The sequence below is a fragment of the Thioalkalivibrio sp. ALMg13-2 genome, from assembly GCF_000381185.1.
Lineage (GTDB): Bacteria > Pseudomonadota > Gammaproteobacteria > Ectothiorhodospirales > Ectothiorhodospiraceae > Thioalkalivibrio > Thioalkalivibrio versutus.
Genome location: NZ_KB906111.1, coordinates 1 through 57,671 on the forward strand (window position 1 = coordinate 1; position 57,671 = coordinate 57,671).

Annotated in this window: 51 protein-coding genes (1 of these 51 running past the window's edge); 14 read left to right on the forward strand and 37 right to left on the reverse strand. The window is 66.9% G+C overall.

The window, feature by feature from the left end:
• From F618_RS16350 to F618_RS0108970, 10 genes are all read right to left on the reverse strand, one after another.
• Nucleotides 1–1,522, reverse strand: a 1,522-nt coding sequence (locus F618_RS16350; protein WP_019568353.1) for a retention module-containing protein, incomplete at its 3' end; no start/stop codon positions are given.
• A 316-nt stretch (nt 1,523–1,838) separates the two neighbouring features.
• A complete protein-coding gene (locus tag F618_RS0108930; RefSeq protein WP_019568354.1) occupies nt 1,839–2,453 on the reverse strand; it encodes a response regulator transcription factor in 615 nt (204 codons plus the stop codon).
• A 5-nt stretch (nt 2,454–2,458) separates the two neighbouring features.
• A complete protein-coding gene (locus tag F618_RS0108935) occupies nt 2,459–3,877 on the reverse strand; it encodes an HlyD family type I secretion periplasmic adaptor subunit (RefSeq protein ID WP_019568355.1) in 1,419 nt (472 codons plus the stop codon).
• Nucleotides 3,874–6,006, reverse strand: coding sequence for a type I secretion system permease/ATPase (locus F618_RS0108940; protein WP_019568356.1), 2,133 nt, complete (start codon nt 6,004–6,006; stop codon nt 3,874–3,876). The genes F618_RS0108935 and F618_RS0108940 overlap by 4 nt, the downstream gene beginning before the upstream one ends.
• 236 nt (nt 6,007–6,242) lie before the next feature.
• Complete coding sequence (tadA, locus tag F618_RS0108945) at nt 6,243–6,776, reverse strand: tRNA adenosine(34) deaminase TadA (RefSeq protein WP_019568357.1); 534 nt, start codon at nt 6,774–6,776, stop codon at nt 6,243–6,245.
• Nucleotides 6,763–7,272, reverse strand: coding sequence for a glutathione peroxidase (locus F618_RS0108950; RefSeq protein WP_019568358.1), 510 nt, complete (start codon nt 7,270–7,272; stop codon nt 6,763–6,765). The genes tadA and F618_RS0108950 overlap by 14 nt, the downstream gene beginning before the upstream one ends.
• Entirely contained in the window at nt 7,269–7,940 is a 672-nt protein-coding gene (locus F618_RS0108955; RefSeq protein ID WP_019568359.1) for a membrane integrity-associated transporter subunit PqiC, read from the reverse strand. The genes F618_RS0108950 and F618_RS0108955 overlap by 4 nt, the downstream gene beginning before the upstream one ends.
• Nucleotides 7,941–7,943: 3 nt before the next feature.
• Nucleotides 7,944–8,957: an MlaD family protein gene (locus tag F618_RS0108960; protein ID WP_019563527.1), complete on the reverse strand. Its 1,014-nt coding sequence runs from the start codon at nt 8,955–8,957 to the stop codon at nt 7,944–7,946.
• Complete coding sequence (locus tag F618_RS0108965; RefSeq protein ID WP_019563526.1) at nt 8,954–9,757, reverse strand: ABC transporter ATP-binding protein; 804 nt, start codon at nt 9,755–9,757, stop codon at nt 8,954–8,956. Before F618_RS0108965 ends, F618_RS0108960 begins: the two co-directional genes overlap by 4 nt.
• Nucleotides 9,758–9,760: 3 nt before the next feature.
• Nucleotides 9,761–10,909 (reverse strand): MlaE family lipid ABC transporter permease subunit, encoded by a 1,149-nt coding sequence (locus F618_RS0108970; RefSeq protein WP_018937739.1) that lies wholly within the window; start codon nt 10,907–10,909, stop codon nt 9,761–9,763.
• Nucleotides 10,910–11,033: 124 nt separating this feature from the next.
• Here F618_RS0108970 and F618_RS0108975 point away from each other — a divergent pair, with 124 nt between their 5' ends.
• Genes F618_RS0108975 through F618_RS0108985 form a run of 3 tightly spaced genes read left to right on the forward strand, consistent with a single transcriptional unit; the run spans nt 11,034 to nt 15,027 of the window.
• Complete coding sequence (locus F618_RS0108975) at nt 11,034–11,972, forward strand: MoxR family ATPase (protein WP_019568360.1); 939 nt, start codon at nt 11,034–11,036, stop codon at nt 11,970–11,972.
• Nucleotides 11,954–12,976, forward strand: coding sequence for a DUF58 domain-containing protein (locus F618_RS0108980; RefSeq protein ID WP_019568361.1), 1,023 nt, complete (start codon nt 11,954–11,956; stop codon nt 12,974–12,976). Before F618_RS0108975 ends, F618_RS0108980 begins: the two co-directional genes overlap by 19 nt.
• Before the next feature lie 44 nt (nt 12,977–13,020).
• A complete protein-coding gene (locus F618_RS0108985; RefSeq protein ID WP_019568362.1) occupies nt 13,021–15,027 on the forward strand; it encodes a transglutaminaseTgpA domain-containing protein in 2,007 nt (668 codons plus the stop codon).
• 115 nt (nt 15,028–15,142) lie between these two features.
• On the opposite strand, the gene iscR is transcribed toward F618_RS0108985, so the two are convergent.
• The 17 genes from iscR to leuC form a co-directional block, all read right to left on the reverse strand.
• On the reverse strand, nt 15,143–15,622 hold the full coding sequence (iscR, locus tag F618_RS0108990) for a Fe-S cluster assembly transcriptional regulator IscR (protein ID WP_018951746.1): 480 nt from the start codon (nt 15,620–15,622) through the stop codon (nt 15,143–15,145).
• Nucleotides 15,623–15,984: 362 nt separating this feature from the next.
• The gene (locus F618_RS0108995) at nt 15,985–16,572 is read right to left on the reverse strand and encodes a L,D-transpeptidase (RefSeq protein ID WP_019568363.1); all 588 of its coding nucleotides are present in this window, start codon (nt 16,570–16,572) and stop codon (nt 15,985–15,987) included.
• Between the two features lie 13 nt (nt 16,573–16,585).
• Nucleotides 16,586–18,094, reverse strand: coding sequence for an amidophosphoribosyltransferase (gene purF / locus F618_RS0109000; protein ID WP_018169616.1), 1,509 nt, complete (start codon nt 18,092–18,094; stop codon nt 16,586–16,588).
• Between the two features lie 95 nt (nt 18,095–18,189).
• Nucleotides 18,190–18,741, reverse strand: coding sequence for a CvpA family protein (locus F618_RS0109005; RefSeq protein ID WP_019568364.1), 552 nt, complete (start codon nt 18,739–18,741; stop codon nt 18,190–18,192).
• 82 nt (nt 18,742–18,823) lie between these two features.
• Entirely contained in the window at nt 18,824–19,423 is a 600-nt protein-coding gene (locus tag F618_RS0109010) for an SPOR domain-containing protein (RefSeq protein ID WP_019568365.1), read from the reverse strand.
• 110 nt (nt 19,424–19,533) lie between these two features.
• Entirely contained in the window at nt 19,534–20,871 is a 1,338-nt protein-coding gene (folC, locus tag F618_RS0109015; protein WP_019568366.1) for a bifunctional tetrahydrofolate synthase/dihydrofolate synthase, read from the reverse strand.
• An 8-nt stretch (nt 20,872–20,879) separates the two neighbouring features.
• Nucleotides 20,880–21,851, reverse strand: coding sequence for an acetyl-CoA carboxylase, carboxyltransferase subunit beta (accD, locus tag F618_RS0109020; RefSeq protein ID WP_019568367.1), 972 nt, complete (start codon nt 21,849–21,851; stop codon nt 20,880–20,882).
• Nucleotides 21,852–21,887: 36 nt separating this feature from the next.
• A complete protein-coding gene (gene trpA, locus F618_RS0109025) occupies nt 21,888–22,721 on the reverse strand; it encodes a tryptophan synthase subunit alpha (RefSeq protein ID WP_019568368.1) in 834 nt (277 codons plus the stop codon).
• Nucleotides 22,718–23,926: a tryptophan synthase subunit beta gene (trpB, locus tag F618_RS0109030; protein WP_018951751.1), complete on the reverse strand. Its 1,209-nt coding sequence runs from the start codon at nt 23,924–23,926 to the stop codon at nt 22,718–22,720. Before trpB ends, trpA begins: the two co-directional genes overlap by 4 nt.
• The gene (locus tag F618_RS0109035; protein WP_018937749.1) at nt 23,913–24,554 is read right to left on the reverse strand and encodes a phosphoribosylanthranilate isomerase; all 642 of its coding nucleotides are present in this window, start codon (nt 24,552–24,554) and stop codon (nt 23,913–23,915) included. Before F618_RS0109035 ends, trpB begins: the two co-directional genes overlap by 14 nt.
• A gap of 71 nt (nt 24,555–24,625) precedes the next feature.
• Entirely contained in the window at nt 24,626–25,468 is an 843-nt protein-coding gene (truA, locus tag F618_RS0109040) for a tRNA pseudouridine(38-40) synthase TruA (protein ID WP_019568369.1), read from the reverse strand.
• A gap of 11 nt (nt 25,469–25,479) precedes the next feature.
• A complete protein-coding gene (locus F618_RS0109045) occupies nt 25,480–26,196 on the reverse strand; it encodes a hypothetical protein (RefSeq protein WP_019568370.1) in 717 nt (238 codons plus the stop codon).
• Between the two features lie 137 nt (nt 26,197–26,333).
• Nucleotides 26,334–28,826, reverse strand: a complete 2,493-nt coding sequence (locus F618_RS0109050) for a FimV/HubP family polar landmark protein (RefSeq protein WP_019568371.1) — start codon at nt 28,824–28,826, stop codon at nt 26,334–26,336.
• A gap of 109 nt (nt 28,827–28,935) precedes the next feature.
• On the reverse strand, nt 28,936–29,961 hold the full coding sequence (locus F618_RS0109055; protein ID WP_019568372.1) for an aspartate-semialdehyde dehydrogenase: 1,026 nt from the start codon (nt 29,959–29,961) through the stop codon (nt 28,936–28,938).
• A 177-nt stretch (nt 29,962–30,138) separates the two neighbouring features.
• The gene (leuB, locus tag F618_RS0109060) at nt 30,139–31,212 is read right to left on the reverse strand and encodes a 3-isopropylmalate dehydrogenase (protein ID WP_018937754.1); all 1,074 of its coding nucleotides are present in this window, start codon (nt 31,210–31,212) and stop codon (nt 30,139–30,141) included.
• Between the two features lie 399 nt (nt 31,213–31,611).
• The gene (gene leuD / locus F618_RS0109065) at nt 31,612–32,256 is read right to left on the reverse strand and encodes a 3-isopropylmalate dehydratase small subunit (protein ID WP_019563511.1); all 645 of its coding nucleotides are present in this window, start codon (nt 32,254–32,256) and stop codon (nt 31,612–31,614) included.
• A 3-nt stretch (nt 32,257–32,259) separates the two neighbouring features.
• Nucleotides 32,260–33,672 carry a 3-isopropylmalate dehydratase large subunit gene (gene leuC, locus F618_RS0109070; RefSeq protein WP_019568373.1) on the reverse strand — a complete coding sequence of 471 codons (1,413 nt, stop codon included), beginning with the start codon at nt 33,670–33,672 and terminating at the stop codon, nt 32,260–32,262.
• A 388-nt stretch (nt 33,673–34,060) separates the two neighbouring features.
• Between leuC and F618_RS0109075 the strand changes: the two genes are divergently transcribed.
• Nucleotides 34,061–34,942, forward strand: a complete 882-nt coding sequence (locus tag F618_RS0109075) for a LysR family transcriptional regulator (RefSeq protein ID WP_019568374.1) — start codon at nt 34,061–34,063, stop codon at nt 34,940–34,942.
• A gap of 38 nt (nt 34,943–34,980) precedes the next feature.
• Here F618_RS0109075 and arsJ read toward each other — a convergent pair whose 3' ends face one another.
• The 3 genes from arsJ to F618_RS0109090 form a co-directional block, all read right to left on the reverse strand.
• Nucleotides 34,981–36,216, reverse strand: a complete 1,236-nt coding sequence (arsJ, locus tag F618_RS0109080; RefSeq protein WP_019568375.1) for an organoarsenical effux MFS transporter ArsJ — start codon at nt 36,214–36,216, stop codon at nt 34,981–34,983.
• Nucleotides 36,217–36,223: 7 nt separating this feature from the next.
• Nucleotides 36,224–37,237: an ArsJ-associated glyceraldehyde-3-phosphate dehydrogenase gene (locus F618_RS0109085; RefSeq protein ID WP_019568376.1), complete on the reverse strand. Its 1,014-nt coding sequence runs from the start codon at nt 37,235–37,237 to the stop codon at nt 36,224–36,226.
• Nucleotides 37,238–37,321: 84 nt separating this feature from the next.
• A complete protein-coding gene (locus F618_RS0109090; protein ID WP_038071487.1) occupies nt 37,322–37,780 on the reverse strand; it encodes a TspO/MBR family protein in 459 nt (152 codons plus the stop codon).
• A 194-nt stretch (nt 37,781–37,974) separates the two neighbouring features.
• Here F618_RS0109090 and F618_RS0109095 point away from each other — a divergent pair, with 194 nt between their 5' ends.
• Genes F618_RS0109095 through F618_RS0109105 form a run of 3 tightly spaced genes read left to right on the forward strand, consistent with a single transcriptional unit; the run spans nt 37,975 to nt 43,833 of the window.
• Nucleotides 37,975–39,195, forward strand: a complete 1,221-nt coding sequence (locus F618_RS0109095; protein ID WP_019568378.1) for an efflux RND transporter periplasmic adaptor subunit — start codon at nt 37,975–37,977, stop codon at nt 39,193–39,195.
• On the forward strand, nt 39,192–42,266 hold the full coding sequence (locus tag F618_RS0109100) for an efflux RND transporter permease subunit (RefSeq protein WP_019568379.1): 3,075 nt from the start codon (nt 39,192–39,194) through the stop codon (nt 42,264–42,266). Before F618_RS0109095 ends, F618_RS0109100 begins: the two co-directional genes overlap by 4 nt.
• Complete coding sequence (locus F618_RS0109105; protein ID WP_019568380.1) at nt 42,259–43,833, forward strand: TolC family protein; 1,575 nt, start codon at nt 42,259–42,261, stop codon at nt 43,831–43,833. Before F618_RS0109100 ends, F618_RS0109105 begins: the two co-directional genes overlap by 8 nt.
• A gap of 39 nt (nt 43,834–43,872) precedes the next feature.
• On the opposite strand, the gene F618_RS0109110 is transcribed toward F618_RS0109105, so the two are convergent.
• The 4 genes from F618_RS0109110 to F618_RS0109120 all read right to left on the reverse strand — a co-directional run bounded on the left by F618_RS0109110 (nt 43,873) and on the right by F618_RS0109120 (nt 45,618).
• Entirely contained in the window at nt 43,873–44,451 is a 579-nt protein-coding gene (locus F618_RS0109110; RefSeq protein ID WP_019568381.1) for a histidine phosphatase family protein, read from the reverse strand.
• A complete protein-coding gene (locus F618_RS16590; protein ID WP_081620877.1) occupies nt 44,448–44,597 on the reverse strand; it encodes a DUF2256 domain-containing protein in 150 nt (49 codons plus the stop codon). Before F618_RS16590 ends, F618_RS0109110 begins: the two co-directional genes overlap by 4 nt.
• A 285-nt stretch (nt 44,598–44,882) precedes the next feature.
• Nucleotides 44,883–45,296 carry a thiol-disulfide oxidoreductase DCC family protein gene (locus F618_RS0109115; RefSeq protein ID WP_018169593.1) on the reverse strand — a complete coding sequence of 138 codons (414 nt, stop codon included), beginning with the start codon at nt 45,294–45,296 and terminating at the stop codon, nt 44,883–44,885.
• Entirely contained in the window at nt 45,289–45,618 is a 330-nt protein-coding gene (locus F618_RS0109120; protein WP_018650250.1) for a hypothetical protein, read from the reverse strand. The genes F618_RS0109115 and F618_RS0109120 overlap by 8 nt, the downstream gene beginning before the upstream one ends.
• 236 nt (nt 45,619–45,854) lie before the next feature.
• Here F618_RS0109120 and mtgA point away from each other — a divergent pair, with 236 nt between their 5' ends.
• The 6 genes from mtgA to F618_RS0109150 all read left to right on the forward strand — a co-directional run bounded on the left by mtgA (nt 45,855) and on the right by F618_RS0109150 (nt 51,695).
• Entirely contained in the window at nt 45,855–46,577 is a 723-nt protein-coding gene (gene mtgA, locus F618_RS0109125) for a monofunctional biosynthetic peptidoglycan transglycosylase (protein WP_018951766.1), read from the forward strand.
• A 118-nt stretch (nt 46,578–46,695) separates the two neighbouring features.
• Entirely contained in the window at nt 46,696–49,008 is a 2,313-nt protein-coding gene (locus F618_RS0109130) for a mechanosensitive ion channel domain-containing protein (protein WP_019568382.1), read from the forward strand.
• Nucleotides 49,009–49,155: 147 nt separating this feature from the next.
• Nucleotides 49,156–49,842, forward strand: coding sequence for a zinc metallopeptidase (locus F618_RS0109135; RefSeq protein WP_019568383.1), 687 nt, complete (start codon nt 49,156–49,158; stop codon nt 49,840–49,842).
• A 26-nt stretch (nt 49,843–49,868) separates the two neighbouring features.
• Nucleotides 49,869–50,519, forward strand: a complete 651-nt coding sequence (locus F618_RS0109140; protein ID WP_026331206.1) for a class I SAM-dependent methyltransferase — start codon at nt 49,869–49,871, stop codon at nt 50,517–50,519.
• Nucleotides 50,516–51,031: an MOSC domain-containing protein gene (locus F618_RS0109145; protein ID WP_019568385.1), complete on the forward strand. Its 516-nt coding sequence runs from the start codon at nt 50,516–50,518 to the stop codon at nt 51,029–51,031. The genes F618_RS0109140 and F618_RS0109145 overlap by 4 nt, the downstream gene beginning before the upstream one ends.
• A gap of 73 nt (nt 51,032–51,104) precedes the next feature.
• Entirely contained in the window at nt 51,105–51,695 is a 591-nt protein-coding gene (locus F618_RS0109150; protein WP_018169586.1) for a hypothetical protein, read from the forward strand.
• Between the two features lie 78 nt (nt 51,696–51,773).
• On the opposite strand, the gene malQ is transcribed toward F618_RS0109150, so the two are convergent.
• From malQ to glgC, 3 genes are read right to left on the reverse strand one after another with little or no spacing between them, the layout of a single operon-like run.
• On the reverse strand, nt 51,774–53,249 hold the full coding sequence (gene malQ / locus F618_RS0109155) for a 4-alpha-glucanotransferase (RefSeq protein WP_019568386.1): 1,476 nt from the start codon (nt 53,247–53,249) through the stop codon (nt 51,774–51,776).
• Between the two features lie 3 nt (nt 53,250–53,252).
• Nucleotides 53,253–55,001, reverse strand: coding sequence for a glycoside hydrolase family 57 protein (locus F618_RS0109160; RefSeq protein ID WP_019568387.1), 1,749 nt, complete (start codon nt 54,999–55,001; stop codon nt 53,253–53,255).
• Nucleotides 54,991–56,256, reverse strand: a complete 1,266-nt coding sequence (gene glgC, locus F618_RS0109165) for a glucose-1-phosphate adenylyltransferase (RefSeq protein ID WP_019568388.1) — start codon at nt 56,254–56,256, stop codon at nt 54,991–54,993. The genes F618_RS0109160 and glgC overlap by 11 nt, the downstream gene beginning before the upstream one ends.
• Nucleotides 56,257–56,344: 88 nt before the next feature.
• On the opposite strand from glgC, the gene glgB reads away from it, so the two are divergent.
• Nucleotides 56,345–57,671 carry the 5' portion of a 1,4-alpha-glucan branching protein GlgB gene (gene glgB / locus F618_RS0109175; protein ID WP_081620878.1) on the forward strand. The gene runs 887 nt beyond the window's last position, so only the first 1,327 of its 2,214 coding nucleotides appear in the window; it begins with the start codon at nt 56,345–56,347; the stop codon falls past the right edge of the window.

Sequence of the window (57,671 nt, forward strand, 5' to 3'; positions counted from 1 at the left end):
CGAACGCACCCGTGGCCGTCGCCTCCGCCGTGTTGCCGTCACCATCCGACGCGGTCGCCGTCACCTCGTAGGTCTCGCCGTCCTGGAAGTCCAGACCGTCCAGATCCTCGTCCGACACCGACCAGTCACCGTTATCGCCCGGCGTCACCGTGAACGTTTCGTCCACACCTTCGCCACTGACCACCACCTCGATCGAGGTCGCATTGCTCGAGGTGCCATTGATCTCCGCCGAGACCTCGTTGTTCTCCGATCCCAGCTCGAAGGTCACGTCCACCGTCGGCAGATCGAACGACGCCTGCAAGATTCCCGATTGGTCGACAAAACCCAGGTTGTCAGTCGCTTCGGCAGAAACCGTGTACTCCACCCCTTGCTCGAAACTCAACCCACTCAGGTCGACGACCCATTCGCCGTTCTCCTGCGTCGCATCCACAATTTGGGTCCCGTCGGGCCCAGATACGAACACGATGACGCTAGTTGCATCCGAGGCGCTGATGTTCAGGGATGGATTGGGGGCTCCACCCTCTCCACCATCAAAGCCTTCCGGCGAAAATTCGAAGTTACCGATCTCGACAGAGGGCAGCGTGAATTCGACGTCCAAGGAATCCGACTGCTCGTCACCGTTCTGGTCAACAACGAAGGCCTCGACTTGGAGCTCACCGGGGCTGAGCGAAGTGATGTCAACATTCGTGGCGGTCCAGGTACCGTCTTCCTGGACAATCACTTCTTCATTACCGTTGCCGCCATCCGTGCTGCCAAACTCGACGCTATTACCTTCCGAGTCTGTAATCATCAGACGAATGAATGAACCCGCAGGGATCTCTTCGGTCGTGCCGGAAATGGATGCCATCACCCACTGTTGGGACCCGTCGTCCATCGCAATGCTCAAGACGTCCGACTGAGCATCCATGTTCTGGGGCATAAAGTCGTCGACCGGCCCACGCTCTCCCGGGCCGTACATAAACGACGACACCGAAATCGCGCCAGACGGGGTCACTTCTTCGGGAACGCCGGGCTCACCGGGTTCACCGGTATCCGCTGTCTCACCAAAGGTTCCGCCGTCGTCGACCTCGCCCGGTCCGCGTAAGGAATTCGAGTCATAGGCGTAAGTGACCTGGCCTACTTCCTCGGAGCCGCGAGCGATACGGACGAAGCCACCGCCTTCACCGGCGACACCGCCGTCCAGACCGGCGGCCGGGGCCTCGATCAGATCGGTGATGTCTTCGCCCCGATCCAGAGCCGCAATGATCTCCTCAACGGTGGCGTCGGCCACCTCGGCGTCCTGGGGTTCGGGTTCGGCGGATTCGGCAAGGTCCGGGGTGATGGTGGCCGATTCGTTGCCGGCCAGCGTCATGGTGGACCCGTCCTCGAAGGCCATTTCGATGAAGGCGCCGTCTTCGGCGATCACTTCTTCGCCATGGAAGATTTGGTCGCCCGGCTGCAGGACGCGGGTGTTGCCGTCCTCGTCCCGCGCAATGACAGTGCCGACAATGGATTCAACGGTCGCTACGACGACTTCGGACATGACGATCCCCTTGGATACGGTACTAGTTGAAAGTTTTTGCTGGATAAGATGCTAGGGAAGCAGCCGCTGGCGCGACAGCTGTACTGAAGTACAGGGGGGCAGAAGGAACGGCCGTAGGACTCGACCGGGAAAACCAGATGCACTCGTAACGATGTGGGTCTCGATTTCGGGCGAGATGATTCGCCACATCCACGAACCGAGCGAGTCGAGCCCCGAAGGCGAGCCACCCGTCAGGCGGCGCGGCCCGCAGGATGGTCATGTGGGTCGCGAACCCCATCACCCCCGGACGACGACCAGAAGGATCGCCTGGACCGGATCAGGCCGTGGGCCAGGACTCGCGCAGACGCGTAAGGTGCAGGACGAGCTGGACGCGATCGTCGACGTCGAGCTTCTTGAAGACCGAACCGAGGTGCATCTTGACCGTGCGCTCGGTCATCCCGAGCTGGCGTGCGATTTCCTTGTTGTGCGCGCCTGTGGTCACGGCAAGGGCGACCTGGCGTTCGCGCGGGGTCAGTTCCTCGAAGCCCTCGGGCGGTGTTTCCGGATCACGCGGCTGCGCGCTGCGCACTGTGCGGATCATGCGGGTCATCAAATCCGGGCCCACCCACAGACCGCCCCCGGTGACGGTGGCTGCAATCGTTCGCAGCTGGGCGACGTTCGCCAGGGTGTGGCAGTAACCGTGCGCGCCGGCGTCGAAGGCACGGATGCCTTCTTCGTCGTTCGGGTGGCGGGAGTGCACGATCACGCGGTGCACCCGCGTGCGCTGCTTGACGTGCTGCTCCCAGTCGGCCAGATCCGTGCCCACCCAGCACGCCTCGGCGCCCTCGGGCAACGCCGCGGGAAACGGCGGCCGGAGTACCTGCGCGTCCGGAAACGCCGCCTCCCAGCGCGGCGACGGCCGCGAATCTTGAACGATCAGGAAGATCTGCATGTCTCTCAGCGCTCCGTAAAGGCCAGATCGCCCGCGCGGAGGATCGGCTTCAGCAGGTACTGCAGGATGGTTCGTCGCCCGGTGATGATGTCCACCTGGGCCACCATCCCGGTCATGATCTGGTGCTCCTCGTCGAAGCCGGTCTCCTCGGTCCGCACGCGGACCTTGTAGAAGGTGTTGCCATCGTCGTCCGTGATCGTGTCCGGGCTGATGTGTTCGACCGTCGCCTCCAGCCCGCCATAGATCGCGAAGTCATACGCCGTGAACTTCACCCGCGCCTGCAGGCCCGGCCGTAGATAGGCGATATCCTGTGGCGATACTCGGGCCTCGATCAGGAGTTCGTCCTCCAACGGGACCACCTCCGCCACCTCGCGCCCCGGCGAGATCACGCCGCCCCGAGTGGTCACGAACATCCTCTGCACAATCCCGGTCATCGGGGAGCGCACCTCGGACAGGCGCACACGGTCCTCGAGCCCTTCGGTCCCCTCGGCCAGCTCCTGCAGGCGTCCAAGCGTGTCGGCCAGCTCGGCGCGCCACTGGTTGCGGAAATTGAGCCGCACCTCGCGGATCTTCTCTTCCGCCTCCTCGATGGCGGCATTCAGGCGGGCGATCTGCGCCGTAGCCTGGTCGCGATCCCCACGCGCGTTGGACACCTCCCGCTGCAGGCGGAGCACTTCCACCTCCGAAACCGCCCCGCTTTGAACCAGCGGCTCGGTAACGTCCAGTTCCCGGCTGGCCAGTTCCAGTGCCCGCACGGCCTGGGTGCGGCGCGCCCGTACCTCGTTCAACTCCTCCTGGCGCTGGCGCATCTGTTCCTCGGCAATCCGGATGCGCGAGTTCAGTTCCGCCAGGCTTTCTTCATACAGTTGCTGTTCCTGCTCGACGATAGCGGGTGGGCCCTGCTGCAAGTCCGGCGTAACCAGGAAGGGCGTATCCGAAAGCAACGCGATCAGCCGGGCTTGCCGGGCGCGGAGCGAAAATTCGCTCGCGCGCGCTTCGCCCAGATCGGAAAGGAAGCGGGTGGGGTCGATCCGCACCAGGACATCGCCGCGCTCAACGACGTCACCCTCGCGCGCCAGAATCTCCGAGACCACACCCCCATCCATCGATTGCAGCACCTGGAGGTTCTGTGAGGGGATCACGCGCCCATCGCCCCGCGCGACCTCGTCGATCTCCGCCACCGAGGCCCAATACACGAGCAAGGCGAGCGTCACCAGAATCCCGTACAGCAGCGCACGGGCACGCAACGGCTTTTCCTGAATCTGGGTCCAGTCGGCATCCGAAGCCCAGTTCCGGTGGTCCGCGCCCTCCTTAGTCAGCCAGGGCCGAAAGATCCGGTCCACCATGGGCGCGCCGACCTTGCCGGCGCGATCCATCCCGCGCCCGAGGTCTTCGAACCCCTGTCCTTCCTTTCGCTTGCTCACGCCTGTGCCTTCCCGACGCGGCCTTCCCGCAGGGCCTGGACCACCTGGTCTTTCGGCCCGTCCGCCACCACGCGGCCCTGATCCAGCACAATGATGCGGTCCACCAGCTCCAGCAGCGAGGTGCGATGGGTCACGATCACCGTCGTGCGGCCCTCCATGAATTCGGCCAGGCGACGCTTCATCGCCTGCTCGGTCGAGTTGTCCATGGAGCTGGTGGGTTCGTCCAGCAGGAGCATGTTCGGCTCGTGTAGCACCGCGCGGGCCACCCCGACACTCTGTTTCTGGCCTCCCGACAGGCGCCCGCCGCGCTCCCCGACTTGCATGTCGATGCCCTGCGGATGGGTGTTGATCAGGTCCTCGATACCGGATATCCCGATCGCCTTGCGAATCGCCTCGTCCGAAGCCAGCGGATCACTGGCGACCAGGTTTTCCCGGAGGCTACCGTAGAACAGCGTCACCTCCTGACCCACATACCCCAAGGAACGCCGCAGCTCCGCCGGGTCGAGCTGCCGCACGTCGATGCCGTCGACCATCACCGCGCCGCCGGTTGGCTGGTACAGGCCCATGATCAGCTTGGCCAGTGTGCTCTTGCCGGAACCGACCCGCCCCAGGATCGCCACATGCTCCCCCGGCTGGATGCGCAACGAGACGTTGCGCAAGGCCGGGTTGGGCTGCTCGGGGTAGGCAAAGTCCACATTGCGGAACTCGATTGCCCCCTCGAAGCGATCGCGGCTGAGGAACGTGGATTCCGGTGGCCGCTCCACCGGCAGCGTCATGATCTCGTTAAGGGAGCCCAGCGCGGTGGAAGCCTGGTGGTATTGCATCAACAGCCCCGCGGTCTGGCTGATCGGCGCCATCGCCCGGGAGGAAATCAGGTAGGCGGCAATCAGGCCGCCCATCGACAGATCGCCCTCCATCAGCAGGAACACGCCAAGGACAATAATGGCCACCCCGACCGTGTGCTGCGCCCATAGCGCTGTATGGGTAACGCTCGCCGTGAGCAGGCGATTCTGCGCACTGGTGCGGGCCAGATGCGCCGTCGAACGCTCCCAGGTCGCCTGGACTCGCCCCTCGGCGCTCAGCGCCTTCAGGGTCTCCGCACCGGCAAGGCTTTCCACCAGCGTGGAGTTGCGCTGCGCTGCGACGCGGTAGCTCTCCTCCGCCAGCGCATGCAGCTTGCGGTGGATCGCCGTCGCGTACAGCAACAACACCAGCGCACCGATCACCACCGGTACCGCCAGCGGCCAGGCGATCAGCGCGATGATCGCAATGAACAACAGCGCAAACGGCAGATCGACAAAAGCGATGATCGTCGCCGAAGAGATGAAGCTGCGCACCGACTCGAACGCGCCGATATTGGACGCGAACGAGCCCACCGAGGCCGGCCGATGCTCCATGCGCAGCCCCAGCACCCGCTCCATGATGTGCGAGGACAGCTTTACGTCCGCCCGCATCGCGGCCTTGTCGACAAAATGACTGCGCATGGTGCGCAAGACCAGATCGGCGATCAGCACGATCACCACGCCCGCGGCGAACATGAAGAGTGTTTCCGTCGCGTGGTTGGGGACGACGCGGTCGTACACGTTCAGCACGAACAGCGGCATCGCCAGGGCAAAGAGGTTGATCATGACCGCCGCCACGAGCACGTCGCGGTACAACGGCCGATTCTCGCGAATGACCCGCCAGAACCAGTGTCCCTTGTCTTCCTTCGACACGCGTGGTGCCCGCGCGTCCAGGCGGAACTCGGGGCGAACGTAGATCGCGCGGCCCAGATAGCGTGCCTTCAGACGATCGAGCGGGACTTCGATCACCGCGTCACCCACCTCCGGGTCGACGACGCGGGCCACGCTCTTGTCCTCGTTCCAGCCCACCAGGACCCAGGCCTCGTGGTTGTCGAGCAGCAGCAGGGCCGGCAGGAGCTCCTCTTTCAGCGCCCGCGGCTCGCGGGTCACCGTGCGCGTGGTCATCCCCGCGCGCCGGGCGGCACGATCCACCAGGCCCGGGCTGAGACGCCCGTCTTCCAGGGGAAGGCCGGCACGGGCCGAATCCGCCGTCAGGTTCAGGCCATGGGTACGCGCTATGAGGATCAGCCCGCCCAGAAGGGGATCGGGACGATCGCTTGCATCCAAAACCGGGAGAGATTCCGTGGCGGCCGTCGCATCGCCCACAGGCCCTGCTGCGGCCTCTTGTTCGTCCGGTTTCGACCTCGCGGTATCGTCCGGTTCATCGGCATCGTGGCGGTTGATAGGTATCCCTCAGAAGGCAGCTTCAAAGCGGGGGCGGGTGCCCGATCCATCAACGCCCCCCGTAATGTCGATTGCGTCACAACTTTGCCTCGGGCGACCCTGCCAGCACAAGGCGGTCACTACCCATCGACTAACGGCGAATTAACGCGCCGGCGGGCGCGAAAGAAACGACGCAGCTGATCGCCCGCCTCGTCTCCCCGAACACCGCGCAATACCTCGATATGGTGGTTATGAGAGGGATGGTGAATCAGGTCCAGGGCACCGCCAACAGCGCCTGTGCGGGGGTCGACTGCGCCGAAAACCAGCCGCGCCACCCTTGCGTGAATCATGGCTCCGGCACACATACTGCATGGCTCCAGAGTCACATAGAGCGTGGTACCCGGAAGCCGGTAGTTCCGCAGTCTTTCGCCGGCCGCACGCAACACCCGGACCTCGGCGTGGGAGGTCGGGTCGTGCTGCGCGATCGGGGCGTTGTGACAGGACGCCAAACAGGTTCCATCGGCGGCCACCAGCACCGCCCCGACCGGGACCTCGCCCAATTCGGCGGCACGTCCGGCCTCTTCCAGGGCCCGGGCCATCCAGAAGTCGTGGGCCTCCGGTTGCTCCGGCCGAGGTCCATCGGCCCCGGCGGGCACCGGACTAGCGTCCGCCATCGGCCTGCGGTCCGGGCTTGGCCAGCGCCGACTCAATCGCGTGCGCCAGGTCGGCCGGCTTTTTCTGCGGGGCGAACCGGTCGATCACGCGGCCGTCGCGGCCGACCAGGAACTTGGTGAAGTTCCACTTGATGCCCTGCGTTCCCAGGGCACCCGGCGCCTGTGCCTTGAGGTGCCGGTAGAGCGGATGCGCACCGTCCCCGTTCACTTCGATCCTGGCGAATACCGGGAACGAGGCCCCGAATCTCACCCCGCAGGCCCGAATCTGGTCCGCATCACCCGGCTCCTGCCCGCCAAACTGGTTGCAGGGAAATCCCAGCACCCGGAACCCTTGTTCGGCGTAGCGATCATGCAGGGCCTGCAGGCCCTCGTACTGGGGGGTAAAACCGCACTCGCTCGCGACGTTCACGATGAGCAGGACATCACCCCGCCAGTCCGCCAACGGCTGCTCGCCTCCCTCCGGCAACGGCGCGGAAAAGTCGAAAACGTCGCTCATTCGCGGGCCTCCCCTTCGGCTTCGCGCAGCAGTTCGTGCTCCAGCTCCGCGAGGACATCAGCGGTCGCCTGCGACAACGCGGAGACCAGGCGCGCCGCCGAACGCCGGTCGATGGTGTGTTGTGCCTCCATGTGGACCAGGCGGGAACGCTCCGCCGTGCGCAACTGGGTCCGCAGGCCCACGCGGCCCATTCCCCGCACAGGTTGTTCGGCATCCGCCGCCGGAAGCGAGTCCAGGTTCGCGGCGTCGAGATCGCCATAGAGGGCCGTCACCAGCAGGTGAAGCTCCACTGCGGGTCGCCCCTCGGCCCGGACGTCAGCCGCGCTACCGACCAGTTCGACGGCCGCACCCTCCCGCGTCCAGCGCTCGCGCAACAGCTGCTCGATCTGTTCGCCCGGGGTCAGAAACCATTCGTTGTAGTAGTCGGATTCGTAACGATGGTCGCCCAGGCGGTAGACCAACCCCTTGCCGGAGTAGGCCGGCGCCACGCGCACCGAGCCCAGTTCGACCGCCAGGGGACGATCCGTTTCGGCCTGCAGAGGGGCCGGTTCGGCCGGTAACTCCAGCAGGAACCATGACCGGTCCACCGCATCGCGCTCGGGAATCAACGTGCAACCGCCCAGAAGCCAGGCCGTCAGCAGTACGGCGGGTAAGGCCCATCGGATCATCAGTTACTCCTCGTCCATCGTGCTGCGCGGCGGCGGCGCACCAAACAGTGCACCGCCCGGATTACGGCGAACATCGTCCGACAGACTACGCAATCCACCCATCGCGGCCTGCAGTTCGTCGAGGGTTTCCAGCAACTTGCCCTCGCTCACGTCCATTCCACGATTCAGGCGCTCCACCATCGAATCCATCCGGTCCACCAGACGTCCGACATCGGCGGCCTCGGCGGTCTCGCGCAGCTCGCGCAGCGCGGCGCGGGTCTCGCTGGGCAGGGCCTGGGTATCCGGGTGTTCGACCAGACGCTCCACCGACTCCATCACCCGGTTCGCCGTGCGGGTCGTGGTCTTCAGCTCTTCGATCATTTCATCCGCCTGTTCCGCCAGGCGCCCGGTATCCAGTTCGCTGAGCGCGGTGTCCACCGTGATCAGCAGGCTGGTCAGGTTATCCACGACACCCTCGATATCCAGCTCGTCGATGCGCTTGAGCAGGCTTTCTGCATATTCGAGGAACTGCATTGCGGTACTGGGCGCCGACGGGACATAGATCGAATGCGGCTCCCAGTCATGCGCCAGTGGGGGATGAGTCTCCGGGTCGGAGAAATCCGTCTCCAGGTAGTTCATGCCGGTGATCCCCTGCGCCGCCATGCGCACGCGCAGACCCGCGTCGATCAGGCTCTCGAGAATACGGTTCTCGAATTCGCCTTCCTGTGCACTGGCGGCGAAACGGTCCGGATACAGCCGTGCCCGCACCATCACGTAGCGCCGGCGATCACGCGGGCGCACGTCGGATTCATACACCACCGAGGTAAACGTCAAATCAGTGACCTCCCCGATGTTCACGCCGCGAAACTTCACCGGCGCGCCCACCTCCAGGCCCTGCACCGAGGAATCCATGTACGTCTCGATCTGGATGGACGGACGCAGCAGGTTACCCGCCGTCAGGATCAGCAATGCCGCCACCAGGGCCGCCAGCCCGCCGAGGATGAACAACCCCAGCCGGAAATGATGTCGGGCACTCATGCGGGCCTCTCTTCGTCGGAATCCGTCCGCCGCAGGAACCGCTGCACCCACGGATGATTCGATGTGTCACGCAGGGTCGCCGGGTCGCCCTCGGCTGCAATCCCCTGGCTTTCCTTGTCGAGCATAATCACCCGGTCGGCAATCGCAAAAATGCTGGCCAGTTCGTGGCTGACAATCACCATGGTCATGCCCAGGGTCCGCGCCAGGCGCTGGATCAGCCGATCCAGGTCCGCCGAGGTAATCGGGTCCAGCCCGGCCGAGGGCTCGTCCAGGAACAGGACCTCCGGGTCCAGCACCATGGCGCGCGCGATGGCCGCGCGTTTCTGCATGCCACCGCTGATCTCCGAGGGCATGAAATCGGCAAACGAACCCAACCCCACCAGCTGCAGACGGGCGCGCGCGATGGCGTCCATCGCCTGGCGCGGCAATTTCGTATGCACCTCCAGCGGCAGACGCACGTTTTCCAGCAGGGTCATCGACCCGAATAATGCGCCCATCTGGTACATAACGCCGACCCGCCGCAGAATCGCCTCGCGCTGCGCGCCCTCCGCTTCGGCGATATCCGACCCGGCTACCCAGATATGCCCGGCCTGCGGCCGGTTAAGCCCGATCATGTGCTTGAGAAGCGTGCTCTTGCCACTACCGGAGCCCCCCAGGATGACGAAGATCTCGCCCCGGCGAACATCGAAGTTCAGGTCGCGCATCAGCACAAGGTCATCGAAACCCATGGTCAGCCCGCGAACACGGATAACCACTTCGCCTTGCGTGCCATCCGGGACGGTCATGCCCGCGTCGGTCATGCCTCAGACCCCCAGATGGTAGAACAGCACGGCGAACACGCCGTCCAGCACCACAATGAGAATGATGGATGTCACTACCGCGCTGGTGGTGGAAAGCCCGACCGAGGCAGCCCCGCTACCGGTCTGCAATCCGCGCAGACAGCCTACCCCGGCGACCACCAGGCCGAACACCACCGCCTTGACCAGCCCGGAAAAAAGGTCCGAAAGTGACAGCGCGGACGTCACCTGATTGAAGAACGCCACCCAGGGAATGCCGAAGCCCTGCATCACCACCGCAGCGCCGATCAGCCCGATCATGTTCGCGTACAGGGCCAGTAACGGCGCAACCAGCAACCCCGCGAGCACCTTCGGCAACACAAGAAAACGCACCGGATCCAGCCCCATTGTCTTCAGGGCGTTGACCTCTTCGTTCACCTTCATCGTGCCGATCTCGGCCGCGAAGGCGGCCCCCGAGCGGCCCGCCAGCAGGATCGCCATCATCAACGGCCCCAGTTCGCGGAACAGCGAGACCGCGACCAGGTTGGCCACGAAGATCTCGCCCCCGAACTGGCGCATCGCGATCGCCGACTGAAAGGCCAGGATCACGCCCAGCAGGAAGGCAATCAGCGAAACAATCGGCAAGGCCTGGAAGCCCGCCGCCTCCGCCACCCGCAGGGTATCGCCCCACCGCACCTGGCGCGGGTGGCGCAGGGCACTGCCCACGGCTCGGGTCAACTCGCCGACAAAGCTGAACTGCGAGTGTGCCGCACGCCCTACCCGGTCCACGCCGTCCATCCAGCCCTGCCACCAGCCACGTCCATCGGCGGCGCGAGCCGGCTCGACCGCATCCAGCTCGCGGTACGGGGCAAGCTGCTCCTCGACCATCCGGCCCATACCCTCGAACCGGACCTCCGCATCTGCGCGCGCAAAGTCTTGCTCCAGCGCATGCAGCAACGCCGCCCCCGCCCCGTCGCAATACTCGACGCCCCGCAGGTCCACCAGCACCGCACCCGCCGCCTGCTGCCCCAGATCGCGGGCACGGCGCCGCAGCGAGCCCCAGTGTTGCTCTACGGCATGCACATCCAGCCGCCCCGACAGGCGCAGCCGGGGCGCGGGATCGACTGTGGCATCATATTCGAACGGGGGTTCCGCACTGGCGGCCGTGGAATCCATCGCGTGACTCGCGGAAAACGAGCCTTCATGGTAGCCGCATCCTGGCACCTGGAACCATTCGCCGGTGAAGAACTCTTCAAGGCAGACTGCCAATCCATCCGCCGCAACCAACAACGAGGCTCGAATGTCATCGGCCAAGGACGCCCTGCAACAGGTAGAACACGCACTGAACGAGGTCCTCCTTGGCAAACCCGAGCCGGTCCGCCTGGCGCTGGCCTGCCTGCTGGCCAATGGGCACCTGTTGATCGAGGACGTGCCCGGGGTGGGCAAGACCACCCTGGCCCACGCCCTGGCCCGGGCGATGAACCTCGAGTACCAGCGCGTGCAGTTCACCAGTGACCTGCTGCCCGGCGATGTCCTCGGCGTCTCCATCTTCGAGCAGGCCAGCGGCCAGTTCCGCTTCCACCCCGGGCCGATCTTCACCCAGGTCCTGCTCGCCGACGAGATCAACCGCGCGCCCCCGAAGACCCAGAGTGCCCTGCTGGAAGCAATGGAAGAGCGCCAGGCCAGCGTGGAGGGCGCCACCCGCGAATTGCCGGTGCCATTTTTCGTCATCGCCACCCAGAATCCGGAGGAGCAGGTCGGCACCCACCCGCTGCCTGAATCCCAGCTCGACCGGTTCCTTATGCGCATCCAGCTTGGCTACCCGGACGCCGGCGCCGAACGGGCCCTGCTGGAACGCAGCGGGCCCGCCCCCGCGGCCGCACCGGTGGCGGAGAGCCACCCCACCCCGCCCCGCCTGGTGGCCCCGCACCAGTTGCGGGAGTGGCAGGACCGGGTGGCCGAGGTCCATGCCGGCGCTGAGGTCCTCGACTATCTCCAGGGCCTGATCAGTGCCAGCCGCGACCGAGCGCGCTTCGCCCACGGCCTGTCACCGCGTGCCGGGCTGGGGCTGCTGCGTGCGGCCCGGGCCTACGCCTTCCTGGAGGGCCGTGACTACACGACACCCGACGATATCGCCCACGTATTGCCAGCCGTTGCCGGGCATCGGGTGCGCGCACGCGAGCCGGAGGCCCCCGAACGCACGGTCGCGCGCCTGATGGAATGCGTCCCGACTCCGTGACCGGACCCGCCCGCTCGCGCGGCCGCATGGCCCGCCTGCGCGACGATGCCATCCGCTGGATCACCCGGCGCCACGCACACGATGGCGACCAGGCGCACCTCGGGCGCGACCGCATCTACATCCTGCCCACGCGTGCCGGGTACACCCTGTTCGGCATCATCCTGGTGATGCTCCTGGGATCGATCAACTACTCCAACAACATGGCGTTCCTGCTGACCTTCCTGCTGGTGGGCATCGGCCATAACGCCATGTGGTACACCCATCGCAACCTGCTGGGTTTGCAGGTCTCCACCCTGCCCGTCCCTGCGGTATTTGCCGGTCAACCGCTGACCCTCCCGCTACGCCTGAGCGAGACCGCTGGACGGGCCCGCGAGGCCCTGGTCCTGCGCATCGGGACGCACACCAGCGCCCCCTTCCCGGTCCTGGCACAGGGGACCCATACCGCACAGCTGGAGCTGCCCGGACTCGCACGCGGCGTCTACCGCCTGCCACGCCAGCGGCTGGACACACGCTACCCGCTGGGCATCCTGGAGGTCTGGAGCTGGCTGACCCTGGCGCCGGAGATCGTGGTCTACCCGGCGCCGATCGATCCGGGACACACCGCCGGGGACGATGGCGAAGAAGCCGCAGGGGCGTACGACCGGCGCGAGGGCGATGCGCCCGACCAGATCCGCCCCTACCGCACAGGCGATCCACCCGGTCGCATCGTCTGGAAGGCCTTCGCCCGCAGCGGCAAGCTGCATGTCCGTGAATTCGCCAGCGGCCAGGGTGATCGTCTGTGGCTGGAATGGGGGGCCATGCCCGCCTCCGATACCGAGACCCGCCTGTCCATGCTGTGCCATCAGGTACTCGCGGCCCACGCGGAGGGCCGCGTCTTCGGCCTGCGCCTGCCCGACCAGGCCCTGGAGCCGGCCCAGGGGGTCGTTCACCGCGATCACTGCCTGCATGCCCTTGCGCGGTTCCGCAGCACCCCGGTCGAAATGAACCCGGAGCCGGGCCCATGAGAGACAAGACCGCCAGGCCTGCAGACCACACGGATCTGCGCGGATTGGAGCTGGCCCTGGTCGCCCTGCCGGTCGCCGCCCTGCCACACGTCTGGCATCAGCCACCGTGGATCACCGTGCTGGTCGTGCTCGCGATCGCCGCGCGGGCGTGGCTGCTGGGCACGGGCCGCCCCGCGCCTTCGCTGGGCGTGATGAGCGTACTGGCCGTGATCGCCGGTGGCCTGACCTTCGCGCAGTTTGGCACCGTATTCGGCCAGGAGGCCGGCACCGCGCTGCTGCTGGTGATGATCGCCTTCAAGTTGCTGGAGACCCGCAACCGCCGCGACATCGTGATCGCACTGTTCCTCGGCTACTTCGTGGTGGTCACCACCTATTTCTTCGACCAATCCATCTTGATCGCGGCCTATTCGCTCCTGGCCACCTGGCTGCTCACCGCCGCGCTGATCCAGGTGCATGCCGGACGCGTGATCCCCCGCCCGCGCCTCGCGCGGCAGGCGGGCGCCATGCTGCTGCATGCCCTGCCCTTCATGCTGATCCTGTTCTTCGTCTTTCCGCGCGTCGAGGGTCCGCTGTGGGGCGACCCACAACGCGAGCAGACCGCGCGCACCGGGTTATCCGGCGAGCTCAATCCCGGCGATATCGCCAACCTGCTGCAGGACGAAACGACCGCGCTGCGGGTCGAATTCGACCGCCAGGTGCCGCCCCTGCGGGCGCAATACTGGCGCGCCCTGGTCATGACGGACTTCGATGGCCGACGCTGGTCCGCAGACGAAAATCGCTCGGTGATCCAGCCCACGGCCGCCGACACCGACAACGTCATCCGCTACACCGCCACCCTGGAGCCCACCCGAGCGCGCTATCTGCCGATGCTGGATTACCCAAGCGCCCTGCCCGAGGATGCCGAGCTGCGCGCGAACTACCAAGTCCTGCGCGATCGCCCCGTGACCAGCCGCATCCAGTACAGCGCCGAGGCCGCCCTGACCACCCCACCCGGAGCGGGCGAACCCACACTGGATCCACAGGAGCGTACCCGCGCACTGCACCTGCCGACTTCCGCCGCGCCCCGGTCGCGGGCCGAGGTTGCCCTGTGGCGCGCCACCCACGGAGACGACGATCGCGCCATCATCCAGGCGGCCCTGCAACGCTTCAGCGCCGAGCCATACCGCTACACTCTCCAGCCGCCACGCCTCGAAGACGACACCACCGACACCTTCCTGTTCGAGACCCAGGCCGGTTACTGCGAGCATTATGCCTCCGCGTTTGCAGTCCTGATGCGCGCGGCCGATATCCCGACCCGCGTCGTCACCGGCTACCAGGGCGGAGCATGGCAGGCCCGTGGCGAATACCTGCGCCTGCGCAACGCCGATGCCCACGCCTGGAACGAGGTCTGGCTGGATGGCGAAGGCTGGATCCGGGTCGACCCCACCGCCGCCATCGCACCCGAACGCATCGAACAGGGGCTGCCCGGGCTGGCCAGCGACACCGGCGAGGAGATACCCGGCTTTCTTCGCCGCGGGGAGGGGCTCTCCTGGCTGCAGCGGGCGCGCTTCGGGATGGACGACTGGGGCGACTTCGTACGCTTTCGCTGGGAAAGCTGGGTGCTGGCCTTCGACCCCGAACGCCAGCGCGAGCTGTTCGCTCGCCTCGGGCTGGATTCGCAGGACTGGCGCTCGGTCCTGATCGCGCTGGGGGCTGGGTTCGGCAGCCTGGCACTGATCGCCCTGACCTGGGTAGGGCTGCGCCGGCCACGCCAGCGGCACGCACCCGCCGATCGCGTGCTGCAACGACTATCGCGCCGCATCGCGCGCCACGACCGCCGCCTGGCGCGCCAGGCCCACGAACCTGTGGATGCCTGGTCCCGCCGCGTCGCACGGGCGCGCCCGGATCTGAGGGAATCCTTGAAGGCCTTCGCAGAGGCCTACAACCGCCAGCGTTTCGCCCCGTTGACGCCCGAACAACGCCGGGAGGATTTGCGTCACCTGCGCAGCCTGCTGTACGCGGTACCGCGCGGGAAGCCGCCCGCGCCCGGACCGGACCCTGCCCACGCGTAGTGCGCGCCCGTGTTTCCGGCGCCCCAAAACGACTCGGGGCCGCCCGGTCTGTCTGACCCGGACGGCCCCGTTTTCTGTCCACGATCCGCGTGAGCGAATCGCCCCGAATAACGCCTTATGCCGCGTCGTTACGGAAGATGAAGTGGTGCCGGGCACCACGCCGCTCGTCCTGACGCCGCGCGACCTTCTGCACCTCGGGACGGTTGGCAAACTGCGCCAGGGTAATCCCGTCGAGGAAGTCGTAGAGCTGCTGGCTCAGGTCGTCCCACAGCTCGTGGGTCAGGCAGCGATCGCCGTCCTGGCAGTCCTTGTGGCCCTTGCAGCGCGTCACGTCGACTGTTTCATCGACCGCCGTAATGATGTTGGCAATGCTGATCTGGTCCGCACGCTTGGCCAGGCGATAACCGCCACCCGGGCCCCGCACGCCTTCCACCAGATCGGCCTTGCGCAGCTTGGCGAACAGCTGCTCGAGGTAGGACAGCGAAATGCCCTGGCACTGCGAGATGTCGGCAAGCGTCACGGGCCCGATCCGGTCGTGAATCGCGAGATCCATCATGGCCGTCACTGCATAGCGGCCCTTGGTTGAGAGTTTCATGCTTGTTGCCTCCGAATAACCTTGAGTATGTGTCCTGCTCGACATCCGTTCGCAGGCTGGCATCCATTCTTAATTCCTGACAACGCCTGTCAAGAATAATTCCTTATTTACCTGACAATGGTAGTCGGGAATAATTCCCTCATTCTAGCAGGCGAATGAAGAAAGATCACGGAATGCTAACGTAGGTATTCAGAACCGTTCCATGCAACGGAGTTCCCCGGCACAAGAGCGAATCGGCAACGGGCCAGCCTTGGCAGAAGGCAGGGGGGAGGAAGGACGAAGAGACGATACGCCCGAGCGGAGACGCGCTTTTCCGATGGGTACCGGAGATGACGGACGTGCCCGTCCGGGCACTTGGCTTGTCAGCCGGGCGGGCGACTGAGGTCCGGCACGCCCGGACCCTCGAGGATCATCACCAGCGTCCCGACCGGCAGGCGCGGGAACAGCTCGATCACTTCATCGTTGCGCATGCGCACACAGCCCTCCGAGGCCGGTTCGCCAATGCGTCCCTCCTCGTCGGTCCCGTGGATGTAGATGTACCGGCGCAGCGAATCCACATTGCCGCCCCGATTGATGCCCGGCTCCAGCCCTTCCAGCCAGAGGATCCGCGAGGTGATGTTGTCGCGCGGGCTTTGCGCGCCCGGCTCGGTCAGGATTTCCGCGATCTGGCCGGTGTTGCCACGGGCACGGAAGATCGTGCCACGCGGCGCGCTGTCACCGAAGCGCTCGGCAATCCGATGCAGGCCCAGCGGTGTCTTGAAGGTGCCCTCCTCGAAACCTACCCCGCGCGCCGAGGTCGATACATCGAAGATCTCCGTCACCCGTCCGGCCTCCCAGAGGTACAGCCGCTGCTGGTCCACCCGGACCACCACCACCGGGACATCATCCGCATTGGGGGCTCGTTCGCGGGCATCCCGGACGACGGGTTCGATCCATTGGAGACTGGGCAAGAGCACCTCGCGTCTACTTCTTGTTGGCCAGATCCAGCACCTCGCCGGCGACCGGCGTGTTCACCAGCCCGTCACCGCGCAGCGCCGCGAGGTGTTCCAGGTAGTCCGGAGGCAATCCAGTCACGTACTCCCCGGTGAAGACCGAACAGTCGAACTCCTGAATGTTCCGGTTGCCGCGGCGCACGGCCTTTTGCAGGTCTTCAAGGTCCTGGTAGATCAGGCGGTCGGCGGCAATTGCCTCGCACACCTGGGCCTCGTCCCGACCGTGGGCAATCAGCTCGTCGGCGGCCGGCATGTCGATCCCGTACACGTTGGGATAGCGCACCGGCGGCGCGGCCGAGGCGAAATAGACCTTCTTCGCCCCGGCCTCGCGCGCCATCATTACGATCTCGCGCGAGGTCGTGCCGCGCACGATGGAGTCGTCCACGAGCATCACGTTCTTGCCGCGGAACTCCAGCGAGATCGCGTTGAGCTTCTGGCGCACGGATTTCCGCCGCTTGGTCTGGCCCGGCATGATGAACGTACGCCCGATGTAGCGGTTCTTGATGAACCCCTCGCGGTACTTGATGTTCAGCTCGTGCGCCATCTCCAGCGCTACGGTACGGCCGGTGTCGGGGATCGGCACGATCACGTCGATATCATGGTCCGGCCAGATGCGCCGGATCTTTTCACCCAATGCGGTCCCCATGCGCATGCGCGCGCGGTGGACGAACACGTTGTCGATCACCGAGTCCGGGCGCGCGAAGTAGACGTGCTCGAAGATGCACGGGTTCAGGCGAGTCCCCTCGGCACACACGCGCGTGCTGACCTCGCCGTCCGGCGTGATGAACACCGCCTCGCCCGGTGCCAGGTCCCGCTCCAGGTCGAAGCCCTGGGACTCCAGCGCGGCACTTTCGGAGGCGACCATCCATTCGCGCCCGCCCTCTTCGGCCTCGCGCGAGCCATAAACAATGGGTCGAATGCCGTGCGGATCGCGGAACGCCAGCAAACCGCCCCCGGCGATCATCGCGACCACCGCGTAGGCGCCTTCCGCCCGCTGATGCACGCGTTCCACCGCATCGAACACGGAATCCGGCGTCAGCCCGTTGTCGAGGAAGCGCAGCAGCTCCTGGGCGAAGACGTTCAGGAGGATCTCGGAGTCCGAGTCGGTATTGATGTGCCGGCGATCCGTCGCGTACAGCGCCTGCTTGAGCTCGCGCGCGTTGGTCAGGTTGCCGTTGTGCCCCAGCGTAATCCCGAACGGCGAGTTCACGTAGAACGGCTGCGCCTCGGCCGAGCTGGACGAACCGGCCGTCGGGTAGCGCACGTGGCCGATACCCATATGGCCCGTCAGGCTCTGCATGTGCTGGTTGTTGAACACATCGCGCACCAGACCGTTGTCCTTGCGCAGATGCAGCCGCCCGTCATCGTCACAGGTCACAATGCCTGCGGCATCCTGGCCCCGGTGCTGCAAGACCAGCAGGGCGTCATAAAGGGGCTGGTTCACCGGGCTGCGCCCGACGATTCCGACAACTCCACACATACGGTTTCAGGCTCCAGGGTTTTGCAAACGCTGACCAAAGCCGTTCACGGCCTGTCAGCACACGTTGCGCTGCAAATGCCGTTTACAGCTCGCTTCTAGGGCGTCGCCGGCTCGTCGGCGTCGGGGATTACTTCTTCGACCGGCTCGTCACTCGCCAGCAGATCATGGATCTGTTCCTGCCAGCCTTCCGGCAATTGGGCAATCAGCCAATCCACCAGGCGCTCGAACTCCGGGATCAGGCGGCTGTTTTCCCACCAGAACTCGTCCGGCATCAAGGTCAGCGAGGCAAGGAAGATCAGCACCGCCACCAGCAGCACACCGCGCAGCAGCCCGAAGATCACGCCCAGCGAGCGGTCGGTACCGGTCAGCCCGGTCCCCTTGACCAGGCGGTTGGCCACTACTCCGAGGATGCCGCCCACAATCAGGACGCCAATAAAGATCAGGGCGAAGCCAATGCCCAGGCGCAGGGTGGCATCCGAAACCGCCTGGGGGATTTGTTCCGCCACCTCGGCCGCATAGCGGATACCCAGCCACACGCCCACGATCCACGTGGCGAGCGAAAAGGACTCGCGCACGAAGCCACGAAAAAGGCTGATCAGCCCTGACACAACGATCAGGGCGATGATGATGAGGTCGATCCAGTTCACGGGGCCGGCATCGCGTGCTGAAAGGGCGCGTAGTTTACCCCAGCCATCGGTTCCTCGCAGGGGGCCCCGGTCGTCATGGCCATCAGGGGTGTGCCACCACGATACCGGACAACTCCACCTCGTCCTGCAGGCGTTCGCCCAGCTTGACGGCCTCCTCGCGCTGCGCCAGCGGACCGACCTTCACCCGGTAAATCGGGCGGCCATCGGCCATGGAGTCATCGATGAAGGCGGGCCAGCCCGCGTCGCGCAGGCGGGCCGCCTGCTCGCGCGCGTTGTCCTCGCCGCGGAAGCTCCCGACCTGCACCGCCCACCCGGCCTGCACCGGCTCGTCTGGCTCGACCGAACGCACCGGCGCATCCTGGCGGGCCGCGGAACCTCCCTGCTCCCCAGCGGCCGCGCGCGCGCCCTCGCCGTTCTCCAGGCTGTGCAACTCGGCAACCGGCCTGTCGCGTTCCGCCGCCGGCGCGGCGGGTGCCGTGTCCCGACGTGCAGCCGGGCGCTCCGATGGCAGGGCGATATCGGGCTCGGCAAAGGTGGGCGCCGCGGGCACCGGGTCATCGATCCCGCTCATGTACTCGTAACCTGCCCCGTCGAACAACCAGGGCAAAAAGATGACCGCCAGCACGATCAGGATGACCGCGCCAACCAGGCGAAAGCGGATGGGATTGTCGCTGCTGGTCATGCGGTCATCCGAGGGCGGCGCCAGGGCCAGTTAAGGAAACACTACACGCCTGTGACAGTACGCTCGCTCGCGCCGGCGTCGCAAGCCGTCGGGCATGACGCTCCTGACGCTCAAAGGGCATGCACAACCTCGCCCGCAGCACCAAGCGCCTCGGCCTGCCCGGACAGTGCCAGCTCGGCCAGGGCCTGCGACTGCTCCAGTACCGCCGCCACGGTGTAGAACGAACCGAACACCACCACCCGGCCGCAAGGTCCGGCGCAACGCGTTGCTTCTGCGATGGCCGCCGCGACGTCATCCACGCGGGACACCCGGCGTTGTCCGCTCGCCTCCAACTCGGTGGCCAGCGCCGCGGCGGGCAATGCCCGCGGCAGGTCCAGCGGGACCGGCACCCAGGCATCGACGAGGCCATCCAGACGACTCCACATGGCGGCCCGCTCCTTGTCCGCCATGACGGCGACCAGGGCCACCACCGCACCCGGGGCGGGATGCGCCTCCAGCCAGCGCGCGAGTTCGTTGACCGCATGCACGTTGTGGGCAACATCCAGCAGCCATTCCGGCTCGCCGTGCACCACCTGCAGACGCCCCGGCGCCGAGATCGCCAGGGCCCGACTGACGACACCATCGTCGAGCCCCCGGGCCAGTCCCAGTGATTCGACCACAGCGAGGGCCGTAGCCGTGTTCAGGAGCGCCGCACCATCAATCCGGGCGGCTGCGCCCTCGACCCGCCATTCGCGCGCCGTCCCCTGCCACTGCCATCGTAGCGTCGTCGCGTCGCGCGTCAGGGCGAAATCACGCCCACTGCGCAGGACCTGCGCCCCCAGTTGTGCGGCATGCTCCAGCACGCTGGCCGGCGGTTCGGGCTCGCCCAGCACTACCGGGCGATTGGGGCGCATGATACCGGCCTTCTCGCGGCCGATCGCCTCGCGACTGTCGCCCAGCCAGGTCTGATGATCGAGGTCCACCGCGGTGATCGCAGCGACGTCGGCATCCCAGATGTTGACGGCGTCCAGGCGCCCGCCCAGCCCCACCTCCAGCACCTGTACCGCGACTCCCTGCTCGCGGAACAGCCAGACCGCGGCCAGTGCACCGAATTCGAAATAGGTCAGGGAATCCTCGCCGCGAGCCTGGTCGATCGCCTCGAAGGCACGGCACAGGGCGGCATCGGAGACGGGCTCGCCGTCGATGCGGATGCGTTCGTTGTAGCGCAGCAGGTGCGGCGAGGTGAACAGCCCAACCTTCAGCCCCTGCGTCTGCAGCAGGGCCGCGGTGCGCGTCGCCACCGTCCCCTTGCCGTTGGTCCCGGCCACGATCACGGTGGGCGGTCTGCCGGCCCCACGCAGCCCCAGGCGGTCGGCCACCAGGGCAATGCGCTCCAGGGTCAGATCCATCCCCACGGGATGCAGTTGCTCCTGAAAGGCAAGCCACTCCGCCAGGGTCGTGAAGCGCACCGACTGCCTCAGGCGGGGCGCGGCGCGTCGACGCGCTCGCCGTCCGCCCCGTTTTCGGGACTGATAACCTCGACGGACCCCTCACCCTCACCCTCCGCCTCATCTGCGGTTGGGTCGGCGCCCGGCGCCGGGGCGTGGGTCAGCATGCCCAGCACCGCAGCCAGACGGCTGCGCATGTCACGGCGATCGACGATCATGTCGATCGCGCCATGCTCGAGCAGAAACTCTGAACGCTGAAAGCCCTCGGGCAGGGTCTCGCGCACGGTCTGCTGGATCACGCGGGGCCCGGCAAAGCCAATCAGGGCATTCGGCTCGGCCACGTTCAGATCACCCAGCATGGCCAGGCTCGCGGACACACCCCCCATGGTCGGATCGGTCATCACCGAGATGAACGGGAGGCGTTCTTCCTGCATGCGCGCCAGCACCGCGCTGGTCTTGGCCATCTGCAACAGCGAAAACAACGCCTCCTGCATGCGCGCACCACCGGAGGCACTGAAGCACACCAGCGGGATGCCCTGTTCCAGCGAGCGGTTGGCGCCGCGCACGAAGCGCTCGCCCACCGCGGAGCCCATGGAACCGCCCATGAAGCGGAAGTCGAAGGCAGACGCCACCAAGGGGCGCCCCAGAAGCTGGCCCTGCATCACGATCAGGGCATCGCGCTCGCCGGTGGCCCGCTGGGCCGCCACCAGGCGATCCTTGTACTTCTTGGAATCGCGGAATTTCAGGACATCGGAGGATTCGATATCCGCCGCGATCTCCTCGCGGCCCTCGGCATCCAGGAAGGTCTCCAGGCGCCGGCGTGCGCTCATGCGGCGGTGATGACTGCATTTCGGGCAGACATCGAGGTTGCGTTCCACCTCGGGGCGATAAAGCGTCGCGTCACAGCCCTCGCAACGGACCCACAGGCCCTCCGGGACCCCCCGCTTGGTCGCATTGTCGGTGCGGATGCGCGAAGGCATCAACTTCTCGAACCAGCTCATGCCGTCTCCCCGTAATTCGAATCGGCGCCGCGCATTCTACACCGTGGCTGCCGCGCCCGGGGAGCGCGCCGCATCCATGGCATGACGCATCTCACTGACCACCGCCGCCGCCGCACGGGCAAAGCCGTCGGCATCGCCGTCGTGCTCCTCGGCCAGGCGCACGATCGCGCTGCCCACCACCACGGCATCGGCCACCTGCGCCACCCTCCCCGCGGTCTCGGCATCGCGAATGCCGAACCCCACGCCCAACGGCAGCCCGGTGTGGCGACGCAGACCTTCCAGGCGCGCGGCCAGTGCCGAGGTATCCAGGGTCTGCGAACCGGTCACGCCCTTCAGCGATACGTAGTAAACGAAACCGCGCGCCGCCCGGGCCACATGATCGATGCGTGCCTCCGAGGTCGTGGGCGCGATCAGGAAGATGGGATCGATGCCGGCCTGCTCCAGCAGGCCCACTACGTCCTCGCTCTCCTCGGGCGGCAGGTCCACCGTCAGCAGCCCATCCAGCCCGGCCGCCTTCGCGGTCTGGGCAAAGTTCTCGTACCCCATGCGCTCCACCGGATTCAGGTAGCCCATCAGGACCACCGGCGTAGTGGTGTCGGTCTTGCGGAACTCCGCCACCATCGCCAGCACGTCGCGCAACCCGGTGCCAAAACGCAGGGCCCGCTCGCAGGCCTTCTGGATCACCGGGCCATCGGCCATCGGGTCGGAAAACGGGACGCCCAGCTCGATCAGGTCGGCCCCGGCCTCCACCAGTGCGTGCATCAGGGGTACGGTGGCCCCCGGCTCCGGGTCGCCCGCCGTCACGTACGGGATCAACGCCGCGCGATTCTGTTCGCGCAGTTCGGAGAAACGCTGCTCAATGCGACTCATAGCGTAATCCCCTCGCGTTCGGCCACGGTGTTCAGGTCCTTGTCGCCGCGCCCGGACAGATTGATGATGATGCTTTGATCGGGACGCATCTGCGGGGCCAGGTCCAGCACATGGGCAATCGCATGACTGGTCTCCAGCGCCGGGATGATGCCCTCGGTGCGGGTCATGCGGTGGAAGCCGGCCAGCGCCTGGTCATCCGTTACCGACACGTAGTTCACCCGGCCGATGTCCTTCAGCCACGCATGCTCCGGCCCGACGCCCGGGTAGTCCAGGCCCGCCGAGACCGAGTGCGTGCCGATGATCTGGCCATTCTCGTCTTCCATCAGGTACGTCCGGTTGCCGTGCAGAACGCCCGGCTGCCCGGCGCACAGCGGCGCAGAGTGGCGCCCGGTCTCGACCCCGTCGCCCCCGGCCTCGACCCCGATCATTTCCACCGACTCGTCGCCAAGGAACGGATGGAACAGCCCGATGGCATTGGACCCGCCGCCAACACAAGCGACCAGGGTATCCGGCAGGCGGCCAGTCATCTCCAGGTGCTGCTCGCGCGCCTCGCGGCCGATCACCGCCTGGAAGTCCCGGACCATCGCCGGATACGGGTGCGGCCCTGCCACGGTCCCAATGATGTAGAAGGTGTCGTCGACGTTGGTCACCCAGTCGCGCATCGCCTCGTTCAACGCGTCCTTCAGGGTGCGGGTCCCGGATTTCACCGCCACCACCTCGGCGCCCAGAAGGCGCATGCGATAGACGTTCTGTGTCTGGCGCCGGGTGTCCTCTTCGCCCATGTAGACCACGCATTCCAGCCCCAGCCGCGCGGCCACGGTGGCCGTCGCGACGCCGTGCTGTCCGGCACCGGTCTCGGCGATGATTCGCTTCTTGCCCAGGCGCTTGGCAAGCAGGGCCTGGCCGATCGTGTTGTTTACCTTGTGCGCGCCGGTGTGATTCAGATCCTCGCGCTTGAGGTAGACCTGCGCCCCACCCAGTTCCCGCGACATGCGCTCGGCGTGGTAGAGCGGGTTCGGCCGCCCAACGAACTGCTTCAGGTCATGATCCAGCTCCGCCAGGAAGTCGGGATCCTGCATGTACTGCTCGTATACCGCCTGCAGCTCGTCCAGCGCCCCCATCAGGGTCTCGGACACGAAGCGCCCGCCATACGGCCCGAAATGCCCACGGGCATCCGGGAAAGCCGCCCAGTCAATCTTGTTCATCAGTCTCTACCTCGCATTGACGCACCGCCTGCACGAAGGCCCGCATGCGTCGTGCATCCTTGATTCCGGGCGCGGATTCCACCCCGGAACTCACATCGACCCCGTACGGACGCAGGTGTTCCAGCGCAGCGCGCACCGAGTCCGAATCCAGTCCCCCGGCCAGCAGCCAGGGCCGTTCCAGTGCGTCGGGGACCCGCTGCCAATCGAAGCGATGCCCCGATCCGCCGCTGCGCCCCCCGCCATGACTGTCCAGGAGAAACCCCTGGGCATCCGGGTGCTGCTCCATCACCGGGCGTGGATCCTGCCCTTCGCCCATGGCGATGGCCTTCAGATAAGGCCGCCCGAAGCGCGCGCAAAACGGCGCCGTCTCGTGCCCGTGAAACTGCAGGCAATCCAGCCCTACCGTCTGCAATACCGTTTCGACGCGTGACGGATCCGGGTCCACAAACAATCCCACCGTGGTCACGAACGGGGGCAGCGCGGCCGCGATGGCCGCGGCCTGCGCCGGCTCTACCGCCCGCCGACTCGCTGCATGAAACACCAGCCCGATGGCATCGGCCCCAGCCGCCGCCGCGGCACGTGCCTGTTCCGGGCTCGTCACTCCGCAGATCTTCACCCGATAACGCATGCGCCCGCCGGCCTCCTCTGTCCGGTCGCAAAGCCTACCAGAACCCGGCACGCGATCCGGCTTTCCCGCAATCACCCCGGCGCATTCCCCGGGACGCCATCGAGGACCGGCCCCGCGGTGATCGGCAGCTCGAACTCCACCGGATAATCCACATGCACGAAATAGAGCCCGCCGGCCGGCGCGGTGATCCCCGACGCGCGCCGATCCCGCGCCGCCAGAACCTCCATCGGCCAGCCCACTTCGGCCCGACCATCCCCGACCGCCAGCAGAACGCCGGCGATGTTGCGCACCATGTGGTGCAGAAAGGCATTCGCGTGGATATCCAGAATGACGTAGGAGCCGCGCCGGCGCACCGACAGCGAATGCACCCGCCGCACGGGCGACTTGGCCTGGCACGCCGCCGCTCGCAGGCTGCTGAAATCGTGCTCCCCCACGAAGGCCTGACCGGCCCGATGCATGCGCCGGGCATCCAGCGGCCGTCGCCACCACGATACCCGCCCGGCCTCCAGCGCCGGACGGATCTCGCGATTCGCGATCACATAGCGGTAGCGCCTGCCGAACGCGCCGAACCGGGCGTGGAAGGTATCGGGTACCGGCTGCGCCCAGGTCAGCGCAATCGCACCCGGCAGACGACTGTTGCTTCCCAGGATCCAGGCGCGTGGTTCACGTTGTGCCGGGGTGTCAAAGTGCACCACCTGGGCGGTGGCATGGACGCCCGCATCGGTACGCCCGGCACAGTTCAGCTCCACCGGGTGATTCGCCACGAAGCCCAGCGCCGCCTCCAGGTGGCCCTGGACGCTCGGACCATCCTTTTGCCGTTGCCAGCCCAGCAGCCCGTGGCCATCGTATTCGACACCCAGCGCCCAGCGCTGGCGCGTGGCCGGCCCCGTTCCACCCCCGGATGACACCGACATCTGGTCGCTATTCAAAACCCTGCCCCCAGCACCATCCACCAGACCGCCGCCACGCCCGCCCACAGCCAGGCCAGCGCAGCCTTGGGGATTCGCCAGCCCGAGATCATCGCGGATTCCGCCGGGAGCTCTGCCGCGACAGCGCCACCCCCTGCGAGTGCCTGATCCAGGCGCAGGACAAGCCATTCCCGGACCTGTGCCAAGCGCGCACGGCGCACTCCGCGCAAGCCCGCCCGGCGTTGCTCCAGTGCCACCCGTTCACTCTCGAACATGGCCAGTGCCAGAAACAGACGTCGCGCGAAGCGCTCGCCCCAGCCCCCCAGCACCTGGCGTGGGCCGCCCAGAATGCCCCCAAGGGCACGCACCAGGGCCGGCCGCGGGAAGCGCCCAGTCATCCAGACCACCAGCACCACCACGAGCATCAGTGCAGCAATACGCCATCCGGCCACCTGCAGTCCCGTGCCCCAGTCCCCGCCCCCGGTCGGCCACACCCCGTAGAACACCACGAGCGAGAGATAAAACCATTTCAAACGCAGCACCAGCCGGCCCGCACGGCCCCAGTCCAGACCGGTCAAGGCCAGCCCTCCGGCCACTACACCCGCGACGGCCACCACCTGCGGCTCGGCCGGCACTAGCGCCGCAGAAACACCCAGCACACCCAGCAGCGCCGCTGCCGCGGCTCCGGCATCGCCCTCAGCGGGGGCCGACCTCATCGGCTCTTCCGCGCTCATCGCCACTCAGCGCCCATCCCCATCCTCGAAACCAAAAGGCCCCACCCGAGAGATCCCCCCGGGCGGGGCCGCACATCGTAGCCATGATCGGTTCACGGCGCCGGCATCACCAGCCCGACACGACCCGGCTCCAGCAATCAGCTTCCCTGAATCTGATCCCGGATCGCCTCGGCCTCGCGCTTCTGTTCGTCGGTACCGGAGGCCAGAACCTCGTCGATGAGCTCCTGGGCACCCTCCGCATCACCCATGTCCGCATAGGCCTGGGCCAGACTCAGCCGCGTAACGTTCTCGTCATCGCCGGCCCCATCCGTACCTTCCCCGGCATCGGCCGATTCCGGCGCGGCGAATGCCTCGCCCGAGGCCGGCAGATCCTCGTCCATTTCCAGTCCGGTCTCCTGGCCTTCACCACTGTCACCCCCACTGGCGGGCGCATCAAGGTCCGGAAGCTCGTTCTCCTCGAGATCGAAGGACAGGTTGTTCAGGTCATCGCCTGTCTGGCCTTCTTCCGCAGTCGCTTCGGCCGCACTGGCGAGGTCCTGTTCCAGGTTGTCGTCGATATCAAACGAAAGCCCCTGATCCTCTGCCGTACCCGGCTCTTGCGCATCGGCACGCGGCTTCGCATCGTCGGATTCCGGCAGCTCCAGATCGGAGAAATCGATCTCGTTGCTGTCAGCGTCGCCCCCCGCGGCCCCGGGGTCCACCGAAGCCGGCTCGTCAAGGGAATCGGCGCTGGCCAGGCCGGCCGCCCCGGAGGCACCGCCCAACTTCGACTCCAGCTCCGAGAGGCGATCGCGCAGGACATCGTCGTCCGCACCCAGGCGATCGCGCAGGGCCATCGCCGCCTCGCGTGCGCCCGCTTCGTCCTCAAGCGCCACATGGGCCTCGACCAGCTTGAGCCGGTACTGATTGTTGTCCGGGTTCTCCTTCAGGGCGGCGTTCAGCGTCTCGACCGCCTGGTCATTCATGCCATAGGCCAGGCAGACATCCACCTCGGCCAGCACGTCGTCCGTGCCCGCCGCACCCTCGCTGGTGCTGGAGACCACCACTTCGCTTACCTCTTCTTCGGGTTGGGCCGGTGGATGCGCGGATTCTTCCTGCCTGGACTCTGCAGACTCGTCGGAGCGCGAAGCGGCCGTTCCCACAATGGTTCCGGCCGCAGCCGCGGTCGCGGCCCCGGACACCCCGGAACCCGCGCCTCGCTCGCCGCCCTGGACTTCACGCGCCTCGTACCCCGTGGCGCCCACGGTCGACGCCTGCACCCCGCTATTGTCGGCACGCGGCTTCAGGCCGGAACCGTGTTCGTCGACCATCACCTCGCGGCGGCCGCCGCGGGCAAAAGCCAGCAACACCAGCAGCAGCAGAATGACCAGCGCAATCGCCATCATCAGCAGCAACGGATCGTTCATGATGCGTTCGTGCAGCGGGGCATTGCGTTCGGCGTCCGCACGATCCAGACGCGTGCGCAGCTGTTCGCGCTCGGCGCGCAGCTGGCTCAGCTGTTCCTCGAGCCCGGCCATGTTCTCGCTGGAGATCTCGGCCAGACGCCCACGCTCGCCAAGCTCCTCGCGCAATTCGGAGAGCTCGTCGCGCATTCCGTCCATTTCGGCGCGCTGGGACAGCAGGGCTTCCTGCAGCAGCTCCTCGGAACCCCCCTGGGTTGCCCCGGCTTCGGCATCTTCCGGCAGCAGATCGGCGACGATCTCCAGGCGATCCTCGGCCGCCACCTCCTCGGTCGCGGCCTCGTCGCCCACCGCCGTTTCGTCCTCGGTCACGGCCGAGTCCGATTCGGCCAGCGCGGATTCGTCGTCCTCAACCGCCGCGGCAGCGTCCTCTGTAACAGCCGCTTCTTCGTCCTCGACCAGCGCCTCGCCCTCGACACCCTCCTCAGCCGCGGCCGGAGCCGGCTCCGGTTCTTCGCGGGCGACGCGAGTGGATTCCTGCCAGGCGCGCGTCTGGTCGGCAACCTCGGCCCGCGCCTCGGCGGTACTACGCGCGTCCAACTGTTCGCGGGACGGCGTACGCAATTCCGCGTCCGCTCGCAACGAATTGATGTTGTTACCCATGAAGGCCTGCGGATTGGCGTCGAGGAACGCGAGCATGGCCTGCTCGTCGCTGTATCCCGACACACCGCTGCGGCGCACGACCGCGTAGAGGGTGTCGCCACTACGCACCCGGATGGTTTCGACTTCGCGGGTCGCACGGGGCGCCGCGCCGGGGTCCCTGCTCACGGCCGGCGCAGAAGTTCCGGAAGGCATCGTGCCGGGCGGATCCAGCAACAACGAGACCTCGCGCATGGCGCGCCCGCCATCCCAGCGCGCCTCCAGCAGCATGCCCACATAGGGCTCGCGCACCGGCCGGCGTGTGGTCAGGATGATGCGGTCACCCTCAACCTGGATGTTCAAGTCCCCCGGAACACCGCCACGGTTCAGACCGGCGCGGCGGTATGCATCCTCGGAAGCCTGGCGAATTCGCAGGGAGTCGCCGGCAGCCGCCGCCCCCCGCAAGGGAATCTCCGCCCGCAAGGGCTGATTCAGGAAGGATTGAAGATTGATTTCGCCGAAGCCCACGGAACTCGAGGACGCCGGGGCCACCAGCAGCAAGAACAAAAACCCAACCAAAAACTTGCGCACGAATTCCCCCTGAAAATGCCACCTGGCCGTACTGCCTCGGCCGACACGGCCGATGACCCCCTGGCCACGGATGTACCGGGTAGTGTCCCCGGCGTTTTCCCGGATTAAATCACAGGTAATCGCGGATCAAAACCTCCGCGATCTGAATCGTGTTCAGCGCAGCCCCCTTGCGCACGTTGTCCGAGACCACCCAAAGGTTCAGTCCGCGGGGGTGGGAAATGTCCTCGCGGATGCGGCCGACGAACACCGCATCCTTGCCGGAACCCTCGGTCACCGCAGTTGGATAGCCCCCGTCCTCGTGCTTGTCCAGTACCGTGATCCCCGGTGCGCTGGAGAGGATCTCGCGCGCCTTCTCCGCACTGATCTTCTCGCGCGTCTCGATATGCAGGGCCTCGGAATGCCCGTAGAACACCGGAATGCGCACGGCGGTCGGGTTCACCAGGATAGACTCGTCGCCCATGATCTTCCGGGTCTCCCAGACCATCTTCATCTCTTCCTTGGTGTAGCCATTGTCCTGGAAGACGTCGATGTGCGGCAGGGCATTGAACGCGATCTGCTTGGGATACACGTTACACTCCACCGGACGGCCATTCAGCAACGCCGCCGTCTGGTGCGCCAGCTCCTCGATCGCCTCCTTGCCGGTACCGGACACGGCCTGGTAGGTCGCCACGTTGATCCGTTCGATGCCTACCGCATCGTGCAACGGCTTCAGCGCCACCAGCATCTGAATGGTGGAGCAATTCGGGTTCGCGATAATCCCGTGTTTCGTGTAATCGCCCACCGCGTCCGGGTTCACCTCCGGAATCACGAGCGGGATTTCCGGGTCGTAGCGGAACTGGGAGGTATTGTCGATCACAACGCAGCCGGCCGCCGCCGCCTTGGGCGCATATTCCGCGGACACCGAGGCGCCCGGCGAGAACAGCCCGATCTGCACCGTGGAAAAATCAAAAGTCGCCAGGTCCTCGACCTCCAACTCGCGCCGGCCGTAGTCCACCGTCTTGCCCACCGACCGCGAGCTGGCCAGGGCATGCACGCGCCCGATCGGCAGGTCGCGCTCGGCCAGGATGGACAGCAGGGCCTCGCCAACGGCGCCCGTTGCCCCGACCACGGCCACGTCAAATTTGCGGTCACTCATCGTTAATTCCCGGTTTAATTTTGATCTTCAAGCTATTGATAGTTCTATTGTACCGTAGGATGCGACGAGCGCAGCGAATCGCATCAATCTCTTCCCCAGCGGAGGCAATGATGCGTTTCGCTGCGCTCAACGCATCCTACACTTGCGCGTGATACAAGCCCCGTTCGTGAGGCCGCCTCAATCGTCCAACGCAGCCACCAGGGCATCCCCCATCCCCTGCGTACCGACCAGCTTCATGCCTTCACCGAAGATGTCTGGGGTACGCAAGGCCTGATCCAGCACCCGACCAACAGCCGCCTCGATGCGTTCGGCCAGGTCGTTGCGGTTCAGACTATGACGGAGCAGCATCGCGACCGACAGCACCGTCGCCATCGGGTTGGCCTTGCCCTGCCCCGCAATATCCGGTGCCGAACCGTGGATCGGCTCGTACAGGCCCACGCCCTCGCTGTTCAGCGAGGCGGACGGCAGCATGCCAATGGAGCCGGTCAGCATTGCCGCTGCATCGGACAGGATGTCCCCGAACATGTTGCCGGTCACCATCACGTCGAACTGCTTCGGGTCACGCACCAGCTGCATCGCGGCGTTGTCTACATACATGTGAGACAGCTCGACCTCGGGGAATTCCTTCCCGACACGCTCGACCACCTCGCGCCACAGCTCGGAGACCTCCAGCACGTTGGCCTTGTCCACCGAGCACAGGCGCTTGCCCCGCTTCATCGCCGCCTCGAAGCCGACCCGGGCGATCCGCTCAATCTCCGATTCGCTATAGACCAGCGTATTGAATCCGACCCGCTCGCCATTGCGTTCCTCGATCCCGCGTGGCTGGCCGAAGTAGATCCCCCCGGTCAGCTCGCGCACGATCAGGATATCCAGCCCGCTGACCACCTCGGGCTTCAGCGTGGAGGCCGAGGCCAGCTGCGGGTACAGGATCGCCGGGCGCAGGTTCGCGAACAGGCCGAGATCCGAGCGGATGCCCAGCAGCCCACGCTCGGGGCGCAGGTCGCGCTCCAGCGACTCGTACTGCGGGCCACCCACCGCCCCCAGCAGGATCGCGTCTGCACGACGCGCCGCCTCGCGGGTGGCCTCCGGATAGGGGTGCCCGGCCGCGTCATGCGCCGCGCCCCCGATCAGGCCCTGCTCGATCTCCAGATCCAGACCGCCGATCTCGCCCACGCGCTCCAGCACCTTCAGCGCCTCGGCCACGATCTCGGGCCCAATCCCGTCCCCGGGCAATACCAGAATTCGGCTCACAAACCTCTCCCAAGTAACTATTATTCTTTACCTATACATTCCTAGTGGCAACGTCATTGCGAGGAGCCGCAGGCGACGTGGCAACCTCCGGGCGCAACCCCCGACGTTTACCCGAGCCAGCGCCGGGGCTGCCCTGGGAGATCGCCACGTCGCTCCGCTCCTCGCGATGACGGTGCTTCCTGCCCCCCGTCATTGCGAGGCCCCGCCAGGGGCCGTGGCACAAAAGCGCGAAGCGCGTTGAACGGCCGCAGGCCGGCCCGAAGGGCGAGCGCAGCGAGTAACCCCCCAACGCTGGCAGAGCGCCGGTACGGGGATCCGGTGGTTACGGACGGAGGTTGTTTCGTCGCTTCGCTCCTCGCAATGACGGTGCCCGGATCCAGGCCGTGCCAGACGCACTGTCTACCGTTGTTCCGCCATCCACGGCCATTCGCGGCGCTGGCGCTCCTCGAAGGCCCGAATATCGTCCGCAAACTGCAGCGTCAGGGCGATATCGTCCAGCCCGTTCAGCAGGCGATGGCGGCGGTCCTCGTCCAGTGTGAAGTCGAATACGGTACCGTCCGGCGCGGTCACGGTCAGCTCTTCCAGGTTCACCTGGACCAGTGCCCCCGGGTTCGCCTCCACCTGATCAAACAGGCGCTGCACCTCGTCCTCGGCCAGCACGACCGGCAGCAGGCCATTCTTGCAGCTGTTGGAGAAGAAGATGTCCGCGAACGACGGCGCGATCACCGCACGAAAACCGAAGTCCGTCAGCGCCCAGACCGCGTGTTCCCGCGAGGAGCCGCAGCCGAAGTTCTTGCGCGCCAGCAGGATGGTCGCCTGGTCAAACGGCGCCTGGTTGAGCACAAAGTCCGGGTTCGGCCGGCGCTTCGAGCCATCCATGCCCGGCTCGCCCGGGTCCAGGTAGCGCCAGTCGTCGAAGGCATTGGGGCCGAAGCCCGTGCGCTTGACCGACTTCAGGTACTGCTTGGGGATGATCGCGTCGGTATCCACGTTGGAGCGGTCCAGCGGCGCGACGATCCCCTTGTGTACAGTAAAGGCCTGCATCGCTTACGCCTCCTTCAACGCGGACGGTTCAATGAAGTGCCCGGCGACGGCCGCCGCGGCGGCCAGCGACGGGCTGACCAAATGCGTACGCCCACCCTGCCCCTGACGCCCCTCGAAATTGCGGTTCGAGGTGGAGGCGCAGCGCTCGCCCGGTTCCAGGCGGTCGGCGTTCATCGCCAGGCACATCGAACAGCCCGGCTCGCGCCACTCGAAGCCGGCATCCAGGAAGATGCGGTCCAGCCCCTCCTGCTCCGCCTGCTGTTTCACCAGCCCGGAGCCCGGCACCACCATCGCCAGCTTGATGCTATCGGCCTTCTTGCGGCCCTTCACCACCTCGGCGGCGGCGCGCAGGTCCTCGATCCGGGAATTCGTGCAGGAACCGATGAATACCTTGTCCGGACGGATCTCCGTCATCGGGGTATTCGCCTTCAGGTCCATGTACTCCAGCGCCCGCTGCATGCCCTCCGCGCGCACCGGATCGGACTCGGCCGCCGGGTCCGGCACCCGCCCGTCGATCGGCGCGACCATCTCCGGCGAGGTGCCCCAGCTGACCTGCGGGGCGATCTCGGCGGCATCCATCTCCACCACCGCGTCGAACTCGGCATCCGGGTCGGAGACCAACGTGCGCCAGTACTCGGCCGCCCGCTCGAACATCTCGCCGGTCGGCGCCTGCGGCTTGCCGCGCACGTATTCGATGGTCTTCTCGTCCACCGCGACCATGCCCGCACGGGCCCCGGCCTCGATCGACATGTTGCAGACGCTCATGCGGCCTTCGATCGACAGGCTGCGGATCGCGGAGCCGGCAAACTCGATCGCGTAGCCGGTACCCCCGGCGGTGCCAATGCGGCCGATGATCGCCAGCACCACGTCCTTGGCGGTGACCCCCGGACGCAGCTCGCCTTCCACACGGATCTGCATGGCCTTGGTCTTCTTTTGCCACAGGCACTGGGTGGCCAGCACATGCTCCACCTCGGAGGTGCCGATGCCGAAGGCCAGCGCGCCCAGCGCGCCATGCGTGGAGGTATGCGAGTCGCCGCAGACCACGGTCATGCCCGGCAGGGTCGCGCCCTGCTCCGGGCCGATCACGTGCACGATGCCCTGGCGCACGTCGGCCATCGGGAAGAACTTCAGACCCAGGCTCGTGACGTTACTCTCCAGCGTTTCCACCTGGATGCGCGAGACCGGATCCGCAATCCCCTGGTCGCGATCAGCGGTAGGCACATTGTGATCCGGCACCGCCAGCACGGAATCGCCGCGCCACGGCTTGCGCCCGGCCAGCCGCAGCCCCTCGAAGGCCTGCGGACTGGTCACCTCATGCACCAGGTGGCGATCGATGTAGAGCAGCGTCGAGCCATCCGGCTCCTCGCGCACCCCATGCGCCTCCCACAACTTGTCATACAGGGTCTTGCCAGCCATTACCCACTCCCGCGGCCGTGCCGCGTTCTGTCGTTCTTGCGTCCCACCGCCGGCGATCCACCGGCGCTATACAGGCCCACCCTTGCACAGCGCCGCCACTGGCACCGTCATTGCGAGGCCCCGCAGGGGCCGTGGCAACCTCCGTCCGGAACCACCGGATCCCGGTACTGGCGCTCTGCCAGCTTCAGGAGGTTGCCGCGTCGCCTTCGGCTCCTCGCAATGACGTCGTTTCATGACGCCCGTTGATCTAGAGTCTGGGCCCACCCCGGTATTCTTTCAAATCCGATTTCTTATCCGTATCATTCCATACGGTTATATAGGTGCCGGGTCATGCCGAGCCCGACCATCGAACGGACCATTATCTCACGCAGGGACTGGAGAGACACGGATGCGCCCGGAACAACTGAGTGTCGAATCCCTGCAGGCCTTCGTCGCGGTCGTCGACACCGGCGCCTTCTCCGCCGCGGCCGAACGGCTGCACCTGACCCAACCCGCGATCAGCAAGCGCATCCAGTCCCTGGAGGCCACGCTGGAGCGCCCGCTGTTCGAGCGCCAGGGCCGCCGCGTTCGGCCGACGGAGGTCGCGGAGCGCCTGCTGCCCGAGGCCCGCGAAATCCTCGCCCGCCTGCGCGCCATCGAGCAGCAGGTCGCCGACCTCGACCAGGTGGTGCGCGGCCGCATCCGCCTGGCCACCTCGCACCACATCGCCCTGCACCGCCTGCCCACGCCACTGTCCGCCCTGCGCGAGTGCTACCCGGAGCTGGAACTGGAACTGGCATTCATGGATTCCGAGGCCGGCATCGAGGCCGTCATGCACGGCGATGCCGACCTGGCCCTGGCCACCCTGCCCGAAGATCTGCCGAAGGGCGCCGAGGCGCACACGGTATGGACCGACGACCTCGTCCCCATGGTCGCCCGCAACCGCGCTGACGACACCCCGCTGGATACCCTGCGGCGCCTGCACGACTGGCCGGCCATCCTGCCGCCCGCGGATTCCACCACCCGCCGCCAGATCGACCAGGCCCTGGCCGCACAGGGCCTGCACCCCACCGCCGCACAGGAAAGCCCCTACCTGGAAGTCATCCGCATGATGATCACGGCAGGCCTCGGCATCGGCTTCCTCCCCCGCACCATGGCCACCGACGACCTCGCCGTACTCGACTGGCCCGGCGCGCCCGTCGCCCGCCAGCTCGGCTGGGTCCGCCATGCCGAGCGCTACCGCTCCCGCACCCTGGAGGCCGTCATCGAGGCGTTACAGCGGCCGCAGTAACCCGATGGCCGCCCCCTTCCAGGCCGGCAGCCGCGCGGTCATGCGCGGGCGGCTTCGCGGGGGAGCAGGGACGAGATCATCCAGGTGGCGAAGATGAAGAAGGTGGAGGCAATCAGGGCGCCTTCCAGGCCCCAGACCATGAAGATGGCGCCGGAGGCGACGGTGCCGACCAGGCGGCCGCCGGCGTTGGCCATGTAGTAGAAGCCGACCTTCATCGCGACGCGGTCCGCCTCGGCGTAGTCGAGGATCAGGAAGGAGTGGACGGCCGAGTTGATTGCGAACACCACGCCGAACACGCCCAGCCCGACCATCAATACCCAGGCCGGGTCCAGGCCCACCTCCAGTCCGATCACGATGGCGATCGGCAGCAGCATCAGGATGAACGCCCACAGGCGCGCGGTGAGCCCGGTCGGATGCACCCCGCCCTTACCCAAGAGGCGCGGCACGGAGGCCTGCACGATGCCGTAGCCGATCACCCACAGCGCCAGGAACGCGCCCACCTGCATGTGGTTCCAGTCCAGCGTGGCGCTGAGGAACACCGGCAGCGCGACCACGAACCACACATCGCGCGCGCCGAACAGGAAGAAGCGTGCGGCCGAGAGCACGTTGATCGCGGCGGAGTTGGAGAACATCTGGGTGAACTTCGGCTTGCCGCCGACACGCCCCAGCCCGCGCGGCAGTCCGACCACCGAGAACAGCATGACCAGCGCCAGCATGCCGGCGAGGATCACCAGCGCCATCTGGAAGCCCACGCTGTAGAGCAGCGCCCCGCCGACAAAGAAGCCGACCCCCTTCAGCGCGTTCTTCGAGCCGGTGAGCACCGCAACCCAGCGAAACAGCCGCCCCTCCTCATCACCCGCGACCAGCTTCACGCCGGACTTCGCACTCATCTTGTTCAGGTCCTTGGCGATCCCGGACAGGGCCTGGGCGAACATCACGTAGGCCACGCCAAGCCAGGCCTCGGGCACCGTGAGCATCAGCAGCGCCGCCACCTGCAGCAGCGTCCCGCCGATCATGGTGGTGTTCACCCCCAGCCGCGCGGCCAGCCAGCCGCCGGTCAGATTGGTGATGACCCCGAACAGCTCGTAGAACAGGAACAGGAAGGCGATCTCCAGCGGGCTGTAGCCCAGCTGGTGGAAGAACAGCACGACCAGCATGCGGATCGCGCCGTCGGTGACGGTGAACGCCCAGTAGTTCGCGGTGATCCGCGCGTAGGCACCCAGCCCCAGGGTGGGCGGCCCGCCCGGGTTTGGCTGGTCGGCCGCTCCGCTCACGACGGCCTCAAACCCCCAGCTTGGCGACGCGGGCGACCAGCTCGACCAGCCGGTTCGCGTAGCCCCATTCGTTGTCGTACCAGGCCAGCACCTTCACCTGCGTGCCGTCGACTACCATGGTCGACTGGGCATCCACGATGGACGAGCGCGGGTCGGTGCGGAAATCGCTGGAGACCAGCGGGCGCTCCTCGTAGCCGAGGATGCCGTTCAGATCGCCGTTCGCCGCCTCGCGCAGCAGGCCGTTGACCTCGTCCGCCGTCGTCTCGCGCGCGGCCTCGAAGGTGAAATCCGTCAGCGACGCGTTCATCAGTGGCACGCGCACCGCATGGCCGTTCAGACGCCCGTTCAGTTCGGGAAAGATGTCGCCAATCGCCTTCGCCGAGCCGGTAGTGGTCGGGATCAGGTTCAGCCCGGCCGCACGAGCCCGGCGCAGGTTGTCGCGCGGCAGGTCCACCGGCGACTGGGTGGCGGTCATGTCGTGCACGGTCAGGATGGTGCCGTGGCGGATCGAAAGTGCCGGATGCAGCACCTTCACCAGCGGCGCCAGGCAGTTGGTGGTGCAAGAGGCAGCCGTCACGACGTGGTGCTTCGCGGGATCGTAAGCGGCGTCGTTCACACCCATCACCACGTTCAGCGCGCGCTCGTCCTTCACCGGCGCCGCGACCACCACGCGCTTCGCGCCACGGGTGAAATGCGGCTCCAGCGTGTCCATGGTGCGGAAGGCGCCAGTGGCGTCGATGACGATGTCCACGTCCGACTCGCCCCACGGCACCTGCGCCGGCTCGGCCAGGCTCGTGTGGCGCAGCTCGCACCCGTCGACCCGGATCTGGCCCGCTTGGGCCTCGGGCTCACGGCCCCAACGCCCGTGAACGGAATCAAACTCCAGCAGATGCCCGGTAACGGTCCCGTCCGCGGCGACCTCGTTCAGATGCACGACCTCGATGTCGTCCCGGTCCCATGCCGCGCGCAGGGCCAACCGACCGATCCGCCCCATCCCGTTTATACCGACGCGCACCGCCATGGAGCCCCTCCCGCGAAAAATCGCGTCAGCATACCCCGCCCAAATGACAAACGCATGACGCCCGGGCGCCGAAAACACGGCTCGTCAGTTGAGCCAGACGATCCCCGCGTTGAGGTAGATGGCAAAGGCGACCCACAGCAGGTACGGCACCAGCAGCGCGCCGGCGATACGGTCAATGCGCCAGAAGGCGATCAGAGTGGCCAGGATCAGCGGCCACAGGATCAGGATCTCGGCGAGCGCCAGATCCGGGCGTTGGATGCCGAAGAACAGCACCGACCAGCCGAGATTTAGCGCGAGCTGGGCCAGGAAAAACCCCAGCGCAATCGGGGCGCCGGTCAGGCCGACGCGCCGCCAGACATGCCAGGCGGCGAGACCCATCAGGCCGAACAGCACACTCCAGACCGGGCCGAATACCGCATCCGGCGGATTCAGTGGTGGACGCGCCAGTGTCGGATACCAGTCGCCCACCGAGAGACTGGTTGCCCAGCCACCCAGCCCGGCTACGGCAAACACCAGCACCATCGAGCCCAGGAGCCCGAGCATGTCCGTGGCAAAGGAGCGCCGTTGCGGGCGCGGGGAACGGGCCGATTCGGGTGTCGTCACGGAATTCTCCTTGTACTCGGGGGTCCTAGTCCGGTCTTGATCGAATCGCCGCCGAATTCCGAACGGAATTCATGCACGATTCAGTCAACCACGCGACACTCTAACCTGACCACCCCGCAAACAAGCGAGTTGCAATGCCCCGCCCCGCCACACTGATCACCGCGCTCCTGTTTCTCCTGGCCGCTGGCATCCTCGTCTGGATGCTGCTGGGCCCGGAAGACGACGCGGCCTCTTCCGGTCGTCCGGGCGGTGGCGAGACCCGCCCGGTCGCGGTCGCCATCGCCGGCATCGAGACCCGCGACCTGGTCGAACGGCGGCGCTTCACCGGCAGCATCGAGGGCGCCGACCGGATCGAGATCACCCCCCGCGTAGGCGGGCGGGTTGCCGAGGTATTCGTCAATCTGGGCGACCGCGTGGAGCCCGGTGATCCGCTGCTGCAACTGGATACCGAGGAATTCGAGCAGGACGTGGCCCAGGCGGCGGCGGAGCTGGAAGTCGCCGAGGCCAGCCTGGCCGAGGCCCTGGCCAGCCGCGATGCGACCCGGCGTGAACTGCAGCGCACCCGCGAGCTGCGCGACCAGGGGATCGCGTCGCGCTCGGAGCTGGAGGCCGCGGAGACTGAACTCGCCCTGGCACAGACGCGCGTCGCCCTGGCCGAATCGCAGATCCGCCAGCGGCGCTCCGCGCTGCGCACCCGCGAGATCCAGTTGAGCTACACCCGCATCGAGGCGGGTACGGCCGACAGCACCCGCTGGGTCGCCGAACGCCACGTGGATCCCGGCACGGTCATCAGCGCCAACGACACCGCACTTGCGCTGGTCCGGCTGCAGCCGGTGCGCGCCATCCTGGCCGTGACCGAGGCCGACTACGGCCGGCTGTCGCCGAGCCAGGGGGCACAGGTCTACACCGCCGCCTATCCGGACGCCGGATTTGCCGGCACCATCGCCCGCATCGCCCCGGAATTCCGGCCCGGTTCGCGTCAGGCGCGGGTCGAGGTGGAGATCCCCAACGAACGCGACCAGCTGCGCCCGGGCATGTTCGTGGAGGCCGCCATTACCCTGGGGGAACGCGACGCCGTCCGGGCCATACCGCGCGACGCGATCATCCAACGCGAGGCCGGCCCGACCCTGTTCAGCGTGGACCGCAGCGGTGAACGCCCGCAGGCCCGCCGCCATCAGGCGGTTACCGGCGTGCGTGACGGCGACTGGGTCGAACTGCTGGAACCCGAGCTGCCGGAAGGCACCGAGGTCGTCGTGCTCGGCCAGCACCTGCTCGCGGACGGCACCCCGCTGCGCGTGACCGACCCGCGCAACGTGCCGGGTGGAGACGACACACCCGAGTCGGACACCCCGTGAATCCGGCCCGCGTAACGGTCCACCGCCCCGTGCTGACCAGCATGGTAGCCCTGATCGTGGTGATCCTCGGCCTGACCGCGCTGACCCGCCTGCCGGTGGATCTGCTGCCGAATATCACCTACCCGGTGGTCACGGTGATGACGTCCTACCCCAATGCCGGGGCCGAGGAAGTCGAACAACTCGTCACGCGCCAGGTGGAGCAGGCCGCGGCCGCCATTACCGGTGCCCAGGAGATCCGCTCGACCTCCGCCGAGGGCAACAGCAACGTCCGCATCAACTTTGCCTGGGGCACGGACATCCGCCAGGCGGTGGACGACCTGCGCGATCGCCTGGCGCGCATCGAGGACCGCCTGCCCGATGACGCCGATCGCCCGCTGGTACGCCAGTTCGACACCCAGGACTCGCCCATCATGCGTCTGGGCATCGGCTCGCAACTGGACGCCATCCACCTGCGCACCCTGATCGACAACCGTATCGCCTCGCGTCTGGAACGCATCCCCGGCGTGGCAGCTGTGGATACCTTCGGCGGCCTGGAGCGCGAGGTCCGCGTGGAGGTGGACCCGGAACGCATCGAGGCCATCGACCTCGGCCTGGACGACCTGCGTGATCGCATTCGAAACGCCAACGTGATCACCCCCGGCGGCCCGATCATGGACGGGCGCCGCGAATACCGCCTGCGCACGCCGGCCGAGTTCCGCTCGGTGGACGAGGTCCGCGACACCATCGTGCAGCGCAGCGAGGACGGTGTGACCTACCTGCACCAGGTGGCCGACGTGCGCGACACCCACCAGCGCGTTACCCGCCGGTTCCGGGTCAACCAGGAGGAAGGCGTGCAGCTCGCCGTGCGCAAGCTGGCCGACGCCAACACCGTAGAGGTCTCCGAGGCGGTCCACGTCGAACTGGTGCGCCTGAACCGCGACTTCCCCCAGATCGACATCCGCGCCGTCACCGACGAGGCCGGTTTTATCCGCAACTCCATCACCAACGTCGGTCGTTCGATCCTCTACGGCAGTGCACTGGCCGTGCTGGTGCTGCTCGTGTTCCTGCGCAACATCCGCTACACGCTGGTGGCGGCCACCGCAATCCCGCTGGCGGTGATCGCCACCTTCGGCCTGGTCTACTTCGGCGGCTACTCGCTCAACCTGATGACACTCGGCGGGATCGCGCTGGGCGTGGGGCTGATGGTGGACAACGCCATCGTGGTGATCGAGAGCATTGCCCGACGGCGCGAGGAACATGCCGAACAGACCGCCGCCGAGGCCGCCATCAGCGGCACCGGGCGCGTCGCACCCGCCATCGTCGCCAGCACCCTGACCACCGTGGCGATCTTCCTGCCGCTGTTCTTCGCCGAGGAACTGGCCGGCCAGCTGTTCAAGCCGCTGGCGGCGGTGGTCGCCTTTGCCCTGGCGGGCTCACTGATTGTCGCGCTGACCCTGGTCCCGATGCTGATGGCCCGCGCCCCGATGCCCAAGCGCGACACCAGTGCCCTCGCGCGCATGGAGCAACGCTACCAGGGGCTGCTGCGGCGCACCCTGGCCCAGCCGTGGATGGTCATCGGCATCAGCCTCCTGCTGCTGATGATCGCCCTGGCGGGGCTGCGCGGCGTGGGCACGGAATTCCTGCCCGCCACCGACGAAGGCGAATTGCGCGTGCATGTCGCCATGGAGCCCGGCACACCCCTGGAAGAGCTCTACGCCACCATGTCCGGCCTCGAGGCGATCATCCACGACGAGGTCCCGGAACTGGAAAACCTGGTCTCCAGCTCCGGCGCCTCGGCATTCCGTGCCTCCTCGCCCGCCTCCGGCAACATGCGCGTGATGGTCGGCTCGCGCGACAGCCGCAGCCGCTCCTCCGACGAGATCGCCGCGGCCCTGCGCGACGCGCTGGGCAGCCCGCCGGGGGTCGAGATCCGCGTGCGCGCCTCCAGCGGGATTTTCTTCCGCGGCTTCGGGCGCGGCGCCGACGAGGAAAGCCTGTCCATCGAGGTCCGCGGCTTTGAGCTGCCGACGATGAACGCCGTCATCGAGCGCTTCGAGAGCGCGCTGGCGGACGTCCCCGGCGTCACCGACACCCGCGTCGGCTCCGACGGCGGGCAGCCGGAATTCGCCACCCGCATCCACCGCGACCGCGCCGCCGACCTCGGCGTGGACGTGCGCACCATCGCCCAGACCCTGGAAACCGCCCTGGGCGGCTCCGGCGCCGGCCAGCTGCGCGCGGGCGGCGACGAGACGCGCATCTGGGTCCAGCTGCGCGACGCCGACCGGAGCTCGCTGGACGACCTCCTCAACCTGACCGTGCGCAGCGAGGACGGCGAACGCGTGGCATTGCGCAGCCTGGTCACGTTCGATACGGCGATCGGCCCGGACAGCATCCAGCGCCGCGAACAGGCGCGCATCAGCACTTTGTTCGTGAACATCGGCGACCGCTCGCTGGGCGAGGTCGCCGCCGACGTGCGTGCGGCGCTGGCCGATATCCCGCTGCCGGAGGAAATCGACTTCTCGGTCACCGGCGACATCGAGGAGCAGGAAGCGGCGTTCTCCGAACTGCTGCTGGGCACCCTGCTCGCGACGTTGCTGGTCTACATGGTCATGGCCAGCCTGTACGAGTCCCTGCGCGACCCGCTGATCGTGATGTTCTCCATCCCGCTGGCGATCATTGGTGTAACCGGCGCGCTGCTGATCACCGACACCACGCTCAACGTGCAGTCGCTGATCGGCATCCTGCTGCTGGTCGGGATCGTGGTGAACAACGCGATCCTGCTGGTGGACCGCATGGCGCGGCGCCACCGCGAAGACGGCATGGAACTGCAAGCGGCCATCGTGGCCGCCGCGGGCGAGCGCCTGCGCCCGATCCTGATGACCACGCTGACCACCATCCTGGCGCTGTCGCCGCTGGCCATCGGCATGGGCGACGGCGGCGAGGCCCAAGCCCCGATGGCCCGGGTCGTGATCGGCGGGCTGCTCTCGTCTACCCTGATCACCCTGGTGCTGATCCCCACGCTCTACCTGCTGTTCCACCGCCGGGGCGAGCACCCGCAACCCGTCTACCGAGTCGCCACGGATCATGCCTAGAACTCCCCTGCCCTTCCTCGTCGCGCTCGCGCTGGCCCTCTCGGCCCACGCCTCTGAAGCGCCGGATGCCTCCGACGGGCTGCGCCTGTCCCTGCCCGCGGAGGCACTGACGGACGCCCGGCCGTTCGAACGCGAGGCGGTGGCGGAAGAGACCCTGTCCCTGGAGGAGGCCGTCGCCCGCGCCCTGGAAGGCAACCGCGGCCTGCGCGCCGAGCGCCTGCAAACCGCGATCCAGGGCACCTTCGAGGCACAGGAACGCGCGGTGTTCGACCCCGAGCTGTTCGCCGAGCTGGAGATTAGCCGCGACCAGAGCGTGCGCCAGCTGGAACAGATCGGCGAAACCGATGAAGTAACCACTACCCGGCGCTTTGGCGAGGCGGGTCTGAGCCAGTCGCTGCCAACCGGTACGGACCTGACGGTCTCCGTACGCAGCTCGCGCAGTTCCAGCTCGCGCGTGGAGGCACCCCAGTTCACCACCCGCGCGGGCCTGAGCCTGACTCAGGCCCTGCTCCGCGGCGGGCGTATCGAGTCCAACCTGGTGCGCCTGCGCCAGGCCGGCCTCGACGTGGAGGCCTCGGAGTACGAGGTCCGCGGCTTCGTCGAACAGCTGATCACTGACGTCGAGGGACGCTACTGGGATCTGGTGTTGGCCGACGAACGGATCGCCATCTTCGAGGAGGCCCTGGCCGTGGCCCGCGAGCAGCTCGACCAGACCGAGCGGCGCATCGCCGCCGGCGACCGCCCCGAGACCGAGGCCGTGTCGGCCCGTGCCGAGGTGGCGCTGCGCCGTCAGGGCCTGATCGACGCCCGCGCCGAACGCGCCCGCGCGCAGGACGGCCTCGCGCGACTGCTCCAGGGCGACGGCGGCCTGTGGGATACCCGGCTCGAGGCGAGCTCCGAGCCGGGCCTGGAACGCTACACGCTGGAACCCCTGAATGCCTACGTGGCGCTGGCCCGCGACCACCGCGCCGATCTCAACGAAACGCGACTGCGGGTCCAGCGCGACCAGCTGGAGGTCGTGCGCACCCGCAACGGCCTGCTGCCGCGCCTGGACTTCTTCGTGACCCTGGGCCAGTCGGGCTACGCGGACAGCTTCAGCCGCACCTGGCGCGACCGCCAGGGCGACGGCTACGACCTGGCGGCCGGCCTGCGCTTCGAGATGCCGATCGGCAACCGCGCCGCCGAGGCCGAACACACCCGGGCCCGGCTGACCCGCCAGCAGATCCGGGAAACCCTGGCCAACCTGGAGCAACTCGCCATCGAGGACGTGCGCGGCACCTGGTTCGACGCCGCCCGCATCCGCGAACAGATTCAGGCACAGGAAGAGACCGTCGAGTTGCAGGAAGAGCTGCTGCGGGTGGAACAGACGCGGTTTCGCGTCGGCGCCGGTACCGCCCTGGCCGTCTCCCAGGCCCAGCGCGACCTGCTGGAGAGCCGTCTGAACCTGACCGAGACGGTCGTGCGCTTCCGTCAGCTCACCACCGAACTGCTGAACGCCAGCGGCACCCTGCTGCTCCATCGCGGCATCGACGCCCCCGGCGCCGAACGCGTGGAGATCCGTCTGTAAGCCGGCTTGCACACGACCCGGCGCCTTCGGGTCGCGCGGCTATTGATCCACCGGCCGGGCATTGCCCTGCGCGTCGATCTCGGCGACCAGCATCGCCCCGGCGCCAAGGCTGCGGCCGCTCAGCTCCATGATATTGGCCCGGTGGGTCACGTAGACCGCCGGCCCCGCCGTCTGCCGGTATTCGTCCGCCAGGTGTTCGCGCCACGCCCGCATGCGCCGCTCGCGTTGCGGGGCATTGGTGCGAAACACCGAGCCCATTGCCTCCAGCACCACGGGCTCGCCGAATCCCAGGAGCGCCGCGGTATCGACATTGCGGCACCACGGACCCGCGAACACCCGGATCGACTCCAGGCCCGCCGCGCGCAGGCGCTCCCCACTGGCGCGCGCCTGCGCGCGTCCTTCAGCCGACAGGTTGCGCTGCGTGGCGCAGTCATCGACATCGAAGCCCGACGGGTCACCGATGCCGGGCGCCAGGGCATGGCGCATCAGCAGGATGCGGTGGGGTTCCTGTAATTGCGCGACGATCGCACGTTCAGCCGCCAGGTCGCCCGCCACCAGGGGCAGAGGCACCGCCAGCACGGCGATCCCGAACACCAGAACGACAAAGCGCTTCGTCACGCGATCTTCCCCGAACGGCGACGCCGGCAGGCGTCCGAACAGTAGCGAACCTCATCCCAGCACCGGGCCCATTTGCGCCGCCAGGCGAACGGGCGGCCGCATACCGCACAGGTCTTCTCCGGTAGATGCGGCTTGGCGTGGGCCACCTTAAGGAGACGCTGATTTAATCGCGCGTCCGCGCTCGAGTCGCTTTTGCGTGCGAACAAGGCGCGGTGACTGCCGTGCAGTCATTCTGCACAAGGGAACCGCAACGCAGTTCCCACGCAAAAGCGGCCGAGCCCCTGCTTTCAATGGCTTGTGGGGTTGGTGCCCCCTGTTCCCCGATCCTGCGTTGCGCCGCTTGCGGGTAGAACCACTACCCGCTGCACGACGCGCCTTGTCTCGGAAAACAGGGGGTACCAACGCGGACGTGCGATTAAATCAGCGTCTCCTTAACGGTCCGGGTGACAGACCCCATCGTCGCAGCGCGAGCGCCAGCGATAACGCGCAATCACGTTGTAGACGCGATCCATCAGCCAGACGATCGGCGGCAGGCGGTGCAGCACACCGCCAAGCCAGCGGTAATATGGCAGGTGCCGCCAGACCAGCACGAAGGCCCAGGCGCCGCTGCGAATGCGCCCGTCGGCGCTTACGGCATGCATGCGCTGCATCGCACGATCCCAGGTAATCCCCCAGGCGTCGAGCGGTGTGGCATCAGCATGGATATCACGCCAATCGATCGCACCCGCAGTGTCGAGCCGCTGGTAGTGGCCGATCTCGCGCCGGCAAAGCGGACAACCGCCGTCGAAGAACACCACCGGTCGTCCCGGGGCCTCGGAATATTGGTCCTGGTGGTTTTCAGGCATGCCCCACCGGCCCGGTCTGCTGGTGCCGGGCACCATCGAGGGATCTGAGCGCCCGCTCGACCACATCACGCGCCAGATCCTGGGTCATCTCGGGGTTGGCCGGGATCATCTCCGTGCGCACGGCCAGGGCCATTGCCAGCGCTTGCAGCACGTCGCCATTGCAGGTATCGCCCAGCACGCCGATCTCGCTGTCCAGCGTGTCGGTCAGGCGATCCAGCAACTGTTGCACCCGCACCGCGGAACCGGTCTCGGGATGCAGACGGAAGTCGAAGGACACGGCCTCGCCGCTCGGGGTGACATAGCGATAGGGCAATACGTCCATGGCTCTCTCCTTCGCGAACGGTTGGCTTGTTAAGGCGAATTCCGGGGTCGTCCTCCTCACCCCTTCGCCATTGGGCCACGAAACGGCAAAACAGTTCGCCGCGCATGCTTCCAGAAGAGAAGAAAGGGCACGCCCCATCCCGCCCGGCGAGCGCAGGGGTTATCCTTTCAGCCCATGAATCCCCGTCTCCGGACAGTCATCCATCCGCACGCCCACCGCCCAGAGGCGAGACCGTAGTGGCCACGCGCCGCAAGCGCCGTCCGCTCCGCCGGTTGCTCTACTGGACGGGCGGACTGGCCGCATTCGTCCTGGCGCTGGGAATCGGGGCAATGCTCGCCCTGGTGGTGCTCTTCGCCCGGGTCGACCCGCCCTACGGCATGGCCATGGTGGTGGCAACCGACTGGCAAACCGCCTCCAACCGGCGCCCGGACTGGCAACGCCTGGACGATCTGCCCCGCCATCTGATGCTGGCGGTAATCGCGGCCGAGGACCAGCACTTCCCCAACCACCGCGGCTTCGACTGGGGCTCGGTGCGCCAGGCGCTCAGCGATCACGCACGCGGCGGGCGCCTGCGCGGCGCCAGCACCATCAGCCAGCAAACCGCGAAAAACCTCTTCCTGTGGCACGGCCGCTCCTGGGCACGCAAGACGCTGGAGGCCGGGTTCACCTTCGGCATGGAGACCCTCTGGCCGAAGCGGCGCATCCTCGAGATCTACCTCAATCTGGCCGAATGGGGTCCCGGCATTTACGGCATCGAGAACGCCGCCCAACACTACTTCGGGATCTCCGCCACCGAGCTCGATCGCCACCAGTCCGCGCGCCTGGCCGCCATCCTGCCCAGCCCCGGGCGCATGAACCCGGTCCGCCCGGGGCCCAACCTTGACCGACGGATCGTCTGGGTCGAGCAGCAGATGGCCCAATTGGGCATCGCATGGCTGGATCCGATGCTGCTGGAATAAAGCCTGTGCGCAGGCCACCGAAATTGTGGCGCGGAACTTCCAGCCTTTAGACTGCCTCGGACTGACTGACCGTACCGGGGGCTCGCAAGGATGTCCCTCCCAGACATGGAGGTTTGCCGTGACCCATCTGCGCGCGCCGCGTATCGACTTCTCCCGCCTGCTGGTGCTTGTCGCCCTCCTACTGATCCTGCCCCTCGGGGCCGCGTCCGCACAGGACACCGGTCAGCAGGATTCCGGCAGCGATCTGCGCCAGATGCTCATCGACGCGCTGGAGAACGAGGAGGCCCGCGAAGACTTGCTCGAGGCCCTGCGCTCCGGCGACGGCTCCAGCGCGAAGGACGCCGCCACGGATGACCTCCCGGTCGAAACCGGCGACAGCGAATCCGTGGCGCGCCAGATTGCCCAGCTCACCCAGTCGCTGGCCGAGGGCACCGTGGCCGAGGTCCGCGCCCTGAGTGAGATCGCCACGGACATCGCCGAGCGCGTCCGCGCGATCGAGCCAACCGTGTTCGGGGTGGCCGTGCTCGATCTCGCCATCATCATCGTGTTCACCGTTGCCGTGTTCCTGGTGCTACGCCGGATGGGTGCGCCGCTGTTCACGGCGCTCGACCGCTGGGCGCTGAATGCCGCAGAGCACATGCGCCTGATGCGGGCGCTGCCGGCCGTGCTCCTGGCGGCCGCCATCGACTTCCTTGTCGTCATCCTCGCCTGGCTGGCCGGCTATGCCCTGGCGCTGTTCGTGCTGGGCGACTCGGGCGAGATGAACACCCGGCACTCGCTGTTCCTGAACGCATTCCTGCTGATCGAAGTGACCAAGGCGGCCCTGCGCCTGATCTTCGCCACGCGCTACCACGGCCTGCGCCTGCTGCCGATGGCCGGGGACGAAGCGGCCTACTGGAACGCCTGGCTGGCCCGCATCGTGGGGTATATCGGCTACGGCCTGTTGCTACTGGTGCCAATCGCCAACAACCAGATCTCGTCCGAGGCCGGGCGCTCCCTGGGCCTGATCGTGATGCTGACGGCTTTCCTCTACGCCGCCGTGATCATCCTGCAAAACCGGACGCGGGTGCATGACCGCCTGATGGCGTTGGCGAACAGGACCCAGTTCACCTTCACCCGCATCCTAGTCTCGATGCTGGCGAACTTCTGGCACTGGATCGCCCTGATCTACTTCCTGGCCCTGGCCGTGGTCAGCATCACCCGGCCGGAAGATGCGCTCCCCTTCATGGCCAAGGCGACCGGACAGACGCTGCTCGCCATCTTCGTGGGCATCTTCGTCGCGAACCTCCTGACCCAGTTGATCGGCCGCCGGATTCGGGTCCCCGAAGAGACGCGGGAGAAGTTTCCGTCGCTGGAGCTGCGCCTGAACTCCTACATCCCCAACGCGCTCAAGGTGATGCGCCTGGTGATCCTGCTGATCGTGCTGGCCGTGGTCGCGGATGCCTGGGGTGCATTCAGCCTGACCACATGGCTGGCCTCGGACATGGGCATGGCGGTGCTGGGTACCGCGATCTCTGTAGCATTGATCCTGCTCGGCGTTCTGGCCATCTGGCTGGTCTTCGCCAGCTGGATCGAGCACCGCATGAATCCGAATACCGGGGGGGGGCAGCCGACCGCCCGCGAGGCCACGCTGCTGACGATCTTCCGCAACGCCATGGCCATCGTGCTGATCGTGATGACCACCATGATCGTGCTCGCCGAGATCGGCGTGAACATCGGCCCGCTACTGGCCGGTGCCGGTGTCCTCGGCCTGGCGATCGGTTTCGGGGCGCAGAAACTGGTGCAGGACGTGATCACCGGCGTCTTCATCCAGCTGGAGAACGCAATCAACGTCGGCGACGTCGTCACGGTGGCCGGCACCACGGGCGTGGTGGAACGCCTGACCATCCGTTCGCTGGGCGTCCGCGACCTCTCCGGGACCTACCACCTGATCCCGTTCTCGTCAGTGGATGCGGTCGCGAACTACATGCGCGAGTTCGCCTACCACGTCGGCGAATACGGCGTCGCCTATCGCGAGGACATCGACGAGGTCATCGTGCGCCTGCGCGAGGCCTTCAAGGAACTCCAGCAGGATCCCGACCAGGGACCCAACATCCTCGACGAGATGGAGGTGCACGGTGTCACCGCACTGGCCGACAGCTCGGTCAACGTGCGGGTCCGGATCAAGACCCTGCCGGGCACCCAGTTCGGCCTGGGCCGCGCGTTCAACCGCCTGGTCAAGAAGCACTTCGACGCCGCCGGCATCGAGATCCCGTTCCCGCACCAGACCATCTACTTCGGTCGGGAGAAGGACGGCGGCGCCCCGGCAGCCAATCTACGGCTTCTGCAGGAGAAACCGGCCAACGAGCAGGATGGCGACGACTACTCGGATGACCGGCGGGCGCGCCCAAATCCGAAGCACAAGGGCGACTACGACGAGGCCGACGACTGAAGCGCTTGTCCGTGAGCGGGGCGCGCACTCGAATCCCCCCTGCCGCGGCAACTCCCGGGCAGGGGCTTCGCGGGCGACCCCGCTCCCAAGGCCCCAGGGAGACGCTGGCTCTTTCCGACGGCTCGGGCTTCGGGAGATCATGAGCGCATGCGTCTCCTGATCCTGCTTGTGCCTCTGCTCCTGCTCGCTGCCTGGACACCCGGCTGGTGGGTCCGCCACACCATGAAGAAATACCACCGCCCAGCGGACCGCTACGATGGCACCGGCGCGGAGCTGGCGCGCGAGCTGCTGGACCGCCACGGACTGCACAAGGTCCAGGTGGAAACCACGAAGGACGGCGATCACTACGACCCTGCCTCGCGCACCGTGCGCCTGTCACCGGAGAACCACGACGGCCACTCGCTGACGGCGATTACCGTGGCCGCCCACGAGGTCGGCCACGCCGTACAGCACGCCCAGGGCTATGCGCCACTGCGCATGCGCAGCACGCTGGTCGGAATGACGCGCTACGGCCAGCAAATCGGCGCCTGGCTGCTGATCGCCATTCCGTTCATTACGCTGCTGGCGCGGCACCCGGCGCCGGGGATCCTGTTCTTCCTGGCCGGGGTGCTGTCCATGGGCCTGGCCGCCCTGGTCCACTTCATCACCCTGCCCACCGAGTTCGACGCCAGCTTTCGCCGTGCCATGCCGATGCTGCGCGAGGGCAACTACCTGCACCCGCCCGACTACCCGCATGCCGAACGCATCCTGAAGGCGGCGGCCTATACCTACCTGTCGCAGTCGCTGATGAGCCTGCTGAACATCGCCTCGTGGTTCCGGTACCTGCGCCGATGACCGTTCCCGCCCCGGATGCCTGCCCGTTGTGCGGGCAGCCCACCCGGCCGTTTCACCACCGCGGCATCGGCGACGCTTCGCCCGGAGACTATCGACGCTGTCAGCACTGCGGCGTGATCGCGCTGGAATGCAACGCCTGGCCCCGCCGCGAGGTGGAGCGGGCGTACTACCAGACCCACGAGAACCGGCCGGATGATCCCGGCTACCGCGCCCATCTGCAGCGACTGATCGAACCATTGGTCAAGGCGCGGCCACCCCCGGCCCACGGACTCGACTGGGGTTGCGGTCCGCAACCCGTGCTCGCCGGGTTGCTCCAAGACCGGGGCTACACGATGGCGTTCTGGGACCCGGCCTTTGCCCCCGCACAACCCGATCCGCCCGACGACGGCTGGGACATCCTTACCTGCACCGAGGTCCTGGAACACCTGCACACGCCCCTGAACACGCTGGGAACCATGGTCGCGGGACTGCGCCCCGGCGGGGTCCTGGCCGTGATGACCGAATGGCCACCTGCGGCGGCCGACTTTCGTCGCTGGCACTATCGCCGCGACCCCACCCATGTCGCCTTCTACGGCCCGGCCACACTCCAGTGGATTGCCACCCGCCTGGGATGCACACTGGACCTGCCTGCCCCCGATATAGCCCTGTTCAGACGTCCAGGAGACCTCCCGCAATGATCCACCGACTGCGTGCCTGGCGCCCGGAGTGGTTCGGTCTGCCCGTCGCGCACCTGCAGGCGATCCACGTCTGTGCCGCGGCTGGCGACCCGATGGCTTCGATCGAGTCCATCGAAGCCATCGCCGGCAGCGGACTCCGGGGCGATCGCTACGCCACCCATCGCGGGCATTGGCATGCGGTCGAGAGCTGCCCGGTCACACTGATCACGGCCCCGGAACTGCAACGGGCGTCACAGCGCCGCGGCCGCCCGATCGCCCCCGGGGAACATCGCCGCAACCTCGTGGTCTCCGACTGGTACCGCATACCCCGCCAGAGTGGCTTTCTTCGGATCGGAGAGGCGGTCCTGAAGATCGGACGGCCACGCCCGCCCTGTGGGTATCTCAACCAGCTAGTGGGCGACAACCTCGCGCGAGCCCTCGGTCTCGACAGCGGGATTTGCCTTGAAGTCGCGCATTCCGGGATCCTTCGCGTCGGCGACCGGGTGAGCTGGCACCCGGGCGGGCCCGCATGATTCGGCCACGCTTGTTAAGCTGGGGTTAAGTGCCATTGACTACGATGTACGTGTATTCACAAGGAGAAACTTTATGAAGATTCGTTCCCAGTCCCTCGCCGGACTGATTGCCGCCGCCGCGCTCGCGCTGGCCAGCCCACTCGCCATCGCCCAGGGCATGGGCCAGGGGCAAGGTCAGGGCGGCATGGGCATGCAGGGTGGCCAGGGCGGCAACCCGCAGATGGAGATGCAGCAGCTCCAGCAGACCCTCGCCGAGACCCAGCAGCAGGCCATCGAGAACAACCCCCAGCTGGAACAGAAGGGTGAAGAACTGGAGAACCTGGTGCTGGACAAGATGGAGGCCGCCGGCTACCAGCCGCGCCGTGATCTGGAGACCCTCGAATCCGCCGAAGAGCAGCTGCGCGACCCCGATCTGAGCGCGGAGCAACGTCAGGAAGTCATTCAGTCCGAAGACGTGCAGCAGGCGCAGATGAACCTGCAGGAAGCACAGCAGGCCGTCGCGGAAGACCAGGAAATTCGTCAGGCGCAGGAATCCCTGCGTGAAGACCTGATGGCCGCCATGCGCCAGGAAAACGCCGATATCGACGACGTGATCGAGCGCATGCAGCAAATGCAGCAACAGATGCAGCAGCAACAGGGTGGTCAGGGCGGCATGATGCGCTAATCGCGTAACCAGCCCGTTAACAAAGAAAGCCCGGCCCCTGCAAAGGGACCGGGCTTTTTTCATGTCCGGGCCGGACCGTCAGTCGAGGCGACCCGTCTCCTGCGCCAGCGCACGCAGCGCCTCGGTCTGTCCATCGGGCAGCTGGTTCCAGCCAAAGCGCCAGCTCCAGTTGCCGTTACCGACTGTGCCGGGGGTGTTCATGCGCGCCTCCGATCCCAGGTGCAGGGCGTCCTGCATCGGCAGGATCGCAAGCTGGGCCGGTGAACGACAGGCCGCACGAATCAGCGGCCAGGGCATCTCCTCGGCCGGGCCCTCATCCAGTGTCCCGATCACATGCTCCTGCATGGCCGGCTCCAGGGAGCGAAACCAGCCCAGCGTGGTGTCGTTGTCATGGGTCCCGGTATACACCGCACTCAGTTCATCGTGATTCGCCGGCAGGTAGGGGTTGTCCTCCCCTCCTTCGAAGGCGAACTGCAGGATGCGCATGCCCGGCAGATCGAAACGCAGGCGCAGTTCGGTGACCTCCGGCGTGATCACGCCCAGATCCTCCGCCAGCAGCGGCAACACACCCAAACGAGCCTGCAATTGCTCGAAGAAGTCGGCACCCGGCCCCGGCACCCAGTGGCCCTGAGTCGCATCCGGCTCGCTTGCCGGGACCGCCCAGCTCGCCTCGAAGCCGCGGAAGTGGTCGATTCGCACGGCATCCACTGTCTCCAGCGTCCAGCGCATGCGCTCCACCCACCAGTCGTATCCGCGCTCGGCAAGACGATCCCAGCGGTAATGCGGATTGCCCCAGCGTTGCCCGGTCTCGGAGAAGTAATCCGGCGGCACGCCGGCCACGGTCTGCGGATGCCCCGTGGCGTCCAGGTCGAACAGGTCGCGGTGGGCCCAGACCTCGGCCGAGTCGTGGGCCACGAAGATCGGCATGTCGCCGAGGATCAGGATGTCCTGCTTGCGTGCATGCTCGCGTACATCCTGCCACTGGTCGAACAGGACGAACTGGGCGAAGCGCACGGCCTCCAAGGCCTGGGCCGCTTCGGCCTCCACGGCCGCCAGGGCGGCCCGATCGCGGTCGCGCAATGCGGCCGGCCATTCCCACCAGGGGCGGCCATCTTCGCGGCCGCAGATGACCACGAAACGGGCAAAATCATCCAGCCAGACCGGACCCTGGGCATCAAGGAAGGCCTGGTAGGCCTGCGCCCAGCCCTCGCCCGCCTGCCCCAGCCGCTCCCGCGCCTGTTTCAGCAGGGTCTCGACCGGCCCGTCGTCCGCATCCAGCCCCGCCCGTGCGGCCAACCGTTGCGGGTCGATCAGGCGCACATCGCCGGCGAAGGCCGAGATACTGGCGTAGGGCGAACCGTCCTCCTGCGGCGGATGCAACGGCAGGATCTGCCACAGGCTGAACCCCGCATCCCGCGCCCAGTCCAGAAACCGGAAGGCCTCCTGCCCGAGCGTCCCCACTGGGCCCGGGCCCGGCAGTGAGACCGGATGCAGCAAAATGCCGGCCCGGCGGCGCTGCATCAGCGGATTACAGTGCTCTTCACCCGCCTCCATGGACTACTGTCCCTTGCGCATGGTGCCGCCAGCGGCGGGATCACCACCCCCGACCGACAGCACCTCGCCCAGTGACTCGGGCACTTCAAGGTCCGCCAGCTGGTACAGCCGTGCCAGGTGACGGCGGTAGAGCTGTTCGAAGTCGCTGACCGACCCGGCCGGGTTGTACTCCCCGAACCACCAGCACCAGTCCGAGCCCTCGCACACCGCCAACTGCTTGCGCAACTGCGGCGTATCCAGCGCAGGGCGCTGCGCGATTGCCTGATCCACGGCCGTCCAGGCCTCGATCAGGCGGTCCCAGCCGAGGTTCTTGTCGGGATCACCGATCCAGGTGGAGAAGGTCCCGTAGACCCAGGACCCGGCCACCATGCCCGGCAGCTCGCCGCGATCCGCGCGCGGCCCGCTGCGCTGGCACACGTCGGAGAAGGTGCACAGGTTCAGTCGCGGGTTTTCCGCCAGGCGCTCATACAACGCCCGCAGGAAATGGAAGCCGTTGTCCGGGTAGTATTCCCAGGCGTTCTCGCCATCCAGGATCACCGCCACCACGCCACCCTCGGGCGAGACCGCGGCAATGTTCTCCAGGTGATGGACGAAATCGCCGACTGCGTCGTCGGCATGCCAGTCGGCATAACGAAAACCGATGGCATCGGACAGCCCGTCATCACGGAAAAACAGCTCGGTTTTGGCGTCCGCCAACCGATAAGGTCGATGCAGCCAGCCCTCCTGTTCCGCCGATCCGGTGTTGGATTCGGCCGTCTGACCGGCTGCGGCCAGGCTGTTACCCAGCACGGTCTGCCCACTGGCCGTCCAGCAGATATCGTAGTCATCCAGCAGGCGCACGGTCGCCTCGCTGATGCCCCCCTCCGACGGCCAGCAGCCACGCGGGCGAAAACCGAAATACTGCTCGAACACCTCCAGCCCACGTTCGATGTGCCAGCGCACGCGGGCCTCGCCATCCGGGTAGACCGGGGCCTGCGGCAGGGCGATATCCGGCATCGCATCGCGAGCGGAATCCAGATCCAGAAGCAACGGCATGATCGGGTGGGCATACGGGGTAAACGACAGCTCCACCCGCCCCTGCTGCGCCAGCTCACGATAGCGTGGCAGGATCGCCTTCACCTCGTCACGGATCAGCTTCAGCAGCCGGCCCCGGACATCACGATTAAAGGCGGTCGTGACTTTCAGCCAGCCCTGCACCTCGGGATAGGCCCGGCGCACGGTTTCGCCCAGCCAGGCCAGGTGGTAGCACGTCGCCAGATCCTGGAAATAGCGGTTATCCAGGTGCGCCAGCAGCACCGGATCCTCCAGCGCCTGGCGCGCCAGGGCCGCCAGGCGCTCGAACAGCGGAAACGGCTCGATCATGCGCGGGGCATGCGCCCGCAGGCACACGCGCAGGATCTCGCGGCGCTGCACCGGGTCCACCGGCACGATGTCCATCTGCAACAGGTCCAGCACCGGATCGCCAAAGCTCGAGCGGTCGCCAATACCGGCCTCCAGCCGCTCGCCGTAATCGGCGATCTGCTCCAGCAGGATCGGGGCGAAGTTCACCACCGCGCGCGCCTGGGGGCAGGCCTCCAGGTGCGCGGCCATGTCGGTGTAGTCCTTCAATGCGTGCAGGTAGGTCCACGGCAACACGTACTCACCCGCGCCCGAGTCGTAGTATTGCGGCTGATGCATGTGCCAGCACAACACCACATCGAGCTGCGGCGGCTGGGTGGCGAGCGCGGTGATACTGCCGGATTCAGCGGACATGATGAGTGGCCTGGCCCAGCATTTCGGGCGTGACCACGCGCACTCCACCCGGAGAGACGAAGTAGTCGCGGGCATCGGCCTCGTCGTCCACCCCGATCTCGGTCCCGTCCGGGACCTTGCAGCCCTTGTCGATCACCGCATTGCGGATCACGCAGTTTTCGCCAATGGTCACGCTCGGCAGAATCACCGAGTCCTCGACCGTGGCGCAGGCGTTCACCTGCACGTTGGAGAACAGCAGCGAGTGGCGCACGGTACTGCCGGAAATGATGCAGCCGCCGGAGACCATGGAGTCGATCGCCATGCCGCGCCGGTCCTCGTCGTCAAACACGAACTTGGCCGGCGGCAGCTGTTCCTGGTAGGTCCAGATCGGCCATTCCGAATCGTACAGGTTCAGTTCCGGGGTCACGCCGATCAGCTCCAGGTTGGCCTGCCAGTACGAGTCGATGGTCCCCACATCACGCCAGTAGCCCTGGCGCACGCCCTGCTCGTCGCGGAACGGGTAGGCCATCACCTGGTTTCGCTCGATGATGCCGGGAATGATGTCCTTGCCGAAATCATGGCTGGAAAAGGTGTCGTCGGCATCCTTGATCAGCTGCTCGAACAGGAAGTCGGTATTGATCACGTAGATCCCCATGGAGGCCAGCGAGTGGGTCTTGCTGCCGGGGATCAGCGCCGGCTCCTCCGGCTTCTCGGCAAACGAGGTAATCCGGCTGGAGGCATCCACGCCCATCACCCCGAAGGCCTTGGCGCGCTCTTGCTCTACCTCCAGGCAGCCCACGGTCATGTCCGCGCCGCTCTCCACGTGGAAGGCGATCATCTGGCCGTAGTCCATCTTGTAGATGTGGTCCCCGGCCAGGATCAGTACGTAGCTCGGATTGTGCTGCCGGATAATGTCGATGTTCTGGTAGACCGCATCGGCCGTTCCCGCATACCAGGAGGTCTCGATGCGCTGTTGCGCCGGCAGCAGCTCGATGAACTCGCCGAATTCCCCGCGCAGGAGGCTCCAGCCGCGCTGCATGTGCTGGATCAGCGAGTGCGCCTTGTACTGGGTCACCACCGCCACCTGACGGATGCCCGAGTTGATGCAGTTGGACAGGGGGAAATCGATAATGCGGAACTTGCCGCCAAAGGGCACGGCCGGCTTGGCCCGCCACAGCGTCAGTTGTTTCAGTCGCGAGCCGCGCCCGCCGGCTAGGATCAGGGCCAGGGTCTCCCGGGTCAGGCGGCTAACGTAGCGTTGCGGTTGCGGAGTCATGCACCCTTCCTTGCTTAGTCGTGTTGTACTAGAGACCGTAAACCCGAATTCCGTCGTTCCACATACGAAATGCGAGTTGGATCCGAGTATGGCAACAGCCCCCGACAAATGCACCCGTTCCGTCGATGACCCGTTAGCACGCCTGACCGAGGCTCGGCTCCATGATCCCCATAGCGTCCTGGGACACCATGCGCTGGATCAACAAACGGTCTGTTACCGTGCCTGGCTGCCGCACGCAAATGAGGCCTCCATCACGCTTTCTGACGACCGGGTACAACCCCTGATGGCGGCACCCGGCTTTCCGGGCTTGTTCCTGTGGCAGGGCGCGGGTGACGAGCTCCCCGCGCACCCGACACTGCACTGGATTCCCGAGGGTGGCACAGAGACATTACACCACGTTGACCCCTGGTCTTTCGCCCCCGATCTGCCGGATTTTGATCGTCACCTGTTCGCCGAGGGGCGCCACTGGCATGCCCACCGCATGCTGGGCGCCCATCCGCTCACCCGCGACGGCATCGACGGCGTGCGCTTTGCCGTCTGGGCCCCCAGCGCCGAGCGTGTCTCGGTCGTGGGTGACTTCAATCGCTGGGACGGCCGCTGCCACCCGATGACGGTCCACTCCGGCAGCGGCATCTGGGAACTGTTCATCCCGGGGCTGGCCACGGAGACGCTGTACAAATTCGAGATCCGCAACCGCGAGCACGGCAGCCTTCACCTGAAGACCGACCCCTATGCTCGCGCCTACCAGGTGCGGCCCGAGACCGCCTCGCGCATCCAGCCCGCCAGCTCCTATGCCTGGGACGACGACCACTGGATGCGCAACCGCGACCCCGAGGCCTGGAAACACCGGCCCATGAGCATCTACGAGGTGCATCTGGGCTCCTGGCAGCGCAGCCCCGAGGGCGAATGGCCCAACTATCGCGAACTGGCCGAGCGCCTGGTGCCCTACGCGCGCGACATGGGCTTCACCCACCTCGAGCTGCTGCCGATCACCGAACACCCGTTCGATGGCTCCTGGGGCTACCAGAGCACGGGCTTTTTCGCCCCCACGTCGCGCTTCGGTGACGCCGACGACTTTCGCTACTTCGTCGACCAGGCCCACCAAGCCGGGCTGGGCGTGCTTCTCGACTGGGTCCCCGGCCACTTCCCGCGCGACGAGTTCGCGCTGGCGCGCTTCGATGGCACCGCGTTGTACGAACATGCCGATCCGCGCATCGGCGAGCATCGCGGCTGGGGCACCTTGATCTTCAACTACTCCCGCCCCGAGGTCCGCAACTTCCTACTCTCCAGCGCCCTGTGCTGGATCGAGGACTTCCACCTCGACGGTCTGCGCGTGGATGCCGTGGCCTCGATGCTCTATCGCGACTACGACCGCGAGGGCGAGGACTGGCTGCCGAACATCCACGGCGGCAACG

What these genes read in the sequence shown, in the direction of transcription:
- F618_RS0108930 (WP_019568354.1), bottom strand. Translation starts at nt 2,453, where the DNA reads ATGCAGATCTTCCTGATCGTTCAAGATTCGCGGCCGTCGCCGCGCTGG.
- tadA (WP_019568357.1), bottom strand. Translation starts at nt 6,776, where the DNA reads ATGGCGGACGCTAGTCCGGTGCCCGCCGGGGCCGATGGACCTCGGCCG.
- F618_RS0108950 (WP_019568358.1), bottom strand. Translation starts at nt 7,272, where the DNA reads ATGAGCGACGTTTTCGACTTTTCCGCGCCGTTGCCGGAGGGAGGCGAG.
- F618_RS0108955 (WP_019568359.1), bottom strand. Translation starts at nt 7,940, where the DNA reads ATGATCCGATGGGCCTTACCCGCCGTACTGCTGACGGCCTGGCTTCTG.
- F618_RS0108960 (WP_019563527.1), bottom strand. Translation starts at nt 8,957, where the DNA reads ATGAGTGCCCGACATCATTTCCGGCTGGGGTTGTTCATCCTCGGCGGG.
- F618_RS0108965 (WP_019563526.1), bottom strand. Translation starts at nt 9,757, where the DNA reads ATGACCGACGCGGGCATGACCGTCCCGGATGGCACGCAAGGCGAAGTG.
- F618_RS0108970 (WP_018937739.1), bottom strand. Translation starts at nt 10,909, where the DNA reads ATGGATTCCACGGCCGCCAGTGCGGAACCCCCGTTCGAATATGATGCC.
- F618_RS0108975 (WP_019568360.1), top strand. Translation starts at nt 11,034, where the DNA reads ATGTCATCGGCCAAGGACGCCCTGCAACAGGTAGAACACGCACTGAAC.
- F618_RS0108980 (WP_019568361.1), top strand. Translation starts at nt 11,954, where the DNA reads ATGCGTCCCGACTCCGTGACCGGACCCGCCCGCTCGCGCGGCCGCATG.
- iscR (WP_018951746.1), bottom strand. Translation starts at nt 15,622, where the DNA reads ATGAAACTCTCAACCAAGGGCCGCTATGCAGTGACGGCCATGATGGAT.
- purF (WP_018169616.1), bottom strand. Translation starts at nt 18,094, where the DNA reads ATGTGTGGAGTTGTCGGAATCGTCGGGCGCAGCCCGGTGAACCAGCCC.
- F618_RS0109010 (WP_019568365.1), bottom strand. Translation starts at nt 19,423, where the DNA reads ATGACCAGCAGCGACAATCCCATCCGCTTTCGCCTGGTTGGCGCGGTC.
- accD (WP_019568367.1), bottom strand. Translation starts at nt 21,851, where the DNA reads ATGAGCTGGTTCGAGAAGTTGATGCCTTCGCGCATCCGCACCGACAAT.
- trpA (WP_019568368.1), bottom strand. Translation starts at nt 22,721, where the DNA reads ATGAGTCGCATTGAGCAGCGTTTCTCCGAACTGCGCGAACAGAATCGC.
- trpB (WP_018951751.1), bottom strand. Translation starts at nt 23,926, where the DNA reads ATGAACAAGATTGACTGGGCGGCTTTCCCGGATGCCCGTGGGCATTTC.
- F618_RS0109035 (WP_018937749.1), bottom strand. Translation starts at nt 24,554, where the DNA reads ATGCGTTATCGGGTGAAGATCTGCGGAGTGACGAGCCCGGAACAGGCA.
- truA (WP_019568369.1), bottom strand. Translation starts at nt 25,468, where the DNA reads ATGTCGGTGTCATCCGGGGGTGGAACGGGGCCGGCCACGCGCCAGCGC.
- F618_RS0109045 (WP_019568370.1), bottom strand. Translation starts at nt 26,196, where the DNA reads ATGAGCGCGGAAGAGCCGATGAGGTCGGCCCCCGCTGAGGGCGATGCC.
- F618_RS0109055 (WP_019568372.1), bottom strand. Translation starts at nt 29,961, where the DNA reads ATGAGTGACCGCAAATTTGACGTGGCCGTGGTCGGGGCAACGGGCGCC.
- leuD (WP_019563511.1), bottom strand. Translation starts at nt 32,256, where the DNA reads ATGCAGGCCTTTACTGTACACAAGGGGATCGTCGCGCCGCTGGACCGC.
- leuC (WP_019568373.1), bottom strand. Translation starts at nt 33,672, where the DNA reads ATGGCTGGCAAGACCCTGTATGACAAGTTGTGGGAGGCGCATGGGGTG.
- F618_RS0109075 (WP_019568374.1), top strand. Translation starts at nt 34,061, where the DNA reads ATGCGCCCGGAACAACTGAGTGTCGAATCCCTGCAGGCCTTCGTCGCG.
- F618_RS0109085 (WP_019568376.1), bottom strand. Translation starts at nt 37,237, where the DNA reads ATGGCGGTGCGCGTCGGTATAAACGGGATGGGGCGGATCGGTCGGTTG.
- F618_RS0109090 (WP_038071487.1), bottom strand. Translation starts at nt 37,780, where the DNA reads ATGCTCGGGCTCCTGGGCTCGATGGTGCTGGTGTTTGCCGTAGCCGGG.
- F618_RS0109095 (WP_019568378.1), top strand. Translation starts at nt 37,975, where the DNA reads ATGCCCCGCCCCGCCACACTGATCACCGCGCTCCTGTTTCTCCTGGCC.
- F618_RS0109105 (WP_019568380.1), top strand. Translation starts at nt 42,259, where the DNA reads ATGCCTAGAACTCCCCTGCCCTTCCTCGTCGCGCTCGCGCTGGCCCTC.
- F618_RS0109115 (WP_018169593.1), bottom strand. Translation starts at nt 45,296, where the DNA reads ATGCCTGAAAACCACCAGGACCAATATTCCGAGGCCCCGGGACGACCG.
- F618_RS0109120 (WP_018650250.1), bottom strand. Translation starts at nt 45,618, where the DNA reads ATGGACGTATTGCCCTATCGCTATGTCACCCCGAGCGGCGAGGCCGTG.
- F618_RS0109135 (WP_019568383.1), top strand. Translation starts at nt 49,156, where the DNA reads ATGCGTCTCCTGATCCTGCTTGTGCCTCTGCTCCTGCTCGCTGCCTGG.
- F618_RS0109145 (WP_019568385.1), top strand. Translation starts at nt 50,516, where the DNA reads ATGATCCACCGACTGCGTGCCTGGCGCCCGGAGTGGTTCGGTCTGCCC.
- F618_RS0109150 (WP_018169586.1), top strand. Translation starts at nt 51,105, where the DNA reads ATGAAGATTCGTTCCCAGTCCCTCGCCGGACTGATTGCCGCCGCCGCG.
- malQ (WP_019568386.1), bottom strand. Translation starts at nt 53,249, where the DNA reads ATGGAGGCGGGTGAAGAGCACTGTAATCCGCTGATGCAGCGCCGCCGG.
- F618_RS0109160 (WP_019568387.1), bottom strand. Translation starts at nt 55,001, where the DNA reads ATGTCCGCTGAATCCGGCAGTATCACCGCGCTCGCCACCCAGCCGCCG.
- glgC (WP_019568388.1), bottom strand. Translation starts at nt 56,256, where the DNA reads ATGACTCCGCAACCGCAACGCTACGTTAGCCGCCTGACCCGGGAGACC.